The sequence below is a fragment of the Agrobacterium tumefaciens genome, from assembly GCF_017726655.1.
GTDB classification, from domain to species: domain Bacteria; phylum Pseudomonadota; class Alphaproteobacteria; order Rhizobiales; family Rhizobiaceae; genus Agrobacterium; species Agrobacterium tumefaciens_B.
The window spans coordinates 2165622-2223292 of sequence record NZ_CP072308.1 but is presented as its reverse complement, the minus strand read 5'-3'; the positions used below and the strand labels follow the sequence as shown (position 1 = coordinate 2223292).

Sequence of the window (57671 nt, the reverse complement as noted above, 5' to 3'; positions counted from 1 at the left end):
TGCATTGGTCGCCCTGATTTCCGACCAGATGGTGTGGAAATGCGCCTGCGGAACGATATCGGTCGAACGCGGCACGAGGCCGGAGAGCAGCGAGAGCGTCGGTGCTACGAACAACGAGAAGATCAGCAGGATCTGCCAGATCAGCGCACCCAGCGGGTCCATGAAATACCAGCCGAGGATCGACGCGAAGAACCAGGCGATCGGCGTGAGAGAGCGACGCAGATTGTCGACCATCTTCCACCGACCGATCGCAGTCACGCCACGGGCGCTGTCCAGAATAAAGGGCAGAAGCTGCCAGTCGCCACGCGCCCAGCGATGCTGGCGCGACACTTCGACTTCGTAGCGGGTCGGGAAGTCCTCGACCAACTCCACATCGGTCACCAGCGCGCAACGTGCAAAGGAGCCTTCGAGCAGGTCGTGGCTGAGGATCGCGTTTTCTTCGATACGGCCCTTCAGAGCCGCTTCGAACGCATCCACATCGTAAAGACCCTTGCCGGTGAAGGTGCCTTCCGAGGTGAGATCCTGGTAAACGTCAGAAACCGTGAAGACGTAAGGATCGATACCACGGTTGATCGAGAAGACACGCTGAAAGACGGACGCGTCCTTGCCTGTTGTGAGCGACGGCGTGACGCGAGGCTGCAGCAGGCCGTAACCTTCGACGACACGGCCCGATACCGGATCGATCTTCGGGCGGTTGATCGGGTGGTGCATCTTGCCCACAAGCTTCGTCACCGCATCGCGCATCAGGCGCGTATCGGCGTCCAGCGTCATGACATATTTGACACCTTCCGGCACGATGTTCGCGCCGCTGAGGAACGTCGTGTCCTTGTCGCCGCGCAACAGCATGTTCAGCTCGTGCAGCTTGCCGCGCTTGCGCTCCCAGCCCATCCAGCAGCCTTCCGCCGGATTGTAGATGCGGCGACGGTGCAGCAGGTAAAAACGGGTCTTGCCGTCAAAGGCGTAGCGGCTGTTCAGCGTCGCAAGCTCGCGCTTGGCATAGTCGAGGATCTCGATATCGTCGTCTGACTGCTCGTACTGAGCATCGCGCCAGTCGCTCACCAGCGAGAAGTAAATCTCCCCATGCGGATTGGCGAGATAATGCACCTCGATATTGCGCATCATCTCATCGACGCTGTCGCGGCTGGTCAGCATGCACGGCACGGCGACGAGCGTGCGGGCATCCTCGGGAATGCCGCTCTTGAACTCGTACCCGACCAGGCGGAAGGGTTTGACGAAGAAGGTGACGAGTGTGTTGAAAAGGCCGGTCGCACCTTCCGATGCCGGTAGGGCAAACATCAGCAGGAAAGCGGCAACGACATACCAGGGCATTCCGGCATTGGCCAGGAACCAGCCGACGGCAAGCATGGCAAGGGCGGTAATCAGCAGCACAGGCGCCGCGATTGCCAGCCAGTTGAACTTGCGCATGGCGCGGACGATGTGCTGCGACACCAGCGGCCGATAGGCCAAGGCCTTTTCAAGCTCGAAGCGGCGTTGGCCGACGAGCACAGAACCGACGTTGACGCGATGGTTGTCGTCGGCGCCTTCAGGCGTATCCGCCCGCGCCATCTCAACGGCAGCGCGCGCCACCTCGACTTCGCTCTTGGGGGAGCGGCGGGCCAGAAGCTCGATGGTGTTGCGGTAGGTGTTGCGCGAACCGAAATCGAGAACCTCGTAGTCGGTCTCCTCGCGCAGGACCTTGTCGATATGGCTGACTTCCTCGAACCAGACCGACCACTCTGTATCGTCGATTTCGCGCAAGCTCTTGACGATATTGCCCATCGTCACATTGCCGGATGCCAGACGGTTATGTTCCGACATCATGACGTTTTCAGCATCGGTGCCAGCGGCATGCAGACGCTCTTCGAGCCACGCGACAGCGAAGCCAGAGGTCTGCGAACCGTTGCGGAGACGATAGAGGAACTGCGTCGCGAAAGTCGGATCATCGACCAGCGAATCGACCTGTTTCAGAAGTGCCGCCGAAGCTTCGGCATCGTTCAGCCGGATGATCTCATCCACCACCTCATTCGCCTTTTGGCGCATGCGGCGCGAACGTTCGACGCGGATCGAGATACGGCGAAGATTTTCGATGAGGACGAACCGGATGATGGAGGGCAGCGCCCACAACTCGCCGATCTGAAGCGTCTTCGATGTCTGGTAGCCATCAACCAGAGCCGTCATGTTTTCGCGCGACACCGTGCTGTGGGTATGGGCGACATAGAGCCAGCCGAGCGCCATGACCCGCGGAATCGTCACCCCGCCCACTGTCATTGTCGGCAGCTGACGATAGAATTTGCGCGGAAAATCGCGGCGCACTTCCTGGATCGCTTCTTCGATGACGTAATGGTTGTCCAGCAGCCACTCCGCCGCCGGCGTAATCGTCGCCCCGTTCTCCGCGTCGACGGCCGTGGTCCGATAGACCCGCAGGATTTCCTTCTCGTTTTCACGATGTCGCTCGAAGAAATCGAACGCCATGAAACCGGGGAGGCTGTCTGCGCCATCGCGCGACAGCGCGGCACCGGCATCATGCAGTTCCTCGATCGTCATGTAGGACGCGCGGATCGAATCGTTATGATCGATCTGCTTCGTCTCGGAATCACGGGCGGCGGCGGTCGGGGTGATATGAAATGACATCGGGCTCGTATTCTGAACTTAAGGGATACTTGTTCGACTTGACCGGCATTTCGTCCGTGGAGGGAACACACACGAAACGGGCCACGCTATATTTATGACCTATCCTGAACCTTCGGTGAACCGGGCGAAACCATTTAAAGGCGGGGACAGGGCACGGATGGCTTCAGCAGAGAAGGGTGTGTGGCGCAAGATTAACGGGATCGAGTGGCCCGGCCCTGCCGTTCCCTCGGGAAGTCGCGCACGCTCATACAGCGAAGATTGTTCGCGCAAAGTCCGATATTCCCCCGCTGATGACCTGAAGGGCAACGCACGCCAAGGGGCGCGCGCTACATCCGAGGGAAGCTAATGCCCCAGACCATCAATAGTTCCATGCCACCGGTCGCGGCGGGATGCAAGCGCTGAATTTTAAGGGCTTTCGCTATGGCGAAGGGCACTTTAGAATCCTTTCACATCCTGATATGTCCAAGGGGAAACGCACTGGAAAAGGACGGCGTAGCCAGGAACTTGCAAATGACCAGACAGACCGCAAACATTGCTTCCTTCGCCAATCACATGCCCGACGTGGTTGCCATTCGCCGCCACCTTCACCGCAATCCGGAAATCGGCCTTTCGGAATTCAGGACTTCGGATTTCATCGCCGAACAGTTGGAAACAATGGGCTATGAGGTAACACGCGGTCTTGCCGGCACCGGCATTGTTGCGACGCTGCGAAACGGTGACAGCCAACGCAGGCTTGGCATACGCGCCGATATCGATGCGCTGCCGATCCACGAAGAGACGGGCGCGGACTATGCGAGCATCAATCAGGGCGTGATGCACGCCTGCGGTCACGATGGGCACACGGCCATGCTGCTGGGTGCGGCGAAGATCATCGCCGAAAGAAAGAATTTCGACGGAACGCTGCACCTCATCTTCCAGCCGGCGGAAGAAAACTTCGGCGGCGCCCGCATCATGATCGAGGACGGCCTGTTCGAGCGCTTCCCCTGCGATGCAGTGTTCGCGTTGCATAATGATCCAGGCCTGCCCTTCGGCCAGTTCGTGCTGCGCGACGGACCGATCCTTGCCGCCGTCGATGAATGCAAGATCACCGTCAAGGGTTATGGCGGCCACGGTGCCGAACCACAGGACGCGGCCGATCCAATCGTTGCCGGCGCGAGCATCATCATGGCGCTGCAGACGGTGGTATCCCGCAACATCCATCCGCAATCATCGGCGGTGATCACCGTCGGCGCGTTCCATGCGGGCGCCGCCAGCAATGTCATTCCCGAAACAGCGGAGATGCTGCTGACCATCCGCTCTTTCGATCCGGGCGTGCGTGACGAGCTGGAAAAGCGCATTCGTGCGATCGCCGAGGGCCAGGCGGCCAGCTATGGCATGAGCGTCACCGTCGATTACGAGCGCGGCTATAACGCCACCGTCAATCACAAGGCGGAAACGGATTATGTCGCCGACCTCGCCCGCCGGTTCGCGGGTGCCGAAAACGTGGCAGAGATGAAGCGCCCGTCGATGGGCGCGGAAGACTTCGCCTATATGCTGGAAAAGCGGCCCGGTTGCTATTTCTTCCTCGGCACCGCGCGCACCGAAAACGATCCGCCCCTGCACCACCCGAAGTTCGATTTCAACGACGATATCCTGCCGCTCGGAACCGCTTTCTGGGTGGAACTGGCGGAGGACTATCTAAAGTCCCGATGACATAAAAAAAGCCGGTCGGAGGAGCGACCGGCTTTCGAGCCCTGATGGCAAAATCGGGAGGATCAGGGAACGAGACCAAGAATGACGGCGGCGACGAAGGCCATGCAGACGCCAACGAGGGCCGCATGAACCGAATCTCTCCAGCTACGCGGCGACTGGGGCTGCGAGACAAAGTCTTTTACTTTTCCTGCCTTGGAATAAGACATTGTACACTCCCTTCCTGCTTGCCCATCTGAAGCGGGCATCGCTCATCTTGGATCAACAATATCTCTCTTCCCCGCCGTTTAAGGAGAGATAGAATTCTATAAGAAGCGCCTGTCGGGAAAAATAGGGGTCGCCACTTGCCTCCCAACAAGCATCAATCTACCCAACGTCAAATATTAACGCGGCGGCAGGACGTTTGTTCAAACGCAATTTGCATGGCAGGACGATATGATTGACATCGACGCCATCATCATCGGAGCGGGGGTCATTGGCCTTGCGATCGCCCGTGAACTGTCGATGCGTGGTCGTTCGGTCATCATTCTCGAAAGCGCGAATGAATTTGGCTCGGCAACCTCATCGCGCAACAGTGAGGTCATCCACGCGGGCCTTTATTACCCACCCGGCAGCCTCAAGGCGAAACTCTGTGTCGAGGGAAAAGAACGGCTTTATGATTTCTGCCGGACGCACGGCGTCGCGCATCGCCGTTGCGGTAAGCTCATCGTCGCTACAACCGATGACGAAACGCCGCTGCTTACCGCGCTGCGCGAGAAAGGCAGAGCCAATGGCTGCGACGATCTGCGACTGATCGAGGCAACGCACGCCCGTGCACTCGAACCAGCCCTTGCCTGCGTCTCCGCACTGCTGTCCCCTTCCACCGGTATCATCGACAGCCACGGCTATATGCTGGCGCTACTCGGTGAGGCGGAAGACCATGGGGCGGCACTTGCTCTCAACGCGCCGTTCGAGAGAGCGGAAGCGAGGGGCGGTCATTATCTCGTTTTCGTGGGTGGCAGGGAGCCCGCGAGCCTCACCTGCCGGCTGCTCGTCAATTCCGCCGGGCTTGTTGCGCCCATGGTGGCAAGGGCGATAGAGGGACTGCCGGCGGAGGTGATCCCGCAGGCGCGTTTTGCCAAAGGCAGCTATTTTTCGCTGGCAGGCAAATCGCCTTTTTCGCGGTTGATCTATCCCGCGCCTCACGCACACGGGCTTGGCGTGCACCTGACGCTGGACCTTGCCGGGCAGGCCCGGTTCGGGCCTGATGTGGAATGGGTCGACGCCATAGACTACGCCGTCGATGCCCGTCGCATGGAGGGTTTCGGCGATGCGATAAAGCGTTATTGGCCAGGCTTGCCGCAGGATGCTCTTGCGCCTGCCTATGCGGGCATAAGGCCGAAGATTTCCGGGCCGGACGATCCCGCCATGGACTTTCGCATCGACGGAGCGGAAACCCATGGCATGCCCGGCCTGGTCAATCTCTTCGGGATCGAGAGCCCCGGGCTGACCGCTTCGATGGCAATCGCCGCGGAAGTCGCAAGACGGCTTGAAACCTGATAGCGCCGTCAATCAGCCGAAGCGGGAGAGGGCGTCAGCCATGATCCCCGGATCAACGTTACCGCCTGACGCAACGGCAATCACCGTCTCGCTTTCCAGCTCATCGCCATGAAACAGCGCCGCCGCAAGTGCAACCGCGCCACCCGGTTCAACGACGATCTTCAGTCGGTTGAAGGCAAGAACCATTGCCCGCAGCGCCTCCTCCTCGGTGACGGCCAAGCCCTCGCCGCAATGCCTTACCATGATGGGAAAGGTGATGTTACCGGGTTGCGGCGTAACGATCGCATCGCAGATCGAACCGGATGTCGTTGCATTCCGCTCAATATTGCCTGCGGCCAGCGAACGGGCCACGTCATCAAATCGCTCCGGTTCTGCCGTTCTCACCTTGTACTTCGCGGCATTCACGGCAAGCGCAAGAGAGATGCCCGAGGTCAAGCCGCCGCCGCCGCACGGAACCAGAACCTCGGCGGCATCGATGCCGAGTTCGGCGCCCTGCTCGGCGATTTCAAGCCCGACCGTCCCCTGCCCCGCAATCACCAGTGGCTCGTCATAAGGCCTGATCAGCGTCAACCCGCGCTCGCTCGACAAGCGGTCACCAATGGCGTCACGGTCTTCATGCGCCCGGTCATAGAGCACCACCTCCGCGCCATAAGCGCGCGTATTGTCGATTTTGATCTTCGGCGCATCCGACGGCATGATGATGACGGCGGGAACGCCGTGCAGTTTCGCCGCAAGCGCCACGCCCTGCGCATGGTTGCCGGAGGAAAAGGCGATCACGCCCCTGGCGCGCTTCTCGGCCGGCAGGCCTGACACCGCCGACCACCCACCACGAAACTTGAAAGACCCGGTCCTTTGCAGGCATTCCGCCTTCACGAAAAGCTTTCGTCCGGCAATTTCGTCCAGAAAGGGTGATGTGAGCAGCGGGGTCCGCACCGCCTCGTTGCCAATGCGCTGACGCGCTGCCTCAATCATCGAAATATCTGTCATGCCCTGCCCCAGTCCGCGAATGTCGTGTGGATTCGCCGGTACATTAGGAGGTCAAAACAAATCGCGAAACCACCTCGAAAAGAAAAATCCCCGGTCTTGGCCGGGGACTTGTCATCGTCGTCAGTGATTGTGCCGGGGCATTTTCTCGGCAATCCGGCGGAAATCCGCAGCGCCTTCCAACACCGCCCCATCCGAAAGCTGCGTGACGGATCGGCGATAGATGCGTTGCCAGGGCGTCGCATCCGCAGGCACGACGGGAATGCCATCGGCCTTGCGGGCGTTGAGCTCTTCATCCGGCACCAGCGCGTTGCACTCACCCTTGTTGAAGTCAATGCGGATTACGTCACCGGTGCGCAGCCACGCCAGCCCACCGCCGGCCGCACTTTCCGGCGAGGCGTTGAGGATGGACGGGCTGTCCGCCGTTCCAGACTGCCGGCCATCGCCGATCGTGGGCAGGCTGGTGATTCCTTTTCGCAACAGGGCATCCGGCGGCTGCATGTTGACGACTTCGGCCGATCCCGGCCATCCAAGCGGCCCTGCGCCGCGAATGACGAGAATCGTGCGCTCATCAATATCAAGCGAGGGATCGTTGATGCGCGCGTGATAGTCTTCCGAACCATCGAAGACCACACATTTGCCTTCGAAAATGCCTTCGCGGCCCGGCTCGCTGAGATAACGCTGGCGAAACTCCGCCGAGATCACGCTTGTTTTCATGATGGCGAAATCGAAGAGATTTCCCTTGAGCACGAGGAAACCGGCGCGCTCCTTCAGCGGCTGGTCGTAGGGCAGGATCACATCGCGGTCGGTCGATTCACGGCCTTCCAGATTCTCCGCCACGGTTTTGCCGGTCACCGTCGGACAGTTGCCGTCGAGTTTACCAGCCTTCAGAAGCTCCCACATGATGGCAGGCGTGCCGCCGGCGCGATGATATTTCTCCCCCAGCCATTTGCCGGCCGGCTGAACGTTCGCCAGCAACGGGATGTCGTAGCCGTGGACCTGCCAGTCCTCTTCGCGCAGCTCGACGCCCGCATGTTTTGCCATGGCCGCCAGATGCGGCTGCGCATTGGTGGAACCGCCAATGGCCGAATTGACGCGGATCGTATTCAGGAAGGCTTCGCGCGTCATGATGTCAGAGGGCTTGATGTTCTCGACGACCAGTTCAACGGCACGACGGCCGGTCCGATAGGCCATCTGCCCTCGCTCGCGGTAGGCGGCAGGAATGGCGCCGCAGCCGGTGAGCGACATCCCGAGCGCTTCCGCAAGGGCGTTCATGGTGGAGGCCGTGCCCATGGTGTTGCAATGCCCTACCGAGGGCGCCGATTCGAGCGCCGCTTGCAAAAACTCCTCGCGGGTGATTTCGCCAGCGCCATACTTGCGGCGCATGCGCCAGATGACGGTGCCGGAACCCACAAGATCGCCATCATGATAGCCGTCGAGCATCGGACCACCAGATAGGACGATGGCCGGAATATCGACGGTGCTTGCCGCCATCAGCGCTGAAGGCGTGGTCTTGTCGCAACCGGTGGTCAGAACGACGCCGTCAAGCGGATAGCCATAAAGCACTTCAACCAGGCTTAAATAGGCCAGATTGCGATCGAGGGCGGCCGTTGGGCGCTTGCAGTTTTCAAACATCGGATGCGTCGGAAACTCGATCGGAATGCCGCCCGCGTCGCGGATGCCATCGCGCACCCGCTTGACAAGTTCCACATGCACCCGGTTGCAGGGCGTGAGGTCGCTGCCGCTCTGGGCGATACCGATGACAGGCTTGCCGGAGCGAAGCTCTTCCGGCGTTACGCCATAATTCATGAAGCGCTCCAGATAGAGCGCCGTCATGTCGAGGTGATCAGGGTTGTCGAACCAGTCCTGCGATCGCAGCCGGCGCATGGGTGTCTTATCGCTCATGAGATCGCTTCAGCCCCGTTCGCGGTTGTTGAGTTTTTCGAGATAAAGCAGGATGCCGCTGTGATCGATATCGGCCCCGCCGTCGCCAACGAAGTCATCGAATTCCCGCGTGACCTGCTGGGTGAGCGGAAGGTTGAGCGAGAGATCCTTCGCCGTTGCCAGAACGCCGTTCAGGTCCTTGAGCTGGAATTTGGACGGACCACCCGGCACGAAATTGCGCTTCACCATGCGCTCGCCATGGAGTTCAAGAATCCGGCTTTCGGCAAACCCACCACGAATCGCGTTGCGGAAACCTTCACGCGATGCTCCGCCGGCTTCCACCAGCATCATCGCCTCGGCAACTGCGCCAATCGTGATGGCGACGATCTGCTGGTTGGCGAGCTTGCAGAGCTGGCCGGCGCCCGAAGGACCGACATAGGTGAGCCGGCCCATCGGGGCGAAGACATCCGCAAGACCTGAGATCAACGCCTCGTCCCCACCGGCCATGATGGCGAGCGTCCCGGCCGTCGCGCCCGGCACACCACCCGAAACCGGTGCGTCGACGTGATGAATGCCGAGCGCCTGGAGACGCGACGAATGCTCCCGCGCGATCGGCGGCGCAATCGAACTGCTATCGATCACGACGGCACCCTTGGTCAGCGCGTCGGCTACCCCCGCCTCAAACAGCACCTCGCCGACGGCAGCGCCGTCGCTTAGCATGGTGATGACGATATCGGCGTTCTTCGCGGCCTCTGCCGGAGATGCGGCGACAACCGCACCGTCAGCGACAAGAGCTTCGGCCTTATCGGCGCTACGGTTCCAGACCGTCACCAAAAAGCCGGCGTTGAGCAAACGCCGCGCCATCGGCCCCCCCATCAGGCCGGTGCCGATAAAGGCGACTGACCGCTTCTTCTCCTCCCCGCTGACACTCATTTCAGGGAACCTCCCAACTCGTCTTCGATGTGAACCTGAATGATTTCTTCGAAGGAGCTTTCGGCCGTAAAGCCCAGTTCGCGGGCGCGCTTGGCTTCGAAACCGGGGCCCAACCCTCGCACATGCGCATGATCATCTCGTTCGGCTCGCGACGAATGAGGGCGACGGCCTTTTCTCCAGCGACCTTGCGCAGTGCTTCGATCTGTTCGCCAACGGTAGCACTGAGGCCCGGCATCGACAGGTTACGGCGCGGACCGACCTTTTCCACGTCGATAGTCGCACCATGGATAAGGAAACCGACGGCGGAACGGGGCGAAGCGTGCCAGTGGCGAATGCTTTCCGGCACTGGCAGAACTGCTTCCTGACCAACCAGCGGCTCGCGAAGAATGTTGGAGAAGAAGCCAGAGGCGGCCGCGTTGGGCTTGCCGGGGCGAATGCAGATGGTCGGCAGGCGGATGCCGATACCGTCGAAGAAACCGCGACGGCTGTAATCGGACAGCAGCAGCTCGCAGATCGCCTTCTGTGTGCCGTAGCTGGTGAGCGGCGTGGTATGGAATTCATCCGGGATCGGATAAGGAAGCGGCGCACCGAAGACGGCAATCGAGGAGGTAAAGACCACGCGCGGCTTGTAGCCATCCTTGCCATGGGCAAGGCGGATGGCATCGAAGAGATAACGCGTGCCGTCGAGATTGATGCGGTAGCCCTTGTCGAAATCAAGCTCGGCTTCACCTGATACGATGGCGGCAAGGTGGAAGATGACGTCCGGGCGGGCTTCGACCAGCTGTTCAGCTTCTCCCGGCGCCGACAAATCGGCCGCGCGCCCGTCAACCGCCCCGGAAAAACCAGCGGGCGCCTCAGGCTGGAACACGTCGATGAGCGTGAATTTCTCGATCGGTTTGCCGCCGAGCGCTCCGTCTTTCACGAGGCGCTGTGTCAGTTTGCGGCCAACCATGCCTGCGGCGCCGATGATTGCGATATGCATGTCTTCCTCCTCTTTGCCCCGGTCGTACTCCCGAGACCGAAAAATACCTCACCGGCCGACAGACCGATAAATTAGCTTGTAAGGTTGTCTGATAACCTTATATGCTCCGGTTGAAAATAGTATTTTTTCGCAAACCGGCAAAAGCAAGGGCACCATCAAACACAATGGTACGGCTCTCGCCAATTGTCAGGGCGGATGGAACGGAGAGGGTGGAATGACGATCGGGGGCGAACACGATATCGAAAAGTTGCGGGTGTCGCTGAAGGATAGGCTGGGTGAAGCTCTGCTGCTGACATCGCAGGAAGATATGCTGCGATATTGTCGGGACTGGCACGGCGACGTTACCAGTTCGGCGGTTGCGGTCATTCGCCCGCGCTCCACGCAGGAAGTATCCGACACCGTCCGCGTCTGCGCGGAACTCGGCCTCGCAGTCATTCCCCAGGGCGGCAATACCGGTCTGGTACTTGGTAGCATTCCCGATGCGCCCGACCATCAGGTCGTACTGAGCCTTGAGCGCATGAATGCCATCCGCACCATCGACAGCGACGATTTTTCTGCCGTGGTCGAAGCCGGCTGCATCCTCTCGGAGTTCAAGGATGCGGTGCAGGACAAGGGCATGTTCTTTCCCCTTTCGCTCGGTGCGCAGGGCAGCTGCCGTATTGGCGGCAATGTTTCCACCAACGCCGGCGGCATCAACGTGCTGCGTTATGGCATGACCCGCGAACTGGTGCTTGGCCTCGAAGTGGTCCTGCCGGATGGCACCATCTGGAACGGCCTCTCGACCCTGCGCAAGGATAATCGTGGCATCGACCTGAAGCAGCTTTTCATCGGCGCGGAAGGAACGCTTGGCATCATTACTGCCGTTGCGGTTAAACTCTATCCCAATACCGAACATGTCGAAACGGCGCTGCTCGGCCTGAATTCGCTCGATGACGCCATCAAGCTTTACCGCCGCGCCCGCCGCGAATGCTGCGACCTGATGTCCGCCTTCGAATTCATGCCCCCGATCGCCTTCACGCTGGCGATCGAGGCAATTCCCGACCTCAAAATGCCGATCGCCGGCGATTACCCGGCCTATGTACTGATGGAAATTTCAGGCTCCGGCCTGGTAGACACGGCCGACCTGATGGGGCGCTTCCTCGAAGGCGTCATGGAAGACGGGCTGGTGCTGGATGGCGTCATCGCCTCTTCCCGCGCGCAGGCGCAATCGCTCTGGCTGTTCCGGGAAGGGATGAATGAAGGACAGGCGCTGCGCGGCAGCCACATGCGCACCGATATTTCCGTGCCATTGTCAAAACTGGCCGCATTTGTCGCAGAGGCAGAAGCGGAACTCGCGGAAAAGCTGCCGGAGTGCTTGGCGGTTTCCTACGGCCATGTCGGCGATGGCAACGTGCACCTCAACGTATTGCCGCCCAACGGTTCGACGCCGGACGAGCGCGAGGCCTTTATCTACAAGTCGAAGACATTGGTGAACGAGGTGCTCGACCGTTATGTCGGCAGCATCAGCGCCGAACACGGCATCGGTCGCCTGAAGCGCTCCGATTTCGAAAGCCGGCTGTCCGACGTGCAGCGGCGGATGATCATGGGTCTGAAAAACGCCTTTGATCCGGCTCTACGCATGAATCCCGGTTGCCAGATAACCCTCCAACCGGATAGCTAATCGAGAAACGACGGGGCGGAGAACGCCGCCCCTTGAGATAGCGTGGACGGCGAAGGAGGAAGTCGCCTGCCGCGTGAACGGGCAATCATCGTTTCGGCCGAACGGGAGCAATCATGACGCTGGAGTTCAATCAGATTCATCGCAACGACCATCTGCCGGGCCGGATTGCCGCGGAGATGGCGCGCGAAATCAACGATTCGAAACTCGGGCCGGGCGACAGGCTGCCGACCGAACACGTTCTCGCCAAGACCTTTGGTGTCAGCCGCTCGGTCATTCGCGAGGCGATCGCGCAACTACGCAATGAAGGCTTCGTTGAGACGAGGCAGGGCGTCGGAGCTTTTGTGACCGACCCGCGACAGCGACTGTCGATCCGGATCGAGCAATCCACCCTCAACGATCCCGAGAACTTTCGCGACCTGATGCAGCTTCGTATGTCGCTGGAAATCGATGCTGCCGGCCTCGCCGCGTTGCATCACAAACCCGAACATCTCGAAAGGTTTGACAAGGCGATTTACGGCATGCGCAATGCCGTCGAGTGGTCGAAGGACGGTGTCGAAGCCGATCTCGATTTCCACCGCACCATGGCCGAAGCGACCGGCAACGAATATTTCCTGATTTTTCTGGGCTTCATCGCCCAGCGCATCAGTTCCGCCATCAACACGGCGTTTTCGCGCGCTGTTTACGGCGAAATTCTCGAAATCACCATCAACGAGCACGTGGTGCTACGGGAGGCGATCGCGTCCCGGGACGTTGCGGTGGCGCGGGATGCGATGCGTCAGCACATTTTAGGCGCTGCCCGGCGCCTGAACATCGATCTCGATATATTTTGAATTTTGGCGTCGTTGACGCCGAAGTTATAGGACAGCTTCACCGCATGTGTTGTATGGCCGGTGTCAATCAAGGCGAATTTTTGTCTAACGGACCGCTAGACTCGCTGTAAAAGTCATACTAAGAAGAAAGAGATTAGGTTGTCAGACATCCAGACAATAAGACCGCAGGGGGCGGCCTGTCGGGTGTGAAGGGGAGGACTACATGGCCGGCACAAGGTCTATCGACGCTACCACAATTTTGCCTGACGATTTCGAAAACGCGCTGCTCGTCGGCCGCGTCTGGTCGAAGAGCGAGGACGGCCCGTGCCCTGTACTGCTCAAGGGTGGCGTGCTTTATGACCTTACCTCGCTTGCCCCCACCATGTCGGAGCTTCTGGAGAAAACGGATCTGGTGACGCAACTTGCCGACACCGCCGCTTTTGTTGCGCTTGGCGCACTGGACGCGTTTCTGGACGGTTCCGCCGGCGAACTCCTTGCACCCAACGACATTCAGGCCGTTAAGGCCGCCGGCGTCACCTTCGCCGACAGCATGCTGGAACGGGTGATCGAAGAGCAGGCCAAGGGCGATCCGCTGCGCGCGCAGGAAATTCGCGGCCGGCTGGCCCCGGTTCTCGGCGACAACCTCAAGGGCCTGGAAGCCGGCTCCGAAAAAGCGGCCGAAGTGAAGAAACTGCTCCAGGAAATGGGCCTCTGGTCGCAATATCTGGAAGTCGGCATCGGTCCGGATGCGGAAATCTTCTCCAAGGCGCAGGCCATGGCCTCGGTTGGCTGTGGTGCGCTGATCGGCGTTCACCCGAAATCGCAATGGAACAATCCCGAGCCGGAAGTGGTGCTGGCCATCACCTCTGACGGTCGCATTGTCGGCGCGACGCTTGGCAACGACGTCAACCTGCGCGACTTCGAAGGCCGTTCCGCCCTGCTGCTCAGCAAGGCGAAGGACAATAATGCATCCTGTGCGATCGGTCCCTTCATCCGCCTGTTCGACGGCAACTTTACCATTGAGGATGTGAAGAAGTCGCAGATCTCGCTTCTGGTCGAGGGCGAAGACGGCTTCACCATGACCGGCGTCAGCCCCATGGAAGCAATCAGCCGCACGCCGGAGAACCTCGCCTCGCAGCTCTTGAACCGCAATCATCAATATCCTGACGGGGCGGTCTTTTTCCTCGGCACAATGTTCGCGCCGGTCAAGGACCGTCACGGCCCCGGCCTCGGCTTCACACATTCCAAAGGCGACCGGGTCGAGATTTCCACACCCAAGCTCGGCAAGCTGATAAACTGGGTCACGACGACGGACGAATGCCCGGAATGGACGTTCGGCACCGCGGCCCTGATGCGCAACCTCGCAAAACGAGGATTGCTCTAAACATTTCTTCGGGAGGGGAAAATGCAAAAGACCATCAATCTCTTTTACCGGATTCTCGAAATCATTCTCGTCGCGCTGCTCGCTGGCATGTCGATCATGGTCTTCGTCAACGTCGTCATGCGTTACACGATGAATTCCGGCATCAACGTCTCGGAAGAGCTGTCCCGCTACTTCTTCGTATGGCTGACCTTCCTTGGCGCCGTGCTGACCTTCCGCGAGAACAGCCATATGGGCATTGAAACGCTCGTGATGTTTCTGTCGCGCCGCGCCCGTATCGTCTGCATGATCATCTCCAACATCATCATCCTGGCCTGTTCCGCCATCTTCTTCTGGGGCACCTGGAAACAATCCGGCATCAACGCCAGCATGCACGCACCGGTCACCAAACTCTCCATGATCTGGGTCTATGGTATCGGCATGTTCACGGGTGGTCTCATGTTCGTCATCGCGCTGGAGCGTCTCTACAGGCAATTGACCGGCCGCGTCACGGAAGACGAAATCGCCCAGTTTGCGGGCGAGAACCTGACGATCGAACAGCTTTCGGAGCGCTGATACCATGACACTTTTCGTTTTTGTCGGCTCTCTGCTCGGAGCCATGGCGATTGGCGTTCCCGTCGCTTTCTCGCTGATGTTCTGTGGCGTCGTGCTCATGTGGTACATGGGCATGTTCAACACCGCGATCATCGCGCAGAACATGATCTCGGGCGCAGACACCTTCACGCTGCTTGCCATTCCTTTCTTCATTCTGGCCGGCGAACTGATGAATTCCGGTGGCCTCTCCCGCCGCATCATCGATTTTGCGATCGCGCTGGTCGGCCATATCAGAGGCGGCCTCGGCATCGTGGCCATTGTCGCCGCCATCATCATGGCCAGCATCTCCGGTTCGGCGGCAGCCGATACCGCAGCCCTTGCTGCAATCCTCATCCCGATGATGGCGAAAGCTGGCTACAACATTCCGCGCTCCGGCGGTCTGATTGCCGCTGGCGGTATCATCGCCCCGGTCATCCCGCCATCCATGGCCTTCATCGTTTTCGGTGTCGCCGCCAACGTCTCTATCACCCAGCTCTTCCTCGCTGGTATCGTTCCCGGCATCCTGATGGGCGCATCGCTTATCATCGCCTGGCTGATCGTTGTACGCAAGGATGACGTCAAGCCGCTGCCGAAAACCACGGCCAAGGAACGCGTGACAGCCACGGCTCGCGCCGGCTGGGCTCTCGGCATGCCCGTCATCATCCTCGGCGGCATCAAGGCCGGCATCATGACGCCGACGGAAGCCGCCGTGGTTGCCGCCGCCTATGCGCTTTTCGTCGGGATGGTGATCTACCGCGAATTGAAGCCGGCGGACCTATTCCACGTGCTCCTGCGCGCCGCCAAGAGCACCTCGATCATCATGTTCCTCGTCTGCGCGGCACTCGTTTCCGCGTGGCTCATCACCGCGGCGAATATTCCGAATGAAGTCGCCGGTTACATCGAACCGCTGATCGACCGTCCGATGCTGCTGATGGCCGTCATCATGGTGCTGGTCTTCGTCGTCGGCACCGCGCTCGACCTGACGCCGACCATCCTGATCCTGACGCCAGTTCTGATGCCGATCGTGAAGCAGGCGGGTATCGACCCGGTCTATTTCGGTGTCCTCTTCATCATCAACAACGCCATCGGCCTGATTACCCCGCCGGTTGGCGTGGTGCTCAACGTCGTCAGCGGCGTTGGCCGGATCCCGCTCGGCAAGGTCACGGTCGGTGTCTGGCCGTTCCTCGTTGCCGAAACCATCGTGCTGGCGCTGCTCGTGATTTTCCCGGACATCGTCCTCGTGCCTCTGCAGTACCTTCGTTAATCGAAACTTTTTCTCGACCACAATCCAAGGGAGGATATTATGAGAAAGCTTCTTCTGACCGCCACGGCAATCGCTTTCGCGGTGGGCGCCGCAGCGCCGGCAATGGCCGAATTCAACAGCCGTAACATCCGCGTTTCGAACGGCATCAATCAGGACCATCCGGTTGGCAACGGCATCAAGGCGATGCAGGCCTGCCTCGACGACAAGTCGGGCGGCAAGCTGAAGCTGACAGCGTTCTGGGGCGGCGCACTCGGTGGAGACCTTCAGGCAACCCAGGCACTGCGCTCCGGCGTTCAGGAAGCCGTCGTAACGTCCTCTTCGCCGCTCGTCGGTCTTATTCCGGCCCTCGGCGTCTTCGACCTGCCGTTCCTGTTCTCCAACGCCAAGGAAGCAGACGCTGTCATGGACGGCGCGTTCGGCGACATGATGAACAAGAAGCTGGAAGAGCAGGGCCTCGTCAACCTGGCTTACTGGGAAAACGGTTTCCGCAACCTGTCGAACTCCAAGCATGCCGTGAACAAGTGGGAAGATTTCTCGGGCCTCAAGGTCCGCGTGATGCAGAACAACATCTTCCTCGACACCTTCCAGAACCTCGGTGCAAACGCAACTCCGATGGCTTTCGGCGAAGTCTTCTCGGCGCTTGAGACCAACGCGATCGATGCCCAGGAAAACCCCTATGTGACGATCGACACGTCGAAGTTCTACGAAGTGCAGAAATACGTCACCGAGACGAACCACGCTTACACGCCGTTCCTCTTCCTCTTCTCCAAGCCGATCTTCGACAGCTACACGCCGGAAGAACAGGCAGCCCTGCGTGAATGCGCAGTTGTCGGTCGTGACGAAGAGCGCAAGGTCATCCGCGAACTGAACCAGAAGTCGCTGGAGAAGATCAAGGCTGCCGGCCTCGAAGTGAACACGCTGTCTCCCGAAGAGCAGGCGCGTATCCGCGAAAAATCCATGGTCGTCTATGAAAAGCATAAGGCTGAAATCGGCGCCGACGTCGTTGACGCCGTTCTGGCGGACCTAAAGAAGATCCGCGGTCAGTAATCCCAACTGCATAGGTTAAAGACACCCGGAGGTTCCGCCTCCGGGTGTTTTTGTTTGTCGAAAGCCGATCAAAAAAGACTGCCGAAGCAGCCTTTTCTCAAAATCACGCTGTGCGGTTCTGTCGGTTGGCGATGAGGTCATCGACAACGGCCGGATCGGCGAGCGTCGAAGTATCTCCGAGCGCCCCGAAATCATCCTCGGCGATCTTGCGCAGGATACGCCGCATGATCTTGCCGGAACGGGTCTTGGGCAGGCCGGGCGCAAACTGGATCTTGTCGGGTGTCGCAACCGGCCCGATCTCGTTGCGCACGTGCTTTACCAGCTCTTCGCGCAACGCATAGTCGCCGTTCTGGCCCGCCATCAGCGTGACGTAACAATAAATGCCCTGCCCCTTGATCGGATGCGGATAACCGACAACCGCCGCTTCCGAAACCTGATGATGCGACACCAGCGCCGATTCCACCTCGGCCGTACCGAGGCGATGACCGGAAACGTTCAGAACGTCATCCACGCGGCCGGTGATCCAGTAATAACCGTCCTCATCGCGCCGGCAGCCGTCACCGGTGAAATACTTGCCCTTATAGGTGGAGAAGTAGGTGTCGATGAAGCGCTGATGATCGCCATAGACGGAGCGCGACTGGCCCGGCCAGCTGTCGATGATGCAGAGGTTGCCGTCCGCCGGCCCTTCCAGCACATTGCCTTCGGCATCAACCAGTTGCGGCTGCACACCGAAGAACGGCCGCGTCGCCGAGCCGGGTTTCAGATCGGTCGCGCCCGGCAGCGGCGAGATGAGAATACCGCCGGTTTCCGTCTGCCACCAGGTGTCGACGATCGGGCTCTTGTCCTCGCCGACCACATGGTAATACCACTCCCATGCTTCCGGATTGATGGGCTCACCCACGGTGCCGAGCAGCCGCAGGCTGCTGCGCGAGGAACGCGTGACGAACTGGTCGCCTGCGCCCATCAGCGATCTCAGCGCTGTCGGCGCCGTATAGAAGATGTTGACCTTGTGTTTGTCGATGACTTCCCAGAAGCGGCCCTGATCCGGGAAGTTCGGAACGCCTTCGAACATCAGTGTCGTCGCGCAATTCGCAAGCGGCCCGTAAACTATATAGGAATGGCCGGTGACCCAGCCGACATCGGCGGTACACCAGTACACCTCACCGTCCTTGTAATCGAAGACATATTCATGCGTCATCGACGTATAGACGAGATAGCCGCCCGTGGTGTGCAGCACGCCCTTTGGCTTGCCGGTGGAACCCGACGTGTAGAGGATGAACAGCGGGTCTTCCGCGCGCATCTTCACAGGCGGGCAATCCGGCTTCACGGTCGCGATTTCCTGATGGTACCAGATGTCGCGGCCAGGCGCCCAACCGGTCTTGCCGCCGGTACGCCGCACAACGAGAACTTTGTTGACGATGACATATTGCTTGGCGGCGATATCGATCGCCTTGTCGGTGTTTTCCTTGAGCGGGATCGGCTTGCCTCCGCGCACGCCTTCATCGCAGGTGATGACGAAGGTCGATTCGCAGTCAACGATACGGCCGGCCAGCGCTTCGGGCGAGAAGCCGCCAAAGACGACGGAATGCACGGCGCCGATGCGCGCGCAGGCAAGCATCGCGTAAGCCGCTTCGGGGATCATCGGCATATAGATGGTGACGCGGTCACCCTTCTTCACGCCGTGCTTCTTCAGCACGTTCGCCAGACGGCAGACATAGTCGTAGAGCTGGTTATAGGTGATCTTCTTGTCGATATAGGGATTGTCGCCTTCCCAGATGATCGCCGTACGCTCGCCATGGGTCTTCAGATGCCTGTCGATACAGTTGTAGGAGACGTTGGTCAGGCCATCCTCGAACCACTTGATCGGCACCCGCCCCCTGAAGGACGTGTTCTTGACCTTTGTATAGGGCTTGAACCAGTCGATCCGCCGACCGTGCTTGTCCCAGAATTTTTCCGGATCCTCGACGCTCTCCTGGTACCATTTCTGGTAACGCTCATTGTCGATGAGCGTGCGGGCTTTCGCCGACTTGAGCACCGGGTAGATTTTGGCAGACATGAACTCCTCCTGGAACCGGGTATGGCTTCTGACGCGGCCCGAGACTCCCACCTCAGGCATGTGTTGAATTCATAGCAGGTCAATTGCGCACGGCAATTAGACAAAGGTCATTTGTTTCGCAAAGAATTGCAATTATGATGCAATCCGGTTATAGAGCGGCAATATCCCGGAAATCAGTGGTTGATACCACGCCCGCGACACCGGCGCGGACGGACAGAAGGACTGTATCTATGGCTCAACAATTGCTCATGCCAAAGGCAACGGCTGTATGGCTGGTTGACAACACCGCGCTGTCGTTCGATCAGATCGCCACGTTCTGCAAACTGCATCCGCTTGAAGTCAAGGCAATTGCCGACGGTGAAGCCGCGCAGGGCATCAAGGGCCTCGACCCGATTGCCACCGGACAGCTTTCCCGCGATGAGATCGCCCGCGCCGAAGGCAACCCGAACCATAAGCTCAAACTTTCCGAGCCGAAGGTTCGCGTTCCGGAATCCAAGCGTCGCGGCCCGCGTTATACGCCGGTTTCTAAGCGTCAGGATCGTCCGAACGCCATTCTCTGGCTAGTTCGCAACCACCCGGAACTGAAGGATGCGCAGATTTCGCGTCTCGTCGGCACCACGAAGTCGACCATCGAGCAGATCCGCGACCGCACGCACTGGAACTCGGCCAACCTGACGCCGATGGACCCGGTCACCCTCGGCCTCTGCAGCCAGATCGATCTCGACCTCGAAGTCGAGCGCGCCTCCCGCGGCCGTCCGCTGCCGACTGCGGAGGAACTGGATAACACGCTGCAGCCGGCGACCGCGACGGAAGGTCTCGATTACAACTTCCAGCGTGAGGAAGACGACCAGATCGACGCCGATGCCGTCTTCAAGAAGCTGTCGTCGCTGAAGTCCACGCAGAAGGATGAAGACGAGGACGATCAGTACTGATCGACGTTGTCGAATGCTTGAAAAACCCGGCTCAGTGCCGGGTTTTTTGCCTATAGCCTATCGCGCGCCAAAAATCGCCGAGCCCACGCGTACGCTGGTCGCACCGAATTCCACGGCCGTTTCGAAATCGCCGGACATGCCCATCGAAAGCTTCTTGAGGCCGCATTCCCTTGCAAGCTTTGCGAGGAGCGCAAAATGCGGGCCCGGGTTTTCCTCCGCCGGAGGGATACACATCAGCCCCTCGACCGGCAGCTTAAGTTCATCCCGGCAGAGTGTCACGAAGGCAAGGGTTTCGCGTGGATCGATGCCCGCTTTCTGCGGTTCCAGCCCGGTGTTGACCTGAACGTAAAACCGCAGACTGCGAGCCTGCTTTTCGCATTCTTCAGCAAGCACACGCGCTATCTTCTCACGATCGACGCTTTGCACGACATCGAAAAGCGCCACGGCGTCGGCAGCCTTGTTGGATTGCAGCGGCCCGATCAGGTGCAGCTCAATGCCGGGCGTCTTTTCTTTCAGCGCCGGCCATTTGCCCTGCGCTTCCTGAACACGGTTTTCGCCGAAGACACGCTGACCCGCATCGATGACCGGCTGGATCGCTTCCGCATCAAATGTTTTGGAGACGGCGACCAGGGTGACATCCCCAGGCCTGCGGCCCGATTTTTCCGCCACATGCGCGATACGCTGCCTGACATCCTCAAGACGAGCTTCGATTTCCATCACAGGACCTTTTTAAACGTTCGAACCGCTAACTAGACGCCGAATCCCTTGATGCCAAGCGGCTTTAGCACCATTTGAGGCACGCTGGCCAAGATTACACTACCGAACGCCCCGCCAAACTTGACGCCCCGGTCGTTTCATGGTGAAGGTCAGCGCACATTTTTCCCCTCGATACCCGGAATTTTAGACAATGGCCATCGAACGTTACAATCCTCGCGACGCCGAGCCGCGCTGGCAGCAGAAATGGAACGAAGACAAGGTCTTCGTGACAGACAACAGCGATCCGCGTGAGAAATATTACGTTCTAGAGATGTTTCCCTATCCGTCGGGTCGCATCCACATGGGCCATGTCCGCAACTATGCCATGGGTGACGTCGTCGCCCGTTACAAGCGCGCCCGCGGCTTCAACGTGCTGCACCCGATGGGCTGGGACGCTTTCGGCATGCCCGCCGAAAATGCGGCCATGCAGAACAAGGTCCATCCCAAGGACTGGACCTACCAGAACATCGCCACCATGCGCGGACAGCTGAAATCCATGGGCCTGTCCTTGGACTGGACCCGCGAATTCGCCACATGCGATGTGGAATATTATCATCGCCAGCAGGCGCTGTTCGTCGACTTCATGGAAAAGGGGCTGGTCTACCGCAAGCAGTCGAAGGTCAACTGGGACCCGGTCGACCATACCGTTTTGGCCAACGAGCAGGTCATCGATGGCCGCGGCTGGCGCTCCGGCGCGCTGGTCGAACAGCGCGAACTGACGCAATGGTTCTTCCGCATCACCGATTTCAGCCAGGACCTGCTGGATGAGCTGGACACGCTGGATCAGTGGCCGGAAAAAGTGCGCCTGATGCAGAAGAACTGGATCGGCCGTTCCGAAGGCCTGTCGCTGCGCTGGCAGACCGTTGCCGACACGGCACCGGAAGGCTTTTCTGACATCACGGTTTACACCACACGTCCCGACACACTGTTCGGCGCTTCCTTCCTGGCCATTGCCGCCGACCACCCGCTGGCGAAAGAGCTGTCGGAAAAAAATCCCGCCATCGCCGAATTCTGTGATGAATGCCGCCGCCATGGCACGTCTCTGGCAGCGTTGGAAACGGCTGAAAAGAAGGGCATCGATACCGGCGTCAAGGTTGTGCATCCGCTGGATCCGACCTGGGAACTGCCGGTCTATGTCGCCAACTTCGTGTTGATGGATTACGGTACCGGCGCGATTTTCGGCTGCCCCTCCGGCGACCAGCGCGACCTCGACTTTGCGCGCAAATACGGCCTGCCGGTCGTGGCTGTCGTCGCCCCCGAAGGCCCGGATGCGGAAAGCTTCACGGTCGATGACACCGCCTACACCGACGACGGCGTCATGATCAATTCCGGCTTCCTGAATGGCATGAAAACGACGGATGCCTTCGAGGCGGTCGTGCAGAAGCTGTCGGCGCAAACGCTCGGCAACGCACCCCAGGCCGAGCGCAAGGTCAACTTCCGCCTGCGCGACTGGGGCATTTCCCGCCAGCGTTACTGGGGATGCCCGATCCCGGTCATCCATTGCGAAGTCTGCGGCGTCGTGCCGGTTCCAAAAAAGGACCTGCCCGTGAAGCTGCCCGACGACGTGACGTTCGACGTGCCAGGCAACCCGCTGGACCGGCACCCGACCTGGCGTCACGTCTCCTGCCCGCAATGTGGCCATGACGCGCGTCGCGAAACCGACACGATGGACACCTTCGTCGACTCCAGCTGGTATTACACGCGCTTCACGGCACCCTGGGAAGATGCACCGACCGATCCGAAGGTTGCCAATCACTGGCTGCCGGTGGATCAGTATATCGGCGGCATCGAGCACGCGATCCTGCACCTGCTCTATTCGCGCTTCTTCACCCGCGCCATGCGCGAGACCGGTCATGTGGATGTGAAAGAACCCTTCAAGGGCCTGTTCACCCAGGGCATGGTAGTCCACGAGACCTACAGCCGCGGTGAAGGCACGGCGCGAGAATGGGTGCCGCCGGCGGACCTGCGGATTGAGGAAACGGACGGCACGCGCCGCGCCTTCCTGCTTTCCTCCGGCGAAGAGGTGAAGATCGGCTCTATCGAGAAGATGTCGAAGTCGAAGAAGAACGTGGTCGATCCCGACGATATCATCGCCTCCTATGGCGCGGATACCGCGCGCTTCTTCGTGCTGTCGGACTCGCCGCCGGATCGCGATGTGATCTGGTCCGAATCGGGCGTTGAGGGCGCAAACCGCTTCGTCCAGCGCGTCTGGCGCATCATCGGTGAAGCTGCCGACGAGCTCAAGACGGTCGAGCCGAAGCCCGCGACCGACGGTGAAGGTCTTGCTGCCTCAAAGGCCGCTCACAAGACGCTGAAGGCGGTTCAGGAGGATCTGGACAAGCTCGCCTTCAACAAGGCAATTGCGCGCATTTACGAACTCGTCAACGCGCTGGCCGGCCCTCTGGCCGACGTTGCTTCGGGCGGCAAGTCCAACGACGCAAAGGCGGCAGCGCGTGACGCCGTTGAAATCCTGATCCGCATCATCGCCCCGATGACGCCACATCTCGCCGAAGAATGCTGGGCGGCACTGGGCAACGAGGGTCTGGTGGCTGAGACGCCATGGCCGACCTTCGTGCCTTCGCTGGTGGAAGAAAACGACGTGGTCATGCCCGTGCAGGTCAATGGCAAGAAGCGCGGCGAATTGACAATCGCGCGCGATGCGGATCAAGATGCGGTCCGCGCGGCTGCCCTTGCTCTGGATGCCGTCAAATCTCTTCTTGCCGGCGGCGAGCCCAAGAAAGTCATCGTGGTTCCGCAGAGGATTGTGAACATTGTTGTCTGACGTTTTTTCGAGATGGAGCCGCGTCGCGGCAGCAATTTCCGTCGTGATGATGGCTGGTCTTCTGGCGGGCTGCCAGGTACGCCCGCTTTATGGCGAAGCTTCCGGAACAAAAGAAAGACTGGCAGCAGTCAGCATTGCGCAGATAGGCGGACGTGCCGGGCAGGAAGTCCGTAACCAGTTGATCTTCCTGATGGCTGGAGGTGCAGGCGAGCCTGCGACGGCTCAATATACCCTCAAGATCGGCGTCAGCTCGAGCGCCAGCTCGACCGAAGTGCAGAATTACGACCTGACGACGCGCACAAACAACAATTACGACGGGCCGTACCCCGGTCGTGTCGTGATGGCCGGTCAATATGTGCTGACGCGCGTATCCGACGGTCAGATTCTGCGTTCAGCGCGCCGCAGCGTCACCGCGCAGGTGGATCTGCCGCAGCAGGAATTCGCCAAGATCAGGGCGATCCGCGACGCCGAGAACCGTGCGGCCCGCGAGCTGGCCGAGATCATCCGCACCGATGTCGCCGCCACGCTCGGCCGCTGAGAGCGGCGGCCGTGGCGGAGATAAAGTCCCATGAATTCGAGCGCTTCGCCGAGAACCCGGCGGAGCGCTTTCGCGTTTTCGTCCTCTACGGGCCGGATCGTGGTCTTGTTTCGGAGCGGGCAGGCGTCATCGCCAAAAAGACGGGTGTCGATCCCGACGATGCTTTTGCCTCACTGAAACTGACTGCATCCGATCTGCAGGGCGACCCGGGGCGTCTGCTGGATGAGGTGAACGCCATTGGTCTTTTCGGCGGCGAAAAACTCGTGTGGGTTAAAGGCGCGTCAGCCGAAAAGGCACTCGTGGATGCCCTCCAGATCCTGGCGGAAACGCCACTGGAATCGAGCTTCCTGATCATCGAAGCAGGTGACGTGAAAAAGGGTACCGGCCTGCGCAAGATCGCCGAGCCGGCACGCTCGATTGCCGCGATCCCCTGTTACGCCGATGACGCCCGCTCGCTGAATGCGCTGATCGATCAGGAACTCTCCGCAGATCATCTGCGCATCGCACCCGCTGCTCGACAGAGGCTAATCGAGCAACTCGGCGGCGACCGTATCGCGTCGCGCAATGAAATCCGCAAGCTTGCCCTCTATTGCCGTGGCGCCGAGGTGATCGAAGAGGATGACGTGATGGCCATTATCGGCGATGCCAGCACGGTTTCCGCCGACGACGCCGTGGATGCCATCCTCAAGGGCGACAGGAACGCCTTTTTCCACGCCACCCAGAAGATCATTTCCTCAAAAACGCCGATCTTCCTCGTGCTGCAGGGGTGCCTCAAGCAATTTCAGCTGCTCGATCAGATGCGTGCAGAGATGGATGAGAAAAAGCAGCAGGCCGGACAGGTCATGCAGACCCTCGGGCGTCATATCCATTTCCGCCGGAAACCGGTCATCGAAAGAGCGCTGCGCACATGGCAGCCAGCGGCGATTGCCCGCGAGATGAACCGGTTGCAGGCAGCCATCCTGCAAAGCCGTCAACGGCAAAGCCTGGAGGAAAGCGTGGCGCTTCTAACCCTGCTGTCCACCACGCTGCAATCCGGCCGCGGCGGATAAACGAAAGCCCTCGTGAAGGTACAACGAGGGCTTTTGAATTTGTGAAAGAGGATGATGCGATCTCGGATCAATCGCCTTTGCCAGGCTCGGCGGAGAAATAGAGCTCCAGCTTGCCTTCGACACCGTCCATTTCCTTGGCTTCCGGCATCGGATCACGCTTCACCGTGATATTTGGCCAGATGGCCGCATATTCGGCATTGAGCTTCAGCCACTTGTCGAGACCCGGCTCCGTATCGGGCTTGATAGCCTCGGCAGGACATTCCGGTTCGCACACACCGCAATCGATGCACTCATCGGGATTGATGGCGAGGAAATTTTCGCCCTCGTAAAAGCAGTCGACAGGGCAGACCTCAACGCAATCGGTGTATTTGCAGCGGATGCAATTGTCGGTCACGACATATGTCATGATGAACTCCAGAATATGCAGGCCGGGTCTTTGGGCTTCGGAACACAAGCCGTCGCCCGGAATTCAGACAGGGCAATTTCGCAAGTGACGTAATGCCTTTGCTTGCAGATAGCAAGGATAAACAATTCTGAAAAACGGGTGCGGCTTGGAGGTTTATTCTAATCTTCGCTGCCGTCACTGTCCGACAGAAACCTGTCGAGCGCACGGCGCTCTTTTTTGGTGGGGCGTCCGCTGCCCGGCAGGCGCATCGCCTGTTCAAGCGGCGTCAGCCTGTCGGAAGGCGGTCGAGCCGGTGTCTGGTCGTCGTAGAGAAGCCTTGCTTCCTCATAGGGGCCGCGGCGCGTTCCGCCGGCTTTGACGATCAGCACCCTGTCCATCCGCTCGAAGCTGATTTCCAGCCTGTCGCCGGCCTTCAGCATGTGGCTCGGTTGGCGCATAGGGGAGCCGTTGACCTTCACATGCCCAGACTGGATGTAGTTCTGGGCCAGTGACCGAGATTTCGCCATGCGGGCAAAGAACAGCCACTTGTCGAGACGCTGACGCGCGCTTTCCAGTGGCTGTTCGTTGCTACCCATGGGCTTACTTCTTCAGCTGCTCCTTGAGAGCAGCGAGCTTTGCAAAAGGTGAGTCCGGATCGAGCGGCTTTTCCTTGCGCGGCGGCTTGGCTTCGAAACGCTGCTGACCCTGAGGCTTTCCACCACGGTCATTGCGCTCCGGACGATCCTTACGCTCGCCACGATCGTGACGGTCGTTGTTGCGGTTGTTGCCACGGTCCGGCCGACCACCATCACGCTTGCGCTCGCCATCGCCATTGCGATTGGCCGCCTCGCGATTGCCGCCATCGCGGTTATCGCGACGGCCTTCGCCACGACGCTCGCCTTGCTCGCGAGCGCCCTCGCCACGGCCTTGACCGCGGTTGCCGGGACGGCGGTTGTCACCGCGCTGATTGTCGTTACGACCACCTGGACGCCACAGAAGAACCGGCTTGGGCTCGGCGGCCTCTGCCCCTTCCGGGGCAGCTTCGGCGGCGACGACCTCCGGGCTGACAGCCTCAGCAACAGGTGCCTCGGCGGCGGCTTCGCCTTCCGCAACGGCTTCGGATTGTGACGCCTGCTCTTCTGACGCCGTCTCTTCCTGCTCGCCTTCTGCGCCTTCCTCTTCAACCGCCGCCGCGTCTGCAGCAGCAGGAGCCGGCGTGCCGGCATGGCTGGCGAGGAACGCCTGCGCCTCTTCCGCCGTCACCTGATCGGCGCGGTAGCCAAGGCCCTTCAGGATTTCTTCCATATCATCGAGCGTCGCGCCCAGAATGGAAAGCATCGCGGTGGTGGTCGTGAAACGGCGACCATCATAGGCGCCTTCAGGACGCGGCTGCTGGCCAGGCTTCCACTGCAGCAGCGGGCGGATGAGATCGGCCAGGCGCTCGAGAATGTCGATGCGCACGGCGCGCTTGCCGAGGAAGCGGAACCCGGCGAGCTTGTAGAACATGCGCTCGAAGCTTGCATCCGTGACAACGGACGTGCGGCCGGCTGCGAGAACCGGAATGAGGTCGCCATAACCGGGCTTGCCGAGACCGTCGTTTTTCAGTGCCCAGAGCAGCGTCACAAGCTCCGCTGGGGCGGGCTTCAGAAGCGCTGGCAGGAACACATGATAGGCACCGAAACGCACACCGTAGCGGCGCATGGAGGCGCGCGCATCCTGATCGAGCGACTTGACGTCGTCAGCGACATCGCGGCGGAACAGCACACCCAGATTTTCGACCAGCTGGAACGCCAGGCCCTTCGCGAGACCCTGAAGGTCCTCGGCACGGGAAATATCGTCCAGCGGCTTCAGCACGGTGGCAATCTGGTGATTGACGAAACGCTCGACCCGCGCCAGCGCGTGATCGCGGGCATTACCGCTCAGCTGGTCGTCAGCCAGCAGGATCACCCGCGGCTTCATGATATTGTCGCCGGACGAAAGGCGGGCCACCGGCTCGCCCAACCAGCGAACCAGACCATCGGAGCTCAAAGCAAGATCGCCATTTCCACTGGCGTGCAGACGCGCGGCCCGCGCCTCGTATTCGAGAGCGAGCGCCTTTTGGGCAGCACCTTGCACGGCCTTCTGATCCGGCCCTTCCATTCCCGGCACCGGCGTGAACCGGAACCCGGCCAATTGGCCGACGTGATGACCTTCTACGAAGACATCACCATTTACACTGATTTCAGCTTCAAGCATCGCATTCTCTCTCAGGCGCCTCATGAGCACAGATGTCCTGCGATCAACAAAGCGTTTCGTCAACCTTTCATGTAGCGCATCGGACAATCGATCCTCGATTTCCCGAGTCTTTTCTTGCCAGTGTGTCGGATCGGCAAGCCATCCTGGGCGGTTCGATACATAAGTCCATGTTCTGATCTGCGCAATCCTTGCAGACAAGGTATCGATTTCACCATCCGTGCGGTCGGCGCGGCGCACTTGCTCGGCCATGAAATCCTCGTTCACCGTCCCGCGTTTGACGAGGTCGAAATAGAGCGTGGAGATCAGATCGGCATGCTGTGCGGGCGCGATGCGGCGATAATCGGGCAGCGCGCAGGCCTCCCAGAGTTTTTCCACCCGCGCATCCGTTGTCGTCACATCGATGATCTCAGGGTAGCGGGAGAGATATTCGAGCGCCTGTTGGTCGATCGCTGGCAGGGCGCGTGAAAGGCCCTGTATCGACGGTGCGGCATCAAGGCTGGCGCGCAGATTGGCGATGGATGAAAAATCGAAATTCTTCGTCCGCCATTGCAGCACCTTTACCGAATCGAACTGATGGCTTTCGATCCGCTCCACAAGCTCGTCATCGAACGGGTCGACCCGGCCCGTCACGCCGAAGGTGCCATCGCGTAGATGACGGCCGGCACGGCCCGCAATCTGCCCGATTTCACCCGGGTTGAGATTACGGAACTGGTAGCCGTCGAATTTTCGGTCCTGCGCGAAAGCGACGTGGTCGACATCGAGATTGAGGCCCATGCCGATGGCATCCGTCGCCACCAGATATTCGACATCGCCGGACTGGTAGAGGCCCACCTGGGCATTGCGCGTGCGCGGCGACAACGCCCCCAGCACGACAGCCGCACCACCGCGCTGGCGACGCACCAGTTCGGCGATGGCGTAGACCTCATCCGCGGAGAAAGCCACGATTGCGGTGCGCTGCGGCAGGCGCGTAATCTTCTTCTGGCCGGCATAAAAAAGCTGCGACAGACGCGGCCGCTCGACCACCGTTATGCCCGGCAGCAGCTTTTCAAGAATGGGGCGCATCGTGCCCGCCCCCAGAAGCAGCGTTTCTTCACGCCCGCGAAGATGCAATACCCGGTCGGTGAAAATGTGCCCGCGCTCAAGATCGCCGGCCAGTTGCACCTCGTCGATCGCGACAAAGGCGGCCGTCGTCTCGCGCGGCATGGCTTCCACGGTGCAGACGGAATATTTGGCTTTGGGCGGTGCGATTTTTTCTTCGCCGGTTATCAGCGCCACATTTGGCGCACCGACCTTCTCGACAAGGCGCGTATAGACCTCGCGCGCCAGCAGACGCAGCGGCAGGCCGATGACACCGCTGCCGTGTGCGACCATCCGCTCAATGGCGTAATGGGTCTTGCCGGTATTGGTGGGGCCGAGAACGGCCGTGACACCGCGGCCGCTCAGGATCATGGGGCGAAAATTCAACGTACTATCCGCGAATCGACTTCAATTGCTTGTCGCGCCCCTTCCATTTCAGATGCAGGCCGAACCCACCACACATGGCAACGCCTGCGGACAAAGGCAATAGCGCTTCTCCGCAAACTGTCCCGGCAGAATGACTGCGGCGAATTTCATGTGCATATTCAGCGGGTTGAAGGTACAAAAAGAATCCGGCAAATCGGTAATCGATTCGGTAACGGAACAGTCTGCGAACGAATCGAATACGAATCGCAGACTCCTGCCGATTCAGCTTTTGTTCTCCGCAACATCTGGGTCCCGGTCACACAACTCATACAAGATTATGAATCCAGGTAAGTCTTTGGCCGGATTCAGCTTTGTAAGCGCGCACCAGAACAGAATCGGCTGTCAAGCATCAAGGTCGATATAGCGCCTCACGCTATCGACAACCATTGATCAAAGCGCCTCGCCGGCAAGCAGGCGCGGTCCATTGGCGCCCGTGGTGCCGGCGGCTTGATCGATGAAATAGGATTTCAGACCCGGCAGACGGTCCACGACCCCCAGGCCAAAATCCCTTATGATACGGATGGGTCCGATATCGTTGGAGAAAAGCCGGTTCAGCACGTCGGTCGTCACGCCCATCCGCAACGTGTCAAAGCGGCGCCAGGACTGGTAACGCTCCAGAACGTTGAGAGAGCCGATATCAAGCCCGAGGCGATCGGCTTCGACCACCGTTTCGGCAAGAGCCGCCACATCCTTGAAACCAAGATTGAGGCCCTGACCCGAAATCGGGTGGATGCCGTGGGCGGCATCCCCCGCAAGTGCAATGCGTGGCGCAACGAATGAACGCGCCAGCGTAAGCCCGAGCGGGAAGGCGCGCCGTGGCCCGACAGGACGGATGGGGCCGAGCTTGTGGCCGAACCGGCGCTCCAGTTCCTCTTCGAAGACAAGATCGTCGGAAGCGACCAGCCTGTCCGCATCTGCCGTGCGTTCGGTCCATACCAGCGAAGACCGGTTGCCCTTCAGGGGCAAAATGGCGAAGGGTCCGGATGGCAGGAAATGCTCCTCGGCGCAGCCCTCGTGCGACCGCTCATGCTCAACGGTCGTCACGATGCCCGACTGGTCGTAGGCCCAGTGCACGGTCTTGATCCCAGCCATATCCCGAAGAGCCGAGCGGACACCGTCGCAGGCAACGAGCAATCGCGCATCAAGCGAGGAGCCATCGGAAAGGGTGATTGCTGTCGATTGCGGACCGGCGGTAAAGCCGGAGACGCTGAGACCATGGCGAATTTCAATGCCCAAACGCTCACACAGGCCGCGCAATGCGCCGACGAGCGCGACGTTCGGAACCATGTGGGCGAACGGCCTCCCCTCCTCTACGGCCCCATCAAAGGTCAGAAAGACGGGGCGTACAGGATCGGCGGTTTTCGAATCGGTCACGATCATCCTGTTGATCGGCTGCGCTTCCGTTTCGATGTCGCTCCAGATACCGAAGACCTCGAGCATACGCGTGGCCGCTGCAATGATCGCCGAGGCGCGGACATCCTTCTTCCAGACCTCCTCGGGAGCAGCCTCGACAACCTGCACCTGAAGGTGCGGCGCCGCCTGCTTGATGGCGACAGCGACGGAAAGACCGACATATCCGCCACCTGCAACCACAACGTCCAGCATCGCGCTTCTCCTCAAATCTTGTGCACGCATCATCTGGGCACTATAGACCATGTGACGTCTTCCTACAGCCGGAGCAGGCCGAAAAAATGTCGCATCCCTTGCAATCGTCAGACCCGATGGCAAATCTTATCGCCACGCTCGATCTCGAAAAGCTGGAGGAGAACCTCTACCGGGGCGAAAGCCCGCAGATCGGCTGGCAACGGGTTTTTGGCGGCCAGGTGATTGCGCAGGCCCTGATCGCCGCGCAGAGGACCGTGGATGACGACCGCTTCGTGCACTCGTTGCACGCTTATTTTATGCGCCCCGGCGACCCGGTGGTGCCAATCGTCTATCAGGTGGAGCGCATCCGCGACGGCGCCAGTTTCTGCACCCGCCGGGTAGTGGCGATCCAGCACGGCAAGGCAATTTTTTCCATGTCGGCGTCGTTTCAGATATTCGAGGACGGCTTTACCCATCAGATCCGGATGCCGGATGTGACGCCGCCTGAAAAACTGATGAGCGAGGAACAGATGCAGGCGGCCTTCCTCGCAAAGGCGCCCGCTTCGATCCGCAACTACTGGAGCAACAAGCGGCCGATCGAGATCAGGCCTGTCTCGCTAACCCACTATATCTCCAAGGAAAAGCTGGAGCCACAGCAGGATATCTGGGTCCGCGCCGTTGGAACCGTGCCGGACGATCCGCGCCTGCAATCCGCCATCCTCGCTTATCTCTCTGACATGACCCTGCTCGACACCTCGCTCTATGCCCACGGGACGACCATCTTCGACCCGTCCATTCAGGTAGCGAGTCTCGACCATGCCATGTGGTTCCACCGACCTTGCCGGCTCGACGACTGGCTGCTTTACACACAGGACAGCCCGAGCGCATCCGGCGCCAGGGGGCTGACCCGTGGCAATATTTTCACCAGAGATGGTGAACTGATCGCCTCTGTCGCGCAGGAGGGTTTGATCCGCAAAAGGGCAAATGATTAAATAATGCGCTTTTTGGAAAAATCGCACATTTTATAGACGCTTTTTTGGGCGACAAATGCACCTTTTTCAGACGCCCGACACATAAACATTACATTTCAATAAGTTAGATACACACTCAAAACTGGCACGCCCTTTGAATGTATGTCCGCAGTCGCTGTTACTGATCTGCCAGCGGCAGGAGGTTCGGCTCCGCGCCGAGGACAAACAAAGGATGGGAAACCAGATGAAAATTGTGATGGCCATTATCAAGCCGTTCAAGCTGGATGAAGTGCGTGAAGCGCTCACTGGCGTCGGCATCCAGGGCCTGACCGTGACCGAGGTAAAGGGTTACGGGCGCCAGAAGGGACATACCGAGATTTATCGCGGCACGGAATATGCGGTGAGCTTCCTTCCCAAGCTGAAGATCGAGATCGCAGTTCCATCCGACGTGGTCGACAAGGCCGTTGAGGCGATCGCATCTGCGGCTAAGACCGGGCAGATCGGTGACGGCAAGATCTTTGTCTACTCTATCGAACAGGCCGTGCGCATCCGTACCGGCGAAACCAACACAGAAGCGCTTTGAAGCACGGCTGACAGGGGAGTTTTCCAAACATGCAACTCAACAAGTTTTTGACGCTCGGCAAGCTGGGCGCCGCAGCGACGGCCCTGATGGCACCGGCCATCGCCTTTGCCCAGGATGCAGCGCCGGCAGTGGCCGCGGCCGCTCCCGTTCCGGAAAAAGCCGATACCGCATTCATGTACGTCGCGACCATCCTCGTGCTGTTCATGATCCTTCCGGGTCTGGCCCTTTTTTACGGCGGCCTCGTCCGCACCAAGAACATGCTCTCCGTCCTGATGCAGTGCACGGTCATCACGGCCGTCATGATGCTCGTATGGGTCATCTACGGTTACTCCTTCGCCTTCGGCGGCGGCACCGGCCCCTATTTTGGCGGTTTCGGCAAGCTGTTCCTGAATGGCGTTACGCTTGACAGCACCTCGGCAACCTTCTCCCAGGGCGTCGTGATCTACGAATACACCTTTATCGCCTTCCAGATGACCTTTGCGGCGATTACACCTGCGCTGATCATCGGCGCTTTCGCGGAACGCGTGAAGTTCTCGGCAGTCATTCTTTTCACCATCCTGTGGGCCACCTTCGTTTATTTCCCGGTCGCACATATGGTGTGGGACGCAAACGGCCTGATCTTCGGCATGGGCGCTCTCGACTTCGCTGGCGGCACGGTCGTTCACATCAACGCCGGTATCGCCGGTCTGATCGGCGCGATCATGGTCGGCAAGCGTACTGGCTTCGGCAAGGACATGATGGCTCCTCACTCCATGACGCTGACGCTGGTTGGCGCAGCCATGCTGTGGTTCGGCTGGTTCGGTTTCAACGCCGGCTCCAACCTGGAAGCATCCGGCGGTGCGGTTCTCGCAACCATGAACACCTTCCTCGCCACCGCAGCAGCAATCGTTTCCTGGTCGCTGGTTGAAAGCTTCACCCGCGGCAAGGCCTCCATGCTGGGTGCCGCTTCGGGCATGATCGCCGGCCTCGTTGCCGTCACGCCGGCTGCAGGCTCTGTTGGTCCGATGGGCGCCATCGTTCTCGGCCTTATTGTCTCGCCGATCTGCTACTTCTTCGTCTCCGTTGTGAAGAACAAGTTCGGTTACGACGACACCGCTGACGTCTTCGGCGTCCACGGTATCGGCGGCATCATCGGCGCACTCGGCACCGGCATCTTCACCTCGCCTCTGCTCGGCGGCACTGGCAAGCCTGAATTCTCCATCGCCTCGCAGGTCTGGACGCAGTTCGTTGCCGTCGCCATCACCATCGTCTGGTGCGCCATCGTCTCCGCGATCCTTTACAAGATCGTCGACGTGATCGTCGGGCTTCGCGTCCCGGTCGAAGCCGAGCGCGAAGGTCTCGACCTTGCGACCCACGGCGAAGCCGCTTACCACTCCTGATATCGGGAAAAGGGGTTCTCCATCCCCTTACCCAAAAGAAGGCCCGCTTCGGCGGGCCTTTTTCTTTGCCGTAAATCCGGAGGCCGCCGCAAAAAGGCGCATGGTTAACACGACATTAACCAGCAACCGGTTAGCTTTCCCTGTCAATCCGGGATTCGGTCACCAGCCGATCTTGCCGAAACCAGAAAAAGCGACGGGTTCAGGGACATGGGCAGAATGCATTCTCCGACATTCGATGGTCGTCACACACGCTTCGTGTTGACGGCATTTTTCGTGCGTCAGATCATGGCTCTCGCCGGTTTTGCTCTTTTGGCGACGATTGCGCTCGGCATTGCCGCACTCGCCACATGGAATGTGGCTGATCCGAGCCTGTCCTATGCCACCGGCAACCAGCCTACCAATCTTCTGGGTTACAGCGGCGCGATCTTTGCCGATATCGTGATGCAATTCTTCGGGCTTTCCGCGATCATCTCGTTCCTGCCCATCATCGCCTGGGCGATTGCGCTGATTGCCGGGCGACGGTTCAATCGTATACCCGCCCGCATCGTCGCGTGGCTTGCGGGCGCCATCGTCTGCGCCGCCTCGCTCGGATGCTTCCCCGCACCCATCACCTGGCCCCTGCCCAACGGCATCGGCGGGGTGATCGGTGACATGATCCTGCGTTTCCCCGCACTCTTCATCGGCGCCTATCCCACAGGCACCATTGCGACGGTGCTTGGCGTTATTTTCGCTGCGCCGGCAGCCTGGCTGATGCTGTTTGCCGCCGGTATTGTCGGTGGTCTCGACGAGGAACTGGAGCGCGAAGAAGTCGCGCCTGTCGCCACAAGCAAGGCGCGCGCCGCCCGGCAAGCGGAAGAGGATGATGAAGACGATGGCGAAGGCTTCTTCGCCAACATGCTCGCCTTTGGTGCAATCGCCCATTACTGGTACATCACCCAGGCACGCTTTCGCCGCCTGTTCGGGCTGAAGTCGAAATCCCTGCACGACGACTTCGAGCATCCCTATGATTTTAACGAATATGAATTCGGCACGCTGAACGAGCCCTCGCGCCTTAAAACCGCGATCAACCGCCTCGACCAGCGCGCGGAACCCTCTTTCGAAGAACGCGCCGCATCCCGCCGGCAGATGTCCCCTCCGTCGATCGCGCTCGATCACGACGATGATATGGACGATGAACCGTCTTTCGATGCGGATGGACGCGGACTGCCGAACGGTATTCTTTCCGGCGACGAAACCGACCAGAAATTTACCGCCCGCCAGGCACCGGGACGTGGCCAGCCCAGAATAACTGCCGCCTCCGCCCGCCCGAAACCGAGTGAGCGCGTAGCCAGGGAGGCGCAGGCCTCGTTCATCGCCGCCGATGGTTTCCAGCTGCCGACCGTCCATCTTCTGGCAGAACCGAAAAATGTCGTACGTGACAACATGCTGAGCGAGGAAGTGCTGGAGCAGAATGCCCGCCTTCTGGAAGGCGTTCTCGAGGATTTCGGCGTCAAGGGCGAAATCATCCACGTCCGCCCCGGCCCCGTCGTCACGTTGTACGAACTGGAACCGGCGCCCGGCATCAAATCGTCGCGCGTCATCGGCCTTGCCGATGACATCGCCCGCTCCATGAGCGCAATCGCTGCCCGCGTCGCGGTCGTTCCCGGTCGCAATGCCATCGGCATCGAACTGCCGAACCAGACGCGCGAGACTGTGTTCCTGCGAGAACTGATCGGAAGCCGCGACTTCGAAAACAGCAAGGCGAAGCTTGCCATGGCGCTCGGCAAGACCATCGGCGGCGAACCCGTCATCGCCGATCTCGCCAAGATGCCGCACCTGCTGGTTGCCGGCACCACCGGTTCCGGCAAGTCCGTTGCCATCAACACCATGATCCTGTCGCTACTTTACCGCATGTCGCCGGAACAGTGCCGCCTGATCATGATCGACCCGAAGATGCTGGAACTGTCGATCTATGACGGCATTCCGCATCTGCTCTCCCCCGTCGTTACCGATCCGAAGAAGGCCGTCGTGGCCCTGAAATGGACCGTGCGCGAGATGGAAGAGCGCTACAAGAAGATGTCGAAGATCGGTGTGCGCAACATTGACGGCTTCAACAGCCGCGTGCAGCAGGCGCTCGACAAGGGCGAAATCCTCACCCGCACGGTGCAGACGGGCTTCGACCGCCAGACCGGCGAGGCGATCTACGAGACGGAAGAATTCGATCTGAAGCCCCTGCCCTATATCGTCGTCATCATCGACGAGATGGCCGACCTGATGATGGTCGCCGGCAAGGACATCGAAGGCGCGGTACAGCGTCTGGCGCAAATGGCGCGTGCGGCCGGCATCCACGTCATCATGGCCACCCAGCGTCCTTCGGTCGACGTCATCACCGGCACGATCAAGGCCAATTTCCCAACCCGCATCTCGTTCCAGGTCACCTCGAAGATCGACAGCCGCACGATCCTCGGAGAGCAGGGCGCCGAACAGCTGCTCGGCATGGGCGACATGCTCTATATGGCGGGCGGCGGACGCATCCAGCGCGTGCACGGGCCCTTCGTTTCCGACAACGAGGTCGAAGAGATCGTTTCCTATCTGAAGACACAAGGGTCGCCTGAGTATCTGGAAGCAATCACCGAAGAAGAAGACGAGGACGGTGCAGGCGCGAGCCCGGCCGGCGGTGGCAGCTTCTCTGATTCCGAAGACCCCTACGATCAGGCTGTGGCCGTCGTACTTCGCGATGGCAAAGCCTCGACCTCCTATGTGCAGCGCCGTCTCGGCATCGGCTACAACCGCGCCGCCTCACTGATCGAACGGATGGAGCAGGAGGGCATCATCGGCCCCGCCAACCACGCCGGAAAACGCGAAATCCTCGTCCCGACCGAAGCAGATATCATCGAGCGGTAAGTCCGCAACCAAGCGGGGCGAAGAAGCGTTATTACACGCTTTCAACGTCATGAAGCCGCCGCCTTTTATGCGGACAATCGCTGCGATGAAGGAGAATAGAATGAACGACCTCACCACCGGCGACACGGCCACCGCAAACGCAACACAAAACGGCGTAACGCGACGTGGCGTGCTGACAGCGTTTTCAATGGCTGCGGTTATCGCCGGCCTTTCGCCGCTCGACGCATTTGCCCAGGCGGCCGGCAATACCGCAACGGCGCAAAAAATCGCCAATCACTTCTCTTCCGTCAAAACCATGATGGGTGAATTCGTGCAGTTCGGCCCGCGCGGCGAACAGACCGGCGGCAAATTCTATATCGAACGTCCCGGCAAACTCCGCTTCAATTATGAAGATCCTTCGCCCATGCGCGTGATTTCCGATGGCAAGAATGTCGTCATCGGCAATATGAAGCTGAAGACATGGGACCTCTATCCGCTGTCGAAGACCCCGCTTAGCCTGCTTCTTTCCGACAGGATCGATCTGAGCAACCAGAAAGTCCGGAACGTGAAGGAGGAGTCCGATCTGACCACCATCGTGCTCGGAGACAAGAGCGTATTCGGTGATTCGACCATCACCCTGATGTTCGACCCCAAAACCTTCGATCTCAGACAATGGACCACGACAGATGCCCAAAACAAGGACACCACGGTCATGATCTTCAATGTCCAGACCGGCGTGAACCTCGATGAACGCGTCTTCAACATCAATTATGAGGAAGTACGCAAGCGCGGCTAATGTTGCTTATCCATGTATACTGTGAAGGCGGCTCTCAGGCCGCCTTTTTCATTTTGCCGTTAAAATACATTCCAGTTTTCGTCACGATGTTATAAGCCTGCGCCCCGGAACCAACCTCGAAGCCTGCTTCGAGGCGATAGGAACGGAGCCCTTGTATGTCGTTTTCGATAACCACCTGGAACATCAACTCGGTCAGGCTCAGAATGCCGATCGTCGAACAGTTTCTGGTGCGTTACAAGCCCGACATTCTCTGCCTACAGGAAACCAAGTGCCCGAACGGTGAGTTTCCGATGAAGCCGTTGAAGGCGCTGGGTTACGAGCACGTCATCATCCACGGCCAGAAAGGCTATCACGGCGTTGCTATCGCCTCGAAAGTGCCGTTGATCGAAGACCACCGGCAGGACTACTGCGGTGTTGGCGATGCGCGGCATATTTCCGCGATTTTTCAGGTCGGATCGCGCCGTATCCGGTTGCATAACTTCTATGTGCCTGCTGGCGGCGACGAGCCGGACCGGTCGATCAATCCCAAATTCGGCCATAAGCTCGATTTCATCGAGGAAATGAAAGCGCTTCGCGCCGATGGTGTTCCTGGCACTTCCTCGATTCTCGTCGGTGACCTCAACATTGCGCCGCTTGAAAATGACGTCTGGTCGCACAAGCAGCTTTTGAAGATCGTCAGCCATACGCCGGTCGAAACCGAAGGCATGCTCGAGATCATGAAGCAGGGCAACTGGCTCGATCTGATGCGGCTCAACGTGCCAGAGACGGAGAAGATCTACACGTGGTGGAGTTACCGCGCCAAGGACTGGGAAGCGGCTGATCGCGGCCGTCGCCTCGACCACATCTGGTCGTCACAGGATCTCGGCGCTTCACTGGATAAAATCGACATATTGCGCGAAGCCCGCGGCTGGAACCGGCCATCGGACCATGTTCCAGTCACAGCCCACTTTCGCTTCTGAACGAGGGCTGTCAGGCGAAGCGGTTCTGTAAACGGGCCGAACCCGCCGCCAGCGCCGCAATATTATCGCGAATGCGCGCCGAGACGATATCGGCAACCTCGGGAAATTCCTCCACCAACCGGTGGAAGAGGATGCGCGTGATGCGGATGACCTCGGAATCTTCGGCAGCAATGGCCGTAAATTTTCGCTCGCATAGCGTAAACAGCGCCAGCTCGGACAGCAGCGCGCCCTTGCCGGGCGTCGCCTGCAGCACAGGTTTACCATCCCGCCCGGCCGTGAACAACTCGAAACGCCCCGAGGTCACGGCGAAAGCGCACTCGGCCGGCGAATGTTCCCGAAACAATGTCTGACCGGCCGACACCCTCCGGCGTTCAGCACCGAAGGCGATGAGGCGCAACTGATCCTCGCTGAAGCCTGCGAATAGCGGCACTTGCCCCAGCAGAATGATATCGTCCGTCAAGGCCATGTCGATTACTACTCCGGAAAAACGCCTGCACCACTATAGCGGTTTTCCGATATCGGCCCTCAAAATACAAGATATTAGAACGCCGCGCTTCTTTCAAAGGGCGCGGCTTCAATTCACGACAGGAAACCCCGTCTCAGGGAACGATCTTGTATCCACCGTTCTCGGTCACCAGGATTTCGGCGTTGGACGGATCACGCTCGATCTTCTGGCGCAGGCGGTATACATGCGTCTCAAGTGTATGCGTCGTCACTCCGGAATTGTAACCCCAGACCTCTTCCAACAGCACGTCGCGCGTCACCACCGTGCTGCCGGCGCGGTAAAGGTAACGGATGATCGCCGCTTCCTTTTCCGTCAGACGAATTTTCTTGCCGTCTTCCGTCGTCAGCAGCTTCTGGCTGGGCTTGAACTGATAAGGACCGACCGTAAAAACCGCATCCTCGCTCTGTTCATACTGGCGCAGTTGCGCCCGGATGCGCGCAAGCAGCACGGCGAAGCGGAACGGCTTCGTCACGTAGTCGTTTGCGCCGGCTTCCAGCCCTAGAATCGTATCGGAATCGGTGTCGTGCCCGGTGAGCATGATGATCGGCGCCTTGAAGCCGCCTTTGCGCAGAAGCTTCACCGCCTCGCGCCCATCCATATCCGGTAGACCGACATCCATGATGAGGAGATCGACCTGCGCGGTCTTCGCAGTCTGCATCGCCTGTGCCGCGTTCGCGCCGCTCAAAAGCGAGAATTCCTCATAGGGAGAGAGTTGCTCGGTCAGCGTCTCACGAAGATCGTCGTCATCGTCCACAAGAAGGATAGTACGAGCCGTCATTCGGATTCTCAGCCTTTCTTACTTTAATCGTCAGCCAATTCAGCGATTTGCCGGTAAAAGGTCAACCCATTGCCATCATATGATGAAGTGCTATGACTTCACGTTAAATAACCTGCAAAGCAAAATCTCGTGAAAAACATGAGCAAACGCCCCACGGAACAACGTAAACGCGTATCGACACTCATGGTTCGGCCGGCTCCCATGAAAATCAGCCGGGCGATCGTGCAACTTGGGCATCTCACCTTCCCCGCCGCCATCGGGCGGAATGGCCGCACCGCTCTGAAACGCGAGGGAGACGGCAAATCGCCGATTTCAATGACCCGCCTGATGCACGGCTTCTATCGCGGTGATCGCTTGACCGGTTTCACGACGGCCCTGCCGATGCAACGAACGCAGAAATCCATGCTGTGGTGCGACGAGCCTCGCAATCCCAATTACAACAGATTGGTCAAGGCACCCTTCAAAGCAAGTCATGAAGAAATGATGCGCAAGGACGGCCTCTATGACGTCTGTCTGGTGCTGGACTGGAACATCACCTCACGAGGCCGCAACCGTGGCTCGGCGATCTTCATGCACATGATCCGGCAGGGATATGAGCCAACCGCGGGCTGCGTAGCCCTCCACCCCCGCGATATGAGGCGCATCCTGCCCCATATGCGCAAAGGCACGAAAATCCGCATCCTGTGATGCGCGCGCAGCCGATAAGGCAACAAAAAACCCGCCATCAAGGCGGGTTTTTTTAGAAGGAAAAGCCGTTATTAAGCGGCTTCGTCCTGAGAATCGTCCTCTTCAACAGTCTTGCCACGCTTGGGACCCTTGGCAAGGTTGACTTCCACCAGGCGAACGGCCTCGGTTTCAGACATTTTGTTGACGGCGGCAATTTCGCGCGCCATGCGGTCGAGAGCAGCTTCATAAAGCTGACGCTCCGAATAGGACTGCTCCGGCTGGTTTTCCGCACGGTAGAGATCGCGTACAACTTCCGCAATCGCGATGAGATCGCCGGAATTGATCTTCGCATCGTATTCCTGCGCGCGGCGCGACCACATGGTCCGCTTCACGCGTGCCTTGCCCTGCACCACTTTCAGCGCCCGCTCGACAAAATCGCCTTCGGAAAGCTTGCGCATGCCGATGCTGACGGCTTTGGCGACGGGAACTTTAAGACGCATCTTGTCTTTTTCGAAGTCAATGACAAAAAGCTCAAGCTTCATGCCGGCGACTTCTTGTTCCTCGATGGCAGAAATGGTACCGACACCATGAGCGGGATACACAATCGCTTCACCGGTTTTAAAGCCGTGATGTGCTGGAGATTTCTTCTGCTGGGTCGTCATTCGTTCTAAAAACTCCCTGTTACATACCCGGGGATGCCGGGGTTGGGTCGGTCAGGCCCTGATGAGACGGGGGAACCGTCAGGTGACTCCGCACTGGTCCAGCCGTGCACGCAAAAAAACACCTACCCGTCTTGCGGGGTTCGATAACGTAAACGCTCGATATGTCACGGAAACCGCGTGCAAAAGAGGTGTTGCTTTCGTGGTGTTTTTGGGCACACAAATGCCACGCTGTGGATCAGTGTGATTGGTGTACCACAAAAATAGACGCGAATCAATAATTTGCTTCAACCGTGGCCACAACATCACATGGCGGTCCGAGAACCGCCTAAAAATTAGCCGCAAAAATACTGTCGTAAGCTTCTAAACCGAGCCGCTTGATAAAAGAAGCAAAAAAATTTCACTTACCGCCTGAAGAAATACAAAAGCCTCTTAAACTCTTCGTAATTCCACGCCAATATCCGATTCGACTGAAAAGGCAAAATCCGCAAAATGGCGATGCTTTTTTACATTAAAGTGTGATTTTTGGAGGAATCCACGTCAAATGGGCTACAGAAATAATCCAAAACGCGAAAAACAGATCGAAAAAGCGCGTCAGCACGCAATTGCCGAAAATGTCGAATTTCTTGATCCTGGTATTCTTTATGGAAGGGCAAGCGCCGACGATATAGAATATTATTCCGCAGAGATGCTGGCGGCGAGTGCCGCCCACAGTTTTGAGGCACTCTCGCGGTGGACCGGTGATGCGCCCTATATCAGCATTTCCCAGGTTGAGGGCGTTTCGCCGCGGGATGTACCCGTGACGGTTCTGACCATCATTGGTCGGAACATGCCGTTTCTCTACGATTCCGTCATGGGCGAAGTCACCAGCAGCTATCGCGGTCTTTACCTCGCCGTGCACCCCATTCTCGTGCGCTCCGGCGATGTAAAGGGCGGCTACCGCCTTGCAGAGCCAGAGGATGATCCTGCCGGTAACATCAGCCTCATCCAGCTGCATATCGCGCCGCTTTCTCAGCAGGCGGCTTCAGCCCTGGAAGAGCGGCTTCGCTTCGTGTTGAGACAGGTGGAATCCGCCTATCGCGACTGGCGGCCGATGCTGGCGAAGCTCGACGAGGCACTGGATGAATTGTCGGAACGCGGTTCATCGCGGCGCAAAACGGAACGCAAGGAGGCCGTCGAGTTTCTCAACTGGCTTCGCAACGACAATTTCACCTTTCTCGGGATGCGAGACTACACCTATTCCGGCAAAGGCAAGAATGCCAAAGTCGAGCGCGGTGACGGCGTTGGCCTTGGCAGCCTGAGTGATCCCGATGTGCGCGTGCTGCGTCTGGGCAAAAACGCGGTGACGACCACGCCGGAAATCCTCGCCTTCCTCGACGGCCCGGATTTCCTCATTGTTACCAAGGCGAATGTGAAATCCATCGTCCATCGCCGCGCCTATATGGATTACATCGGCATCAAGCGCTTCGATGAAGACGGCAACGTTGTCGGCGAATTGCGCATCGTCGGTCTCTTCACGGCGACAGCCTATACACGCTCGGTCAAGCAGATACCGCTGCTGCGCGCCAAAGTGGCTGATGTGGAGCGGCATTTCGGGTTTGATCCCAACAGCCACTCCGGCCGTATCCTGCAAAACACGCTGGAAGCCTATCCGCGTGACGATCTCTTCCAGATCGAGACGGATCTTCTGATCCGTTTCGTCGAGCAGATCATGGAACTGAGCGACCGTCCGCGCGTGCGTGTCCTTGCGCGCATAGACCGTTTTGACCGCTTCGTTTCAGCCATTATTTTCGTGCCCCGTGAAGAATATAACTCCTATGTCCGCGAGAAGATCGGCGACTATCTAAGCCGGGTCTATGACGGGCATATCTCCGCCTATTATCCGGCCTTCCCCGAGGGCGCGGTCGCCCGCGTGCATTTCATCGTCGGCCGCACCGAAGGCAAGACGCCGCGCATCGCTCAGGATAAGTTGGAGGAAGCCGTCAGTGATATTGCGGCGCGCTGGATAGATCATTTCGTCGCCCTCTCCGAACCGGGCGCACCGGTACTAGAGGTCGATCAGGCCTATCAGGAGGCCTTCACGCCGGAAGAGGCAATCGGCGATATGCCGGATATTATGGGCGCGGCAAAGGGTGAACCGGTCCGCATCGAGTTCTACCAGCAGGAGGGCCAGTCAGCCGACACGCTGTCGCTGAAAATCTTCCACCGTGACGGCCACCTGCCGCTTTCGCGCCGCGTGCCCCTGCTCGAAAATCTCGGCTTTAACGTCATCAGCGAACGAACCTTCGATATTGGTGTCGTTTCGGAAGGCGAAAAGCGCGACATCGTGCTGCATGACATGGAACTATCGGTCGCAGCCGGCGCGACACTCGATCTGCCGCACTACGGACCGAAACTCGAAGAAGCTTTCCTTGCCGCCTTCTCCGGCAGGGTGGACAATGACAACTTCAACCGCCTGATCCTGGCCTGCGGCCTCAATGTGCGCGAAGTCTCCGTGCTGCGTGCCTATGCCCGTTATCTGCGCCAGACCGGTATCGTCTATTCGCAGGAGCATATTTCCGAAACCCTCTATAAATATCCCGACATTTCCCGGAATATTTTCGCGTTGTTCAAGGCCGGCTTCGATCCGTCGATCGAAGAGAAGAAGCGGCTGAGGAAACTCGCAGAAATTCACAAGGCCATCGAAGCTGCGCTGAGCGGTGTTCCCAATCTCGACGAGGACCGCACGCTGCGGCGCTACGTCAATGCTATCGATGCGACGCTGCGCACCAACTACTTCCAGAAAAATGCCGACGGCACACCGCCTGACCTCCTGGCGTTCAAGTTCGATCCCAAACATCTGGACGGCCTGCCCGATCCCCGTCCCTTCCGCGAAATCTTCGTTTACGGCACCGAGGTCGAAGGCGTGCATCTGCGCTTCGGCAAGGTGGCCCGCGGCGGTCTGCGGTGGTCGGATCGCGGCCAGGATTACCGCACGGAGGTGCTCGGTCTCGTCAAGGCGCAGCAGGTGAAGAACGCGGTCATCGTGCCCGTCGGTGCAAAAGGCGGCTTCTTCCCGAAGAACTTACCCGCCGGCGGCTCCCGGGACGAGGTCTTCAATGCCGGCCGCGAGGCCTATAAAACCTATATCCGTACGCTGCTCTCGATCACCGATAACATCGTCGACGACGCCATTGTGCCGCCGCCCGACACGTTGCGGCTTGATGGCGACGACCCCTATTTCGTCGTTGCCGCCGACAAGGGAACGGCCACCTTCTCCGATACCGCAAACGGTCTTGCGCATGAGGCTGGCTTCTGGCTGGACGACGCCTTTGCATCGGGTGGGTCCGCCGGTTACGACCACAAGAAGATGGGCATCACCGCACGCGGCGCCTGGGAAACGGTAAAACGCCATTTCCGTGAAATGGATACTGATATCCAGACCACGCCCTTCACTGTTGCCGGCGTTGGCGACATGTCCGGCGACGTTTTCGGCAACGGCATGCTGCTTTCGGAGAAGATCAGGTTGATCGCCGCCTTCGATCATCGCGACATTTTCATCGATCCGGATCCCGATACGGACAAGTCCTTTGCCGAGCGCAAGCGGCTGTTCGACCTGCCGCGCTCCAGCTGGCAGGACTATGACCGCTCGGCCCTCTCGGCCGGCGCGATGATCATCTCGCGTTCCGAAAAATCGGTGACGCTGACGCCGGAAGCCGTGGCTGCCATCGGCCTCGACAAGTCAGTCGCCACGCCCTTCGAGATCATGACCGCCATTCTGAAGGCGCCGATTGATCTCCTGTGGTTCGGCGGCATCGGCACCTACATCAAGGCGGCGGTGGAAACCAATGCCGAGGTGGGTGACAGGGCAAACGACCCGATCCGCGTTAATGCTACAGAGCTGCGCGCCAAGGTCATCGGCGAAGGCGCCAATCTCGGCATCACCCAGAAGGGGCGCATTGCCTATGCGCTTGCGGGTGGGCGATGCAACTCCGACGCCATCGACAACTCGGCGGGCGTGAACTCCTCCGACGTCGAGGTCAACATCAAGATCGCGCTTGCCTCCGCCGTTAATAGCGGTCGCCTGACGATGCCGAAACGCAACCAGCTTCTCGCTTCCATGACGCCTGATGTGGCGCAGCTGGTACTGCGCAACAACTATCTGCAATCCCTAGCGATCTCGCTCACGGAGCGGCTGGGGCTTGCCAACCGCGAGGAACTTGGCCGCCTGATGGGCGCACTCGAGGCAACCGGGCAGTTGAACCGCAAGGTTGAGACGCTGCCCAACAATGCCGAGTTCAGTGAAAGATATGCCTCTGGCAAGCCGCTAACCCGGCCGGAAATCGGCGTGCTTCTCTCCTACGCAAAGCTGACCCTGTTCGATGCGCTGGTGGCGAGCCCGCTACCAGACGAGCCCTACCTCCAGCATCTTCTGCTCCATTATTTCCCTGCGAAGATGCAGAAGAATTATGCTGACGATATCAAGGCACATCGCCTGCATCGCGAGATCGTCGCGACGGCGCTCGCCAATGCCGTGGTCAACCGCGGCGGCCCGGGCTTCGTGCAAAAGCTGGCCGATGCAAGCGGCCTGCTTGCCGAAGATGTCGTCAAGGCGGCTGTTATCGTGGAAGATGGTTTTGGCCTCAAACGACTGTGGAGCGAGGTCGATGCGCTGGACGGAAAGATCGGCGGCGAGGTCCAGAACGGACTTTACGCCACCATCGCTCGAATCTACGCCGACGCAAGCAGGCTCTACCTGCAGACCGGCAGCACGGGGCTGACAACGGGGGACATGGCGAGCGAAATCGATCGCCTGAAAACAGCCATCAAGACGCTGTCGCCGGCCGCAGCGAAATATCGCCGCGAGCTTGGTGCAACGGAAATCGAAGGCGTTCCCCCGGCCCTTCTTGAAGAGCTGGATACGCTGTCGCTGCTTGTCTACGTGCCTGAAATCATGCGCATTGCCGAAAGCGCTGGCACTACGCTTGCCCGCGCCGCCGAAAGCTATGCAACCGTCTCCTCGACCTTCCGCGTCGCACGCTTGCTGGATGCCAGCCAGCGCATCACGCCGGCGGATCACTATGAAAGTCTGGCGCTGCTGCGCAGTCAGGACCAGATTTCCTCATCACGCCGCCGAATCGTCATCTCGGCACTCACAGAGTATGCGAAAGAGAAGGACCCGGTTCAGGCCTGGTATGCGGCGGACCGCGTCCGCGTCAACCGCATCGTCTCGGAACTTGGTGCGCTCAGCGAAAGCGGCGACACCAACCTCGCCCGCCTCACCGTCGCGGCGGGGCTTCTCGGCGATATCGTTCAGTCGCGCTGACCGACGCAAAAAGCCACCCGGTTAAGCTCTTCCGGGTGGCGGCACCTATCGCGATACGCTAACCTCGCCGGGCCTGCCGAGCTACTGTTCCCTATAGGATTCTGAATGACTGTGCCTCCTCCGAATGTGGAAACAGTGGTTGCCAAACGCGGCATCTGGGGTTGGATCATGTTCGACTGGGCGGCGCAGCCCTTCTTCACCGTCGTCACCACCTTCATTTTCGGACCCTATTTCGTTTCCCGGCTCACCGATGATCCGATTTCGGCACAGGCGACATGGAGCAACATGGCGACGGTCTCGTCGATCATCATCGCCCTCTTCTCCCCCATTCTCGGCTCCATCGCCGACCAGTCCGGTGCACGCAAGCCGTGGATCGCCTTCTTTGCGATCATCAAGATCAGCAGCCTGTGTCTCCTTTGGTATGCGGCACCGGGATCGCCGGTCATTCTGCCCGTAATCTGCATGATCCTCGCCTCCATCGCGGCGGAATTCTCGATTGTCTTCAACGATTCCATGATGCCGCGGCTCACCAATCCGCAAAATGTCGGGCGCATTTCCAATCTGGCCTGGGGCCTCGGCTATCTCGGCGGCATGGTGGTGCTGATTGCGGTCGTCACCCTGCTGGCGGCAAACCCCAAGACCGGGCTTACGCTCGTTGGAATCACGCCTCTTTTCGGCCTCGATCCCGCCTCCGGGCAGGACGCGAGAATAGCCGGACCATTTGCTGCGCTCTGGTATCTCATCTTCATTTTGCCGATGTTCTTATTGACCCCGGACGCGAAAAAGGGCCTGCCCTTCGGGGCTGCCATTCGCTCTGGTCTAAGAGAACTGAAGACGACCTTGGGTGAACTTCGCCACCGCCCATCGCTGTTGCGATTTCTCATTGCGCGCATGCTTTATCAGGACGGCGTGAATGGCGTCCTTATCCTAGGCGGAGCATTTGCGGCTGGGATGTTCGGCTGGGCAACAATGGAAATCGGCCTCTTCGGCATTCTTCTCAATGTGGTCGCCATTGCGGGCTGCTTTGCCGCCGGCCGCCTCGATCAGACCCTCGGTTCGCGCTTCACCATATTGATCAGTCTGGCGCTGCTACTGGTCGCGACGGTCGGTATCGTTTCCACGGAAAAGAGTTCTACCCTGTTCGGCTGGATACAACTTTCTACCGCCGACAATGGCGGCATCTTCGCCACCGGCGCTGAAAAAGCTTACCTGCTTTACGGGGTGCTGATCGGCCTGGCTTTCGGCCCGGTTCAAGCCTCATCGCGTTCCTATCTTGCCCGCAACATCAGCGTGGCGGAAGCCGGACGCTATTTCGGCATCTATGCACTTTCCGGGCGCGCCACGAGTTTCATGGCGACACTGTCATTTTCCATAGCCACGACGGTAAGCGGCTCCGCCCATATCGGCATGGCAACGCTGATCGTCTTTCTCGGAGCCGGTTTCCTGATGCTCCTGCGCGTGCCGGAACGAACGGCGGGCTGAAGGCGCAAGTGAGGCCGACGCCGTTTCCAAGTCGAGCATCGGCCAGCTGGCGCCGGCTCAGAGCTGATCGAGCTTTTGCTGCAATGCGCGCAACTGCGCCTTCAGCTCGTCGATTTCGGACGGATTTGGCTTGCGGGTTTCCTTGGGCGCCTGCGGTGCGGCAAAGGGTGTGAAACCCTGCATCGCCTGCCGAAACAGTTCCGTGTTACGGCGAATCTGCTCTTCCATCATCTGCAGCGGCGCCTGAAAATTGCGGGCGAGAGAACCGTCGCCGAAGGCCTTGGCCATATGTTCCTGCATCTGGCTCTGCTGGTCGGAAAAGGTCTTCATCGAATGTTCGAGGAATGTCGGCACGACCGTCTGCATCTGGTCGCCGTAATAGGAGATCAATTGGCGCAAAAAAGCCGTGGGCAGCAGCGTGTTGCCGGTTTTGGCCTCCTGCTCGACGATGATCTGCGTCAGCACGGCATGGGTGATATCTTCCGACGACTTGGCGTCCTGAACCTTGAAGTCTTCCCCGCGCTTGACCATTTGCGCCAGGTCATCAAGCGTCACATAGGTGCTTGTACCGGTGTTATAGAGCCGCCTGTTCGCGTATTTTTTAATGATAGTTTCGCCGTCGTGTTTCGCCATGCCCGCCTCCTCGCGATGATGGTATTTTCTTTTTTTTGGTGTTCTTGCTCTTCCCAATACAAAGTGTATGCGCAAAACGCGCTGTCTGACAAATGTTTTGTGCATCGCAACAGTCTGTTTTTTGCGCAGCAATTTTCCGAAAGATATAAGCGCAAATTAGCAACATCTTTTAAAGCAACTTTCGGCATTTGACTTGTATTCAAAGCTTTGCCAGTCTCCGCCCGCAAGTGAGGAGAAAAGAGATGACCCTGCCTTCCATCGTGATCGCCAGCGCCGCCAGAACCGCGGTCGGCTCCTTCAATGGCCACTTCGCGAATACGCCGGCGCACGAACTTGGCGCGACGGTTATAGGCGCGGTGCTGGAGCGCGCCGGCGTCGAGGCGAACGAAATCAACGAGGTCATTCTCGGCCAGGTTCTGACGGCAGGTGAGGGACAGAACCCCGCACGGCAGGCGGCAATGAAGGCGGGCATCCCCCAGGAGGCCACCGCCTTTGGTCTCAATCAACTGTGCGGGTCCGGCCTGCGCGCGGTGGCCCTTGGCATGCAGCAGATCGTTACAGGCGACGCAGACATCGTGATTGCCGGCGGACAGGAATCCATGTCCATGGCTCCGCATTGCGCGCACCTGCGCGGCGGCGTGAAGATGGGCGACTTCAAGATGATCGACACCATGCTGAAGGACGGCCTGACCGACGCCTTTTACGGCTATCACATGGGCATCACCGCTGAAAACATCGCTCGGCAATGGCAACTGTCCCGGGATGAGCAGGACCAGTTCGCCGTTGCATCGCAAAACAAGGCCGAAGCCGCCCAGAGCGTCGGTCGCTTCGCTGACGAGATCGTCGCCTTCACGGTCAAGGGCCGCAAGGCTGATATCGTCATCGACGCAGACGAGCATATTCGTCACGGCGCATCGCTTGAGACCATGGCCAAGCTACGTCCTGCCTTCGACAAGGAAGGTACGGTGACCGCCGGCAATGCCTCCGGCCTGAATGATGGCGCAGCAGCGACCCTTTTGATGTCTGAACAGGAAGCCGCACGGCGTGGCATCCAGCCACTCGCCCGTATCGCGTCCTGGGCCACCGCGGGTGTCGATCCACAGATCATGGGCACTGGTCCCATCCCCGCTTCCCGCAAGGCGCTCGCCAAGGCCGGCTGGTCGATCAACGATATCGGCCTTGTTGAGGCCAATGAGGCCTTTGCAGCGCAATCCTGCGCGGTCGTGCGCGAACTGGGTCTCAATCCCGAAATCGTCAACGTCAATGGTGGGGCAATTGCCATCGGCCACCCCATCGGCGCTTCTGGTGCGCGCGTCTTAAACACGCTGATTTTCGAGATGCGCCGCCGCAATGTATCGAAGGGTCTCGCGACGCTGTGTATCGGCGGCGGCATGGGTGTCGCCATGTGCATTGAAGCGCTCTGAAGCGAAGGCGTGACCTGTCAAAAAGCAATTCCGGTCCAGCCCGCGATAGGGTAGAAGCAGCCTCCCATTGGCCTCATTTCTGTGGCCGTTGAGCACAACGAAACGTCTGCAACATTGGAAGAGCCTCTTGGGCGCGGGCGCTTCACTGACAGGTCATGGAGGCCGATATGAGCCGAGTTGCTTTGATTTCCGGCGGGACGAGCGGCATAGGCGCCGCCATCGCCCGCACCCTGCAGGCATCCGGCTATCGCGTCGCGGTGAATTACGCTTTTACGAGCGACAGGGCGGAAGCATTTCAGGCTGAGACCGGCATTCCGGCTTTTCAGTGGGACGTGCGTGACTACGACGCCTGCCTTGAGGGCATCGAGAAGGTGGAGAAGGCTTTAGGTCCCGTTGAAGTCCTTGTAAACAATGCCGGCATCACGCGCGACGCGATGTTTCACAAGATGACGCCACAGCAATGGCGCGAGGTCATCGATACCAATCTGACCGGCGTCTTCAACATGACGCACCCCGTCTGGCCAGGCATGCGTGAGCGCGGCTTTGGCCGCATCGTCAATATCTCCTCCATCAATGGTCAAAAGGGTCAGGCAGGGCAGGCGAACTACTCTGCCTCCAAGGCGGGGGATATAGGCTTCACCAAGGCGCTCGCCCAGGAAGGCGCAAGCCGCAACATCACCGTCAACGCCATCTGCCCCGGTTACATCGGCACGGAAATGGTGAGAGCGATCCCCGAGAAGGTTCTCTCCGAACGCATCATTCCGCAAATTCCCGTTGGCAGGCTTGGCGAGCCGGAAGAGATCGCGCGCTGCGTCCTGTTTCTGGTGTCTGACGAGGCCGGGTTCATTACCGGTGCCACCCTGACCGCCAATGGCGGGCAATATTTCGCGTGAGGGCCCTCGCTCCGGGGCGGCGACCGGCCCATGGCCGATCACAATCCCGTGATAACAACGGGTTAGTTAAGTATTTTCTTATATTTCAAGCGTCTTTCTCTAATCATTTTGCACAACTAAACAATTGAAAATACGATATTTTTTGTCTAGTTTAGAAAAGATCTAAAAGAATGACTACCGGTCGCTTCGGATGTTTTTCTTGACAGCCACTGTCCTGTTTTGGTTTAAGAACGAAAACAACGTGTTGCGTCATACAGGCAGTTTATCATGCTGGTTTGCAGCTGCAATTACATCACTGATCATGAGATCAAGGACGTCATCAACGAGCTTCTCGACGAGGACTGTTGGCAGCTCATCGTCCCCGCAAAAGTGTATCATGCCATGGAAAAACGTGGTCGCTGCTGCGGCTGTTTTCCCTCCGTTGTCGACCTCATCATCAAAACCACGGAAGAATATCACGCCCGTCGCCACTCGACGGAGGCCGATGTTTTTGATTTTATGTCCCGCCTAAAGCGATTCCATGAAGAGAATAGGAGAGCGGACATTGAAAGGCGACAAAAGAGTCATCGAGCGGCTTAACGAGGCACTGTTCCTCGAACTCGGTGCAGTAAATCAATATTGGCTTCACTATCGTCTTCTGAACGACTGGGGTTACACCAAGCTCGCAAAGAAGGAACGCGCTGAGTCCATCGAAGAGATGCAGCACGCCGATAAGCTGATCGACCGCATCATTTTCCTTGAGGGCCACCCGAACCTTCAGACCGTGGCGCCTCTCCGGATAGGCCAGAACGTCAAGGAAGTTCTAGAAGCTGATCTGGCGGGCGAATACGATGCCCGCGCGTCTTACAAGCAGTCCCGTGACATCTGTCACGAAGCCGGAGACTACGTCTCCATGAAGCTGTTTGAAGCGCTGCTGATCGACGAGGAAGGCCATATCGACTTCCTCGAGACCCAGCTTGAGCTGCTCGCAAAGATTGGCGAAGAGAAATACGGTCAGCTTAACGCCGATTCCGCCAACGAAGCGGAATAAGCCAGCGACACGGAAAAGGCGGCCCCGGCCGCCTTTTTATCTGCCGGCGAGATGTTGGAACTCAGCAACCACCTGTTCGTAGACCCCGCGTTTGAAGGGCACGATAAGTTCAGGCAAACTCTCCATTGGCTTCCAGGCCCAGGCATCGAACTCAGCCTCATGTCCCGTCGGCGGCGGGTTGATCTGGATTTCGCTCTCGTTGCCTTCGAAGCGGAAGGCGAACCAGCGTTGTGCCTGCCCCCGATACTTGCCCCGGAGGCCGATACCGATCAGTTCGGGCGGAAGGTCATAGTGAATCCAGTCGCTCGCCTCGGCAAGAAGGCTCACCGTTTTCATTCCCGTCTCTTCGTAAAGTTCGCGAATGGCGGCCGCCAGCGGCTTTTCGCCGTCGTCGATGCCACCCTGCGGCATCTGCCACAGATGCGGTGAGCCATCATATTCGGAATTGCCTTCCCTGATGCGCCGACCGGCCCAAACGAGGCCGTCCCCGTTCAGAACCATGATCCCGGCACAGGGACGGTAGGGCAAATCTTCTGCTTTGACTGTCATGGGAACCCGCAATTTCTGGTGGACGCAATGGCTGCAGCGAAGGTTTACTGCCCCGCTTGACCGGAAACAAGCGCAGAAACACCGACGATTTCGATACCGCGGCCGCCGGCCTCCCGCGACCACTTTGATATGGCAGCAACGCTTTCATCGAAAGCCGATGCAACGCCGATCGCCTGGCCGTTGCGGCGTGCAATTCGCTCCAGTTCGTCCAGCTTGCGGAGGACGGAAGCCTCGGTGACTTCACCATCCAGCAGCACGTCCGCAAAACCCTGCGGGGCGGAAATGGCCTTTGCGATCCCTCCGCTTAGCGACTGCGCCGAAGAGCCGTCATCCAGAAAGAGCAGGCCGCGCTTGCCGATATCGCGCATGACTGGCTCCAGAGCCGCCTGCTCCGCCAGAAAACGACCACCAAGATAATTCATGATGCCGGTGTAATTGGTGATCTTCGCCATTGAGCGATGCAGACGATCAAGATTGATCTTGGCGGGGTCGCTCGCCAGCAGCGTGTCGGGGCCGGGATTGGTGCCGGGGTAACCAAAGGGCTCCAGAGGTATCTGGAGGAGGATTTCATGGCCCTGCCGGCGGGCTTCCTGCATCCAGCGCTGCAGGCTGTTACCGCTGGCAGCAAAGCCCAGCGTCACCTCCGGCGGCAACTCACGGATTGCCTTCTGTGACCCCGTCTGACTGAGACCAAGGCCGCCAACGATGATCGCAATGCGGACGCCGCGCGTTCCGGACCACGGCCGCGCATATTGTTCCATGGGCCGCAGACCATCGGCCCCGACAACCGGCAGCTGGCCAAACGCCGTCTCTTCCACGAGTTCTTCATTCGGCCGCGTCGCCATGCGGGGGTCCTGGCCATAGGTCTGGCCGCTCATCAGCACCGGCCCGGTCCCGTCGCGTGGCCGCGGCGAATAGACAGAAACGACATTGCCGTCCGACATCGTCTCACGGCTAATATTGGCGCCGGATTTGCCACTCTGCGGCTGCAGGCCAGCCGTGTCCTCCGAAGCCGCGTTCCCGGGGCCGTCTTTTGCGGCTGTCTGTTCCGCGAGCTTCGGGGAGACGTCCTGCCCCGGCGACGTCTTCTGAAGATTACCGGGGGATAGTGCCGCATAGATCGACAGACCACCTATCGACAGGGCAGCGAGCGTCGACAGCACCAAAATGACGGAAAAGCGCCGGTTGATACCGGCGCTTTTTTTCTGGCGACCCAGAAGCGGTTTCCGCAGATCCGAAGGCAATGAACGACCTGTCCAGATTGGGCAAGAAAGACAATGCGCCGGCTGGTGGCCGGCGCATCGATCTTACTGCTTGTTGACCACAGCCTTGTCCGGGTTCGGCGGGAAGGAGGGATCGGTCTTGACACCACGCAAGAGATCCAGCGCGTAGTTCAACTGGATATCGTCCTTTGCTTCCGGCGGCACGTAGGCCGAGGAGCCGGAACCTTCATCCGTCTCGCTTTGACCCTTGATGTGGCCGGACAGGCTGGATTCACCCTCGGTCGTCAGCTTGCCCTGCAATTCAGGGGGCAGGGGTTGTTCGACCTTGATGTCAGGCTCGATGCCTGTGCCCTGGATGGATTTGCCCGATGGCGTATAATAAAGCGCGGTCGTCAGTCGAAGAGCCCCAGCCTCGCCAAGCGGGATGATCGTCTGAACCGAACCCTTGCCGAAGGAACGCGTGCCAACCACGGTCGCGCGACGCAGATCCTGCAGCGCACCAGCCACAATCTCCGACGCCGAAGCGGAGCCGCCGTTGACCAGCACGATCACCGGCTTGCCATCGGTCAGATCACCGGCAGTCGCATTGAAGCGGCGGGTCTCGTCCGGGTTACGGCCTCGGGTCGAGACGACTTCGCCACGCTCAAGGAACGCGTCGGAAACATTGATCGCCTGATCGAGCAGACCGCCCGGATTGAGGCGCAGATCAAGAACGTAGCCCTTCAGCTTGTCGGCCGGCACATCGGCCTTGATCTTCTTGATCGCCTTTTCGAGGTCGTCATAGGTCTTCTCGGTAAAGGAGATGACGCGGAGATAACCGACATTGTCGCCTTCAACGCGCGACTTCACGGCGCGAACGGCGATGACATCGCGCACGACGGTGATTTCCAGCGGCTTGTCTGCACCCTTGCGGATAACCGTCAGCTTGATCGGCGTCTTGACCGCGCCTCGCATCTTTTCGACCGCCTGTTCCAGCTTCAGGCCGCGAACCGGCGTACCGTCGATTTCCGAAATGTAGTCACCGGCAAGGATGCCTGCACGAGAGGCCGGCGTGTCATCCATCGGCGAGATAACCTTGACCAGCTCATTTTCCATGGTCACTTCGATGCCGAGACCGCCGAATTCACCCTTGGTCTGGGTGCGCATGTCATTGGCATCCTTGGCATTCATGAAGCTGGAATGCGGATCGAGCGAGCTCAGCATGCCATTGATGGCATTTTCCACGAGCTTCTCGTCATCCGGCGGCGTCACATATTGCGCGCGAACGCGTTCGAACACGTCGCCAAAAATCGACAGTTCCTTATAGGTCGAAGGCCCGGCTGCCTGTGCCGGCATGCTCGCCGAATAAATCACGCTCATCGCCGTGGCGCCCATAAGCCCACCGATAAGGAGAAGCGAAACCTTACGAATCATTGTGCGCCCTTCCGGTATTTTTTGCGGTCCACCACGGCTGAGAATCAACCGGCACACCATCTTTCCTAAACTCAATGTAGAGCGTTGGCCGGTCGGTTTCCAGCGCCAATGCTGCTGCACTCGCTACTCTTTTTGCACCCATGGAGGCGATGGGCTCTCCCGAGAACACGAACATGCCCTGCCGCGTCCTCACATTGTCCATGCCCGTCATAACCACATGGTATCCATCACCCGTATTCAGGATGATCATCCGGCCGTAACTGCGGAAATCTCCGGCAAATACAACAAAGCCATCCGCAGGTGCCGTGACGATGGCTTCCGGGCCGCTCGCAACGACAATTCCCTTGGAAAAGTGGCCCGTTCCGTCCGCATCGCCGAAACGTCGCAACACGTCGCCCGCCACTGGAAGCTCCAGCTTTCCCTTCAGACTCGCGAAGGGATATGCGGGCGCAATGCGGTTTTTATCGGGCATTCCCGCCTCGGCCGCGGCACGCTCTTTTTCACGTTCCGCCTCGGAAAGCCGGGCCAGCCGTTGCTCTTCCGCACGCGCCTTTTCCTTCGCCTCCCGCACCGAGGTAATCTCATTTTCAAGCGAACTGACGAGCCCTTCAAGGCTCGTCGCCTTGCCTGCAAGCTCTTCGGATCGCTTGCGTTCAGCCTCCAGCGCCGCCGCCGTCTGGGAGTTCTTGCGGTCGTTCTCGGCAATCAGCAGGTCGAGGCGCTTTTCCTCTTCCAGACTGGCCGTCATCATAGCCGTAAGATCGTCCTTTTCGCGAGCGATTGCCTGTCGGACATCGGTCAATTCTTTGAGAGCGGCGATCAGCTTGTCCGTCTCTCCCCTGATGCCGGGCACGACGGCGCCAAGAAGAATGGCGCTTCGCACCGAGGCCAGCGCATCTTCAGGCGAGACAAGAAGGGCGGGCGGCGGATTTCTGCCCATGCGTTGCAGGGCAGCCAGAACCTCGGCAAGAACGCCGCGTCTCTCCCGCAGTGACGCCTTGACCGCGTCCTCACGTACCGAAAGCTTGGCAAGCCTGTCCTCACCATCGCTGATCTTGGTCTCCAGCGCCTTACGCCGGGAAGCCGAAGCGATCAACTCCTCCCGAATGCGCGCGCTGTCCTGGTTGAGGGCAGCAATGCTCTCTTCGAGCTTTCTCGTCTTGTCTTCGGAAAGACCGATGCTGTCGACAAGCTCTTCAAGATCCTGCCGGTTCTGGTCGCGGCGCTGCTCCAACGCCTGCAACGCATCGGGTGACGAGTCCTCGCTAGTTCCCGGGGCAGCCCCGGCATCGTCGCGCGACCAAACCGGAGCTGCCGCCATGAGGAAAGCAGCAACAGCTGCGCCTGCAAGCGCAACGTGCCGGTTTCGTTGAGGCGTCATGTCCATACGAGCTTTCTTTATGCCGAAGCAGGAGCGGCAATATTACGGATTTTACCTCGATCTTCCAAGAGGCCTGAGAGGCCGCCGCCAAAGCCGTGTGCAACAAGCGATGTCGCGAAGCTTCATGTTGAAATTGAGACAGCTATTCGATCAAGATACGTTCAAACGCGATGATAGGGATGCCCTGAAAGGATGGTGACGGCCCGGTAAAGCTGCTCGGCAATCAAGATACGGACGATCTGGTGCGGCCAAGTCAGTTTGCCGAGATTGAGCACCGCCGCCGCCCTCTCGTAGAGCGCGGGATCAAGGCCATCAGCCCCGCCGATCGCGATCACGAGATCACGTCGGCCGCTATCGCGCAAGTCGCCGAAAAATGAGGCGAAGGCCGGGCTATCGAGCGCCTTGCCGCGTTCATCCAGAAGAACAAGCGCCGCGCCGTCGACCAGATGCTTTTCCAGCATCGCGGCCTCTTCGCGCTTGCGGGTCTCGGCATTCGAGGCTCGGCTTTCCGCCACCTCTATGACCCGCGAAAATTCGAGCCCGATTGCCGGACCCGTCTTGGCGAGACGGTCGATATAACGGGCCGCAAGATCCTTTTCAGGGCCGGATTTCAGCCGTCCCACCGCAAAAATTGAAATCCGCATCGCAAACCTGCATCCGTCGTGACCCATAGGGTCCCGCTCTTAACAGCATAACACACGGATTCCTATGCGGTCGGCCCGATTTCCGGCCGAGGGAGGAAGCCCGAAGTCAATTATGATCTTCGGCAAAACAACGCCCGTACAACGACTCACCGCGTCAATGCAGCGTCTCTTCCGGCATGTCCGGCGTCGCCCACATTTTCTCAATGTTATAGAAGGCGCGGATTTCCGGTCGGAACACATGAACGATGATATCGCCGGTATCGATCAGCACCCAATCTCCGGTCTCGAGACCTTCAACGCGGGCATTGCCGAACCCCTCATCTTTCATGTCTTTGAGAAG

46 protein-coding genes and 1 pseudogene (2 of these 47 cut by a window edge) are annotated in these 57671 nt (G+C 59.2%); 25 read left to right on the top strand and 22 right to left on the bottom strand.

Annotation, left to right across the window (positions count from 1 at the left end):
* Nucleotides 1–2631, bottom strand: partial view of a GH36-type glycosyl hydrolase domain-containing protein gene (locus AT6N2_RS10970; RefSeq protein ID WP_209086706.1) — the 5' portion only. 5865 nt of this gene lie to the left of the window's left edge; 2631 of the gene's 8496 nt are visible here — the first part of the coding sequence; the start codon lies at nucleotides 2629–2631; its stop codon lies off the left edge, out of view.
* Between the two features lie 510 nt (nucleotides 2632–3141).
* Here AT6N2_RS10970 and AT6N2_RS10965 point away from each other — a divergent pair.
* Entirely contained in the window at nucleotides 3142–4323 is a 1182-nt protein-coding gene (locus tag AT6N2_RS10965) for a M20 aminoacylase family protein (RefSeq protein ID WP_209086704.1), read from the top strand.
* Between the two features lie 62 nt (nucleotides 4324–4385).
* On the opposite strand, the gene AT6N2_RS10960 is transcribed toward AT6N2_RS10965, so the two are convergent.
* Complete coding sequence (locus AT6N2_RS10960) at nucleotides 4386–4529, bottom strand: hypothetical protein (protein ID WP_077225180.1); 144 nt, start codon at nucleotides 4527–4529, stop codon at nucleotides 4386–4388.
* Between the two features lie 226 nt (nucleotides 4530–4755).
* Here AT6N2_RS10960 and AT6N2_RS10955 point away from each other — a divergent pair, with 226 nt between their 5' ends.
* Nucleotides 4756–5859: an NAD(P)/FAD-dependent oxidoreductase gene (locus AT6N2_RS10955; protein ID WP_209086702.1), complete on the top strand. Its 1104-nt coding sequence runs from the start codon at nucleotides 4756–4758 to the stop codon at nucleotides 5857–5859.
* A 12-nt stretch (nucleotides 5860–5871) separates the two neighbouring features.
* Here AT6N2_RS10955 and AT6N2_RS10950 read toward each other — a convergent pair whose 3' ends face one another.
* From AT6N2_RS10950 to denD, 4 genes and pseudogenes are all read right to left on the bottom strand, one after another.
* A complete protein-coding gene (locus tag AT6N2_RS10950; protein ID WP_209086694.1) occupies nucleotides 5872–6846 on the bottom strand; it encodes a threonine ammonia-lyase in 975 nt (324 codons plus the stop codon).
* Nucleotides 6847–6966: 120 nt separating this feature from the next.
* Nucleotides 6967–8748, bottom strand: a complete 1782-nt coding sequence (locus AT6N2_RS10945) for an IlvD/Edd family dehydratase (RefSeq protein WP_209086692.1) — start codon at nucleotides 8746–8748, stop codon at nucleotides 6967–6969.
* A gap of 9 nt (nucleotides 8749–8757) precedes the next feature.
* A complete protein-coding gene (locus tag AT6N2_RS10940; RefSeq protein WP_209086690.1) occupies nucleotides 8758–9660 on the bottom strand; it encodes an NAD(P)-dependent oxidoreductase in 903 nt (300 codons plus the stop codon).
* Nucleotides 9657–10642 (bottom strand): annotated as a pseudogene (denD, locus tag AT6N2_RS10935) (D-erythronate dehydrogenase). Before denD ends, AT6N2_RS10940 begins: the two are co-directional and overlap by 4 nt.
* Nucleotides 10643–10856: 214 nt before the next feature.
* On the opposite strand from denD, the gene AT6N2_RS10930 reads away from it, so the two are divergent.
* The 6 genes from AT6N2_RS10930 (at nucleotide 10857) to AT6N2_RS10905 (ending at nucleotide 17376) form a co-directional block, all read left to right on the top strand.
* A complete protein-coding gene (locus tag AT6N2_RS10930; protein WP_209086681.1) occupies nucleotides 10857–12302 on the top strand; it encodes an FAD-binding oxidoreductase in 1446 nt (481 codons plus the stop codon).
* A 113-nt stretch (nucleotides 12303–12415) separates the two neighbouring features.
* A complete protein-coding gene (locus AT6N2_RS10925; protein ID WP_144578289.1) occupies nucleotides 12416–13132 on the top strand; it encodes a FadR/GntR family transcriptional regulator in 717 nt (238 codons plus the stop codon).
* A 202-nt stretch (nucleotides 13133–13334) separates the two neighbouring features.
* The gene (locus tag AT6N2_RS10920) at nucleotides 13335–14495 is read left to right on the top strand and encodes a fumarylacetoacetate hydrolase family protein (RefSeq protein WP_063951480.1); all 1161 of its coding nucleotides are present in this window, start codon (nucleotides 13335–13337) and stop codon (nucleotides 14493–14495) included.
* A 21-nt stretch (nucleotides 14496–14516) separates the two neighbouring features.
* On the top strand, nucleotides 14517–15047 hold the full coding sequence (locus tag AT6N2_RS10915) for a TRAP transporter small permease (protein WP_063951481.1): 531 nt from the start codon (nucleotides 14517–14519) through the stop codon (nucleotides 15045–15047).
* 4 nt (nucleotides 15048–15051) lie between these two features.
* Nucleotides 15052–16329, top strand: coding sequence for a TRAP transporter large permease (locus AT6N2_RS10910; RefSeq protein WP_063951482.1), 1278 nt, complete (start codon nucleotides 15052–15054; stop codon nucleotides 16327–16329).
* 39 nt (nucleotides 16330–16368) lie between these two features.
* Nucleotides 16369–17376: a TRAP transporter substrate-binding protein gene (locus tag AT6N2_RS10905; protein ID WP_209086679.1), complete on the top strand. Its 1008-nt coding sequence runs from the start codon at nucleotides 16369–16371 to the stop codon at nucleotides 17374–17376.
* Nucleotides 17377–17479: 103 nt separating this feature from the next.
* On the opposite strand, the gene acs is transcribed toward AT6N2_RS10905, so the two are convergent.
* Complete coding sequence (acs, locus tag AT6N2_RS10900) at nucleotides 17480–19432, bottom strand: acetate--CoA ligase (protein WP_063951484.1); 1953 nt, start codon at nucleotides 19430–19432, stop codon at nucleotides 17480–17482.
* Nucleotides 19433–19662: 230 nt separating this feature from the next.
* On the opposite strand from acs, the gene AT6N2_RS10895 reads away from it, so the two are divergent.
* A complete protein-coding gene (locus tag AT6N2_RS10895) occupies nucleotides 19663–20364 on the top strand; it encodes a DUF1013 domain-containing protein (RefSeq protein ID WP_063951485.1) in 702 nt (233 codons plus the stop codon).
* A 57-nt stretch (nucleotides 20365–20421) separates the two neighbouring features.
* On the opposite strand, the gene AT6N2_RS10890 is transcribed toward AT6N2_RS10895, so the two are convergent.
* Nucleotides 20422–21081: a YggS family pyridoxal phosphate-dependent enzyme gene (locus AT6N2_RS10890; protein WP_209086677.1), complete on the bottom strand. Its 660-nt coding sequence runs from the start codon at nucleotides 21079–21081 to the stop codon at nucleotides 20422–20424.
* Between the two features lie 190 nt (nucleotides 21082–21271).
* On the opposite strand from AT6N2_RS10890, the gene leuS reads away from it, so the two are divergent.
* The 3 genes from leuS to holA are packed head-to-tail and all read left to right on the top strand — an operon-like array spanning nucleotide 21272 to nucleotide 25489.
* On the top strand, nucleotides 21272–23902 hold the full coding sequence (gene leuS / locus AT6N2_RS10885; RefSeq protein ID WP_063951487.1) for a leucine--tRNA ligase: 2631 nt from the start codon (nucleotides 21272–21274) through the stop codon (nucleotides 23900–23902).
* Nucleotides 23895–24440, top strand: a complete 546-nt coding sequence (lptE, locus tag AT6N2_RS10880; RefSeq protein WP_233282437.1) for an LPS assembly lipoprotein LptE — start codon at nucleotides 23895–23897, stop codon at nucleotides 24438–24440. The genes leuS and lptE overlap by 8 nt, the downstream gene beginning before the upstream one ends.
* 11 nt (nucleotides 24441–24451) lie before the next feature.
* Nucleotides 24452–25489: a DNA polymerase III subunit delta gene (holA, locus tag AT6N2_RS10875; RefSeq protein WP_209086675.1), complete on the top strand. Its 1038-nt coding sequence runs from the start codon at nucleotides 24452–24454 to the stop codon at nucleotides 25487–25489.
* A 67-nt stretch (nucleotides 25490–25556) separates the two neighbouring features.
* On the opposite strand, the gene fdxA is transcribed toward holA, so the two are convergent.
* The 4 genes from fdxA to AT6N2_RS10855 all read right to left on the bottom strand — a co-directional run bounded on the left by fdxA (nucleotide 25557) and on the right by AT6N2_RS10855 (nucleotide 31217).
* Nucleotides 25557–25895, bottom strand: a complete 339-nt coding sequence (fdxA, locus tag AT6N2_RS10870) for a ferredoxin FdxA (protein WP_063951609.1) — start codon at nucleotides 25893–25895, stop codon at nucleotides 25557–25559.
* 158 nt (nucleotides 25896–26053) lie between these two features.
* Nucleotides 26054–26470 carry an RNA-binding S4 domain-containing protein gene (locus tag AT6N2_RS10865; RefSeq protein ID WP_063951490.1) on the bottom strand — a complete coding sequence of 139 codons (417 nt, stop codon included), beginning with the start codon at nucleotides 26468–26470 and terminating at the stop codon, nucleotides 26054–26056.
* Nucleotides 26471–26474: 4 nt separating this feature from the next.
* Entirely contained in the window at nucleotides 26475–29558 is a 3084-nt protein-coding gene (locus tag AT6N2_RS10860; RefSeq protein ID WP_209089661.1) for a helicase-related protein, read from the bottom strand.
* A gap of 444 nt (nucleotides 29559–30002) precedes the next feature.
* Nucleotides 30003–31217: a ubiquinone biosynthesis hydroxylase gene (locus AT6N2_RS10855; RefSeq protein ID WP_233282436.1), complete on the bottom strand. Its 1215-nt coding sequence runs from the start codon at nucleotides 31215–31217 to the stop codon at nucleotides 30003–30005.
* 86 nt (nucleotides 31218–31303) lie between these two features.
* Between AT6N2_RS10855 and tesB the strand changes: the two genes are divergently transcribed.
* From tesB to AT6N2_RS10825, 6 genes are all read left to right on the top strand, one after another.
* Nucleotides 31304–32188, top strand: a complete 885-nt coding sequence (gene tesB, locus AT6N2_RS10850) for an acyl-CoA thioesterase II (RefSeq protein ID WP_209086672.1) — start codon at nucleotides 31304–31306, stop codon at nucleotides 32186–32188.
* A 211-nt stretch (nucleotides 32189–32399) separates the two neighbouring features.
* On the top strand, nucleotides 32400–32750 hold the full coding sequence (locus tag AT6N2_RS10845; protein WP_004444057.1) for a P-II family nitrogen regulator: 351 nt from the start codon (nucleotides 32400–32402) through the stop codon (nucleotides 32748–32750).
* 29 nt (nucleotides 32751–32779) lie between these two features.
* Nucleotides 32780–34129: an ammonium transporter gene (locus tag AT6N2_RS10840; RefSeq protein WP_063951494.1), complete on the top strand. Its 1350-nt coding sequence runs from the start codon at nucleotides 32780–32782 to the stop codon at nucleotides 34127–34129.
* 216 nt (nucleotides 34130–34345) lie between these two features.
* A complete protein-coding gene (locus AT6N2_RS10835; protein ID WP_209086669.1) occupies nucleotides 34346–37012 on the top strand; it encodes an FtsK/SpoIIIE family DNA translocase in 2667 nt (888 codons plus the stop codon).
* A gap of 49 nt (nucleotides 37013–37061) precedes the next feature.
* The gene (locus AT6N2_RS10830; RefSeq protein WP_209086666.1) at nucleotides 37062–37787 is read left to right on the top strand and encodes an outer membrane lipoprotein carrier protein LolA; all 726 of its coding nucleotides are present in this window, start codon (nucleotides 37062–37064) and stop codon (nucleotides 37785–37787) included.
* Nucleotides 37788–37942: 155 nt separating this feature from the next.
* Complete coding sequence (locus AT6N2_RS10825; RefSeq protein ID WP_063951496.1) at nucleotides 37943–38746, top strand: exodeoxyribonuclease III; 804 nt, start codon at nucleotides 37943–37945, stop codon at nucleotides 38744–38746.
* Between the two features lie 10 nt (nucleotides 38747–38756).
* Here AT6N2_RS10825 and AT6N2_RS10820 read toward each other — a convergent pair whose 3' ends face one another.
* Nucleotides 38757–39212: a cyclic nucleotide-binding domain-containing protein gene (locus AT6N2_RS10820; protein ID WP_209086663.1), complete on the bottom strand. Its 456-nt coding sequence runs from the start codon at nucleotides 39210–39212 to the stop codon at nucleotides 38757–38759.
* A 133-nt stretch (nucleotides 39213–39345) separates the two neighbouring features.
* On the bottom strand, nucleotides 39346–40029 hold the full coding sequence (locus AT6N2_RS10815; RefSeq protein ID WP_003505216.1) for a response regulator transcription factor: 684 nt from the start codon (nucleotides 40027–40029) through the stop codon (nucleotides 39346–39348).
* A 183-nt stretch (nucleotides 40030–40212) separates the two neighbouring features.
* Between AT6N2_RS10815 and AT6N2_RS10810 the strand changes: the two genes are divergently transcribed.
* Complete coding sequence (locus AT6N2_RS10810; protein ID WP_209089659.1) at nucleotides 40213–40716, top strand: L,D-transpeptidase family protein; 504 nt, start codon at nucleotides 40213–40215, stop codon at nucleotides 40714–40716.
* A gap of 71 nt (nucleotides 40717–40787) precedes the next feature.
* On the opposite strand, the gene AT6N2_RS10805 is transcribed toward AT6N2_RS10810, so the two are convergent.
* A complete protein-coding gene (locus AT6N2_RS10805) occupies nucleotides 40788–41357 on the bottom strand; it encodes a CarD family transcriptional regulator (protein WP_003505223.1) in 570 nt (189 codons plus the stop codon).
* 541 nt (nucleotides 41358–41898) lie between these two features.
* Between AT6N2_RS10805 and AT6N2_RS10800 the strand changes: the two genes are divergently transcribed.
* Together AT6N2_RS10800 and AT6N2_RS10795 are read left to right on the top strand one after the other, a co-directional pair.
* The gene (locus tag AT6N2_RS10800) at nucleotides 41899–46659 is read left to right on the top strand and encodes an NAD-glutamate dehydrogenase (RefSeq protein WP_209086660.1); all 4761 of its coding nucleotides are present in this window, start codon (nucleotides 41899–41901) and stop codon (nucleotides 46657–46659) included.
* Between the two features lie 105 nt (nucleotides 46660–46764).
* Nucleotides 46765–48141 carry an MFS transporter gene (locus AT6N2_RS10795; protein WP_209086657.1) on the top strand — a complete coding sequence of 459 codons (1377 nt, stop codon included), beginning with the start codon at nucleotides 46765–46767 and terminating at the stop codon, nucleotides 48139–48141.
* 57 nt (nucleotides 48142–48198) lie between these two features.
* On the opposite strand, the gene phaR is transcribed toward AT6N2_RS10795, so the two are convergent.
* Nucleotides 48199–48774, bottom strand: a complete 576-nt coding sequence (gene phaR / locus AT6N2_RS10790; protein WP_063951501.1) for a polyhydroxyalkanoate synthesis repressor PhaR — start codon at nucleotides 48772–48774, stop codon at nucleotides 48199–48201.
* Between the two features lie 242 nt (nucleotides 48775–49016).
* On the opposite strand from phaR, the gene AT6N2_RS10785 reads away from it, so the two are divergent.
* The 4 genes from AT6N2_RS10785 (at nucleotide 49017) to bfr (ending at nucleotide 52121) form a co-directional block, all read left to right on the top strand.
* Entirely contained in the window at nucleotides 49017–50198 is a 1182-nt protein-coding gene (locus tag AT6N2_RS10785; RefSeq protein ID WP_209086629.1) for an acetyl-CoA C-acetyltransferase, read from the top strand.
* A gap of 167 nt (nucleotides 50199–50365) precedes the next feature.
* The gene (gene phbB / locus AT6N2_RS10780) at nucleotides 50366–51091 is read left to right on the top strand and encodes an acetoacetyl-CoA reductase (RefSeq protein WP_144578310.1); all 726 of its coding nucleotides are present in this window, start codon (nucleotides 50366–50368) and stop codon (nucleotides 51089–51091) included.
* A 267-nt stretch (nucleotides 51092–51358) separates the two neighbouring features.
* Nucleotides 51359–51670 (top strand): (2Fe-2S)-binding protein, encoded by a 312-nt coding sequence (locus AT6N2_RS24365; RefSeq protein ID WP_077225190.1) that lies wholly within the window; start codon nucleotides 51359–51361, stop codon nucleotides 51668–51670.
* Complete coding sequence (bfr, locus tag AT6N2_RS10770; RefSeq protein ID WP_063951504.1) at nucleotides 51636–52121, top strand: bacterioferritin; 486 nt, start codon at nucleotides 51636–51638, stop codon at nucleotides 52119–52121. The genes AT6N2_RS24365 and bfr overlap by 35 nt, the downstream gene beginning before the upstream one ends.
* 36 nt (nucleotides 52122–52157) lie before the next feature.
* On the opposite strand, the gene AT6N2_RS10765 is transcribed toward bfr, so the two are convergent.
* From AT6N2_RS10765 to rsfS, 6 genes are all read right to left on the bottom strand, one after another.
* On the bottom strand, nucleotides 52158–52670 hold the full coding sequence (locus tag AT6N2_RS10765) for an RNA pyrophosphohydrolase (RefSeq protein WP_209086627.1): 513 nt from the start codon (nucleotides 52668–52670) through the stop codon (nucleotides 52158–52160).
* A 44-nt stretch (nucleotides 52671–52714) separates the two neighbouring features.
* The gene (locus AT6N2_RS10760) at nucleotides 52715–53914 is read right to left on the bottom strand and encodes a divergent polysaccharide deacetylase family protein (RefSeq protein WP_209086624.1); all 1200 of its coding nucleotides are present in this window, start codon (nucleotides 53912–53914) and stop codon (nucleotides 52715–52717) included.
* Nucleotides 53915–53977: 63 nt separating this feature from the next.
* Entirely contained in the window at nucleotides 53978–55306 is a 1329-nt protein-coding gene (locus AT6N2_RS10755) for a S41 family peptidase (protein WP_063951507.1), read from the bottom strand.
* Nucleotides 55296–56693, bottom strand: coding sequence for a murein hydrolase activator EnvC family protein (locus AT6N2_RS10750; RefSeq protein ID WP_209086621.1), 1398 nt, complete (start codon nucleotides 56691–56693; stop codon nucleotides 55296–55298). Before AT6N2_RS10750 ends, AT6N2_RS10755 begins: the two co-directional genes overlap by 11 nt.
* 155 nt (nucleotides 56694–56848) lie before the next feature.
* Nucleotides 56849–57331 carry a 23S rRNA (pseudouridine(1915)-N(3))-methyltransferase RlmH gene (gene rlmH / locus AT6N2_RS10745; RefSeq protein WP_063951509.1) on the bottom strand — a complete coding sequence of 161 codons (483 nt, stop codon included), beginning with the start codon at nucleotides 57329–57331 and terminating at the stop codon, nucleotides 56849–56851.
* 154 nt (nucleotides 57332–57485) lie between these two features.
* Nucleotides 57486–57671, bottom strand: the 3' portion of a protein-coding gene (rsfS, locus tag AT6N2_RS10740) for a ribosome silencing factor (RefSeq protein ID WP_077225196.1). Its footprint extends 303 nt past the window's final position; only the last 186 of its 489 coding nucleotides appear in the window; its start codon lies off the right edge, out of view; the stop codon is at nucleotides 57486–57488.

Coding starts and splice junctions, on each gene's coding strand:
- AT6N2_RS10965 (WP_209086704.1), top strand. CDS start 3,142: ATGACCAGACAGACCGCAAACATTGCTTCCTTCGCCAATCACATGCCC.
- AT6N2_RS10960 (WP_077225180.1), bottom strand. CDS start 4,529: ATGTCTTATTCCAAGGCAGGAAAAGTAAAAGACTTTGTCTCGCAGCCC.
- AT6N2_RS10955 (WP_209086702.1), top strand. CDS start 4,756: ATGATTGACATCGACGCCATCATCATCGGAGCGGGGGTCATTGGCCTT.
- AT6N2_RS10950 (WP_209086694.1), bottom strand. CDS start 6,846: ATGACAGATATTTCGATGATTGAGGCAGCGCGTCAGCGCATTGGCAAC.
- AT6N2_RS10945 (WP_209086692.1), bottom strand. CDS start 8,748: ATGAGCGATAAGACACCCATGCGCCGGCTGCGATCGCAGGACTGGTTC.
- AT6N2_RS10940 (WP_209086690.1), bottom strand. CDS start 9,660: ATGAGTGTCAGCGGGGAGGAGAAGAAGCGGTCAGTCGCCTTTATCGGC.
- AT6N2_RS10930 (WP_209086681.1), top strand. CDS start 10,857: ATGACGATCGGGGGCGAACACGATATCGAAAAGTTGCGGGTGTCGCTG.
- AT6N2_RS10925 (WP_144578289.1), top strand. CDS start 12,416: ATGACGCTGGAGTTCAATCAGATTCATCGCAACGACCATCTGCCGGGC.
- AT6N2_RS10920 (WP_063951480.1), top strand. CDS start 13,335: ATGGCCGGCACAAGGTCTATCGACGCTACCACAATTTTGCCTGACGAT.
- AT6N2_RS10915 (WP_063951481.1), top strand. CDS start 14,517: ATGCAAAAGACCATCAATCTCTTTTACCGGATTCTCGAAATCATTCTC.
- AT6N2_RS10910 (WP_063951482.1), top strand. CDS start 15,052: ATGACACTTTTCGTTTTTGTCGGCTCTCTGCTCGGAGCCATGGCGATT.
- AT6N2_RS10905 (WP_209086679.1), top strand. CDS start 16,369: ATGAGAAAGCTTCTTCTGACCGCCACGGCAATCGCTTTCGCGGTGGGC.
- acs (WP_063951484.1), bottom strand. CDS start 19,432: ATGTCTGCCAAAATCTACCCGGTGCTCAAGTCGGCGAAAGCCCGCACG.
- AT6N2_RS10895 (WP_063951485.1), top strand. CDS start 19,663: ATGGCTCAACAATTGCTCATGCCAAAGGCAACGGCTGTATGGCTGGTT.
- AT6N2_RS10890 (WP_209086677.1), bottom strand. CDS start 21,081: ATGGAAATCGAAGCTCGTCTTGAGGATGTCAGGCAGCGTATCGCGCAT.
- leuS (WP_063951487.1), top strand. CDS start 21,272: ATGGCCATCGAACGTTACAATCCTCGCGACGCCGAGCCGCGCTGGCAG.
- fdxA (WP_063951609.1), bottom strand. CDS start 25,895: ATGACATATGTCGTGACCGACAATTGCATCCGCTGCAAATACACCGAT.
- AT6N2_RS10865 (WP_063951490.1), bottom strand. CDS start 26,470: ATGGGTAGCAACGAACAGCCACTGGAAAGCGCGCGTCAGCGTCTCGAC.
- AT6N2_RS10860 (WP_209089661.1), bottom strand. CDS start 29,558: ATGATCCTGAGCGGCCGCGGTGTCACGGCCGTTCTCGGCCCCACCAAT.
- AT6N2_RS10855 (WP_233282436.1), bottom strand. CDS start 31,217: ATGCTGGACGTTGTGGTTGCAGGTGGCGGATATGTCGGTCTTTCCGTC.
- tesB (WP_209086672.1), top strand. CDS start 31,304: ATGTCGCATCCCTTGCAATCGTCAGACCCGATGGCAAATCTTATCGCC.
- AT6N2_RS10845 (WP_004444057.1), top strand. CDS start 32,400: ATGGGAAACCAGATGAAAATTGTGATGGCCATTATCAAGCCGTTCAAG.
- AT6N2_RS10840 (WP_063951494.1), top strand. CDS start 32,780: ATGCAACTCAACAAGTTTTTGACGCTCGGCAAGCTGGGCGCCGCAGCG.
- AT6N2_RS10835 (WP_209086669.1), top strand. CDS start 34,346: ATGCATTCTCCGACATTCGATGGTCGTCACACACGCTTCGTGTTGACG.
- AT6N2_RS10830 (WP_209086666.1), top strand. CDS start 37,062: ATGAAGCCGCCGCCTTTTATGCGGACAATCGCTGCGATGAAGGAGAAT.
- AT6N2_RS10825 (WP_063951496.1), top strand. CDS start 37,943: ATGTCGTTTTCGATAACCACCTGGAACATCAACTCGGTCAGGCTCAGA.
- AT6N2_RS10820 (WP_209086663.1), bottom strand. CDS start 39,212: ATGGCCTTGACGGACGATATCATTCTGCTGGGGCAAGTGCCGCTATTC.
- AT6N2_RS10815 (WP_003505216.1), bottom strand. CDS start 40,029: ATGACGGCTCGTACTATCCTTCTTGTGGACGATGACGACGATCTTCGT.
- AT6N2_RS10810 (WP_209089659.1), top strand. CDS start 40,213: ATGGTTCGGCCGGCTCCCATGAAAATCAGCCGGGCGATCGTGCAACTT.
- AT6N2_RS10805 (WP_003505223.1), bottom strand. CDS start 41,357: ATGACGACCCAGCAGAAGAAATCTCCAGCACATCACGGCTTTAAAACC.
- AT6N2_RS10800 (WP_209086660.1), top strand. CDS start 41,899: ATGGGCTACAGAAATAATCCAAAACGCGAAAAACAGATCGAAAAAGCG.
- AT6N2_RS10795 (WP_209086657.1), top strand. CDS start 46,765: ATGACTGTGCCTCCTCCGAATGTGGAAACAGTGGTTGCCAAACGCGGC.
- phaR (WP_063951501.1), bottom strand. CDS start 48,774: ATGGCGAAACACGACGGCGAAACTATCATTAAAAAATACGCGAACAGG.
- AT6N2_RS10785 (WP_209086629.1), top strand. CDS start 49,017: ATGACCCTGCCTTCCATCGTGATCGCCAGCGCCGCCAGAACCGCGGTC.
- phbB (WP_144578310.1), top strand. CDS start 50,366: ATGAGCCGAGTTGCTTTGATTTCCGGCGGGACGAGCGGCATAGGCGCC.
- AT6N2_RS24365 (WP_077225190.1), top strand. CDS start 51,359: ATGCTGGTTTGCAGCTGCAATTACATCACTGATCATGAGATCAAGGAC.
- AT6N2_RS10765 (WP_209086627.1), bottom strand. CDS start 52,670: ATGACAGTCAAAGCAGAAGATTTGCCCTACCGTCCCTGTGCCGGGATC.
- AT6N2_RS10755 (WP_063951507.1), bottom strand. CDS start 55,306: ATGATTCGTAAGGTTTCGCTTCTCCTTATCGGTGGGCTTATGGGCGCC.
- AT6N2_RS10750 (WP_209086621.1), bottom strand. CDS start 56,693: ATGGACATGACGCCTCAACGAAACCGGCACGTTGCGCTTGCAGGCGCA.
- rlmH (WP_063951509.1), bottom strand. CDS start 57,331: ATGCGGATTTCAATTTTTGCGGTGGGACGGCTGAAATCCGGCCCTGAA.